58 protein-coding genes and 2 pseudogenes (1 of these 60 cut by a window edge) are annotated in these 54247 nt (G+C 63.0%); 24 read left to right on the forward strand and 36 right to left on the reverse strand.

The features are described 5' to 3' along the window. The first annotated feature begins 947 nt into the window (after positions 1 to 947). Both ACODTZ_RS29390 and ACODTZ_RS29395 read left to right on the forward strand, forming a co-directional pair. Positions 948 to 1535 carry a DUF1214 domain-containing protein gene (locus tag ACODTZ_RS29390; RefSeq protein ID WP_026283084.1) on the forward strand — a complete coding sequence of 196 codons (588 nt, stop codon included), beginning with the start codon at positions 948 to 950 and terminating at the stop codon, positions 1533 to 1535. Further along, a complete protein-coding gene (locus ACODTZ_RS29395) occupies positions 1528 to 2079 on the forward strand; it encodes a DUF1254 domain-containing protein (RefSeq protein WP_018898956.1) in 552 nt (183 codons plus the stop codon). The genes ACODTZ_RS29390 and ACODTZ_RS29395 overlap by 8 nt, the downstream gene beginning before the upstream one ends. Before the next feature lie 21 nt (positions 2080 to 2100). On the opposite strand, the gene ACODTZ_RS29400 is transcribed toward ACODTZ_RS29395, so the two are convergent. Then, complete coding sequence (locus tag ACODTZ_RS29400; protein WP_111561004.1) at positions 2101 to 2289, reverse strand: hypothetical protein; 189 nt, start codon at positions 2287 to 2289, stop codon at positions 2101 to 2103. Positions 2290 to 2821: 532 nt separating this feature from the next. Between ACODTZ_RS29400 and ACODTZ_RS29405 the strand changes: the two genes are divergently transcribed. From ACODTZ_RS29405 to ACODTZ_RS29415, 3 genes and pseudogenes are all read left to right on the forward strand, one after another. After that, positions 2822 to 3028: a hypothetical protein gene (locus ACODTZ_RS29405; protein WP_112945428.1), complete on the forward strand. Its 207-nt coding sequence runs from the start codon at positions 2822 to 2824 to the stop codon at positions 3026 to 3028. Positions 3029 to 3252: 224 nt separating this feature from the next. Further along, positions 3253 to 3672, forward strand: a pseudogene (locus ACODTZ_RS29410) (DUF2336 domain-containing protein); the annotation flags it as partial. A 618-nt stretch (positions 3673 to 4290) separates the two neighbouring features. Continuing rightward, positions 4291 to 4725: pseudogene (locus ACODTZ_RS29415) on the forward strand (DUF2336 domain-containing protein); the annotation flags it as partial. Positions 4726 to 4731: 6 nt separating this feature from the next. On the opposite strand, the gene ACODTZ_RS29420 reads toward ACODTZ_RS29415, so the two are convergent. The 3 genes from ACODTZ_RS29420 to ACODTZ_RS29430 all read right to left on the reverse strand — a co-directional run bounded on the left by ACODTZ_RS29420 (position 4732) and on the right by ACODTZ_RS29430 (position 7748). Continuing rightward, positions 4732 to 5088 carry a DUF1491 family protein gene (locus ACODTZ_RS29420; RefSeq protein ID WP_047507600.1) on the reverse strand — a complete coding sequence of 119 codons (357 nt, stop codon included), beginning with the start codon at positions 5086 to 5088 and terminating at the stop codon, positions 4732 to 4734. Between the two features lie 64 nt (positions 5089 to 5152). After that, positions 5153 to 6235, reverse strand: a complete 1083-nt coding sequence (locus ACODTZ_RS29425; RefSeq protein WP_489030033.1) for a peptidoglycan-binding domain-containing protein — start codon at positions 6233 to 6235, stop codon at positions 5153 to 5155. Beyond that, entirely contained in the window at positions 6207 to 7748 is a 1542-nt protein-coding gene (locus tag ACODTZ_RS29430; RefSeq protein ID WP_489030035.1) for a sensor histidine kinase, read from the reverse strand. Before ACODTZ_RS29430 ends, ACODTZ_RS29425 begins: the two co-directional genes overlap by 29 nt. A gap of 453 nt (positions 7749 to 8201) precedes the next feature. On the opposite strand from ACODTZ_RS29430, the gene ACODTZ_RS29435 reads away from it, so the two are divergent. Together ACODTZ_RS29435 and ACODTZ_RS29440 are read left to right on the forward strand one after the other, a co-directional pair. After that, a complete protein-coding gene (locus ACODTZ_RS29435) occupies positions 8202 to 8729 on the forward strand; it encodes a DUF5330 domain-containing protein (protein WP_489030037.1) in 528 nt (175 codons plus the stop codon). Positions 8730 to 8932: 203 nt separating this feature from the next. Next, complete coding sequence (locus ACODTZ_RS29440; RefSeq protein WP_111561000.1) at positions 8933 to 9355, forward strand: SufE family protein; 423 nt, start codon at positions 8933 to 8935, stop codon at positions 9353 to 9355. 27 nt (positions 9356 to 9382) lie between these two features. Here the strand turns inward: ACODTZ_RS29440 and ACODTZ_RS29445 are convergent, their stop codons facing one another. The 11 genes from ACODTZ_RS29445 to ACODTZ_RS29495 form a co-directional block, all read right to left on the reverse strand. Continuing rightward, the gene (locus tag ACODTZ_RS29445; protein WP_489030039.1) at positions 9383 to 10210 is read right to left on the reverse strand and encodes a DUF6456 domain-containing protein; all 828 of its coding nucleotides are present in this window, start codon (positions 10208 to 10210) and stop codon (positions 9383 to 9385) included. Beyond that, positions 10203 to 10640 (reverse strand): helix-turn-helix domain-containing protein, encoded by a 438-nt coding sequence (locus ACODTZ_RS29450; protein ID WP_489030041.1) that lies wholly within the window; start codon positions 10638 to 10640, stop codon positions 10203 to 10205. Before ACODTZ_RS29450 ends, ACODTZ_RS29445 begins: the two co-directional genes overlap by 8 nt. Before the next feature lie 274 nt (positions 10641 to 10914). Then, a complete protein-coding gene (locus ACODTZ_RS29455) occupies positions 10915 to 11346 on the reverse strand; it encodes a Ros/MucR family transcriptional regulator (RefSeq protein WP_489030043.1) in 432 nt (143 codons plus the stop codon). A gap of 443 nt (positions 11347 to 11789) precedes the next feature. Beyond that, positions 11790 to 12122, reverse strand: a complete 333-nt coding sequence (gene mnhG, locus ACODTZ_RS29460; RefSeq protein WP_018901191.1) for a monovalent cation/H(+) antiporter subunit G — start codon at positions 12120 to 12122, stop codon at positions 11790 to 11792. Next, the gene (locus ACODTZ_RS29465) at positions 12119 to 12541 is read right to left on the reverse strand and encodes a cation:proton antiporter (protein ID WP_489030046.1); all 423 of its coding nucleotides are present in this window, start codon (positions 12539 to 12541) and stop codon (positions 12119 to 12121) included. The genes mnhG and ACODTZ_RS29465 overlap by 4 nt, the downstream gene beginning before the upstream one ends. Next, positions 12538 to 13011: a Na+/H+ antiporter subunit E gene (locus ACODTZ_RS29470; protein ID WP_489030048.1), complete on the reverse strand. Its 474-nt coding sequence runs from the start codon at positions 13009 to 13011 to the stop codon at positions 12538 to 12540. The genes ACODTZ_RS29465 and ACODTZ_RS29470 overlap by 4 nt, the downstream gene beginning before the upstream one ends. Beyond that, positions 13008 to 14567, reverse strand: a complete 1560-nt coding sequence (locus ACODTZ_RS29475) for a Na+/H+ antiporter subunit D (RefSeq protein ID WP_489030050.1) — start codon at positions 14565 to 14567, stop codon at positions 13008 to 13010. The genes ACODTZ_RS29470 and ACODTZ_RS29475 overlap by 4 nt, the downstream gene beginning before the upstream one ends. Positions 14568 to 14866: 299 nt before the next feature. Then, positions 14867 to 15244 (reverse strand): Na+/H+ antiporter subunit C, encoded by a 378-nt coding sequence (locus tag ACODTZ_RS29480; RefSeq protein WP_112983264.1) that lies wholly within the window; start codon positions 15242 to 15244, stop codon positions 14867 to 14869. Beyond that, positions 15244 to 15663 (reverse strand): Na(+)/H(+) antiporter subunit B, encoded by a 420-nt coding sequence (locus tag ACODTZ_RS29485; protein WP_489030052.1) that lies wholly within the window; start codon positions 15661 to 15663, stop codon positions 15244 to 15246. Before ACODTZ_RS29485 ends, ACODTZ_RS29480 begins: the two co-directional genes overlap by 1 nt. Continuing rightward, a complete protein-coding gene (locus tag ACODTZ_RS29490; RefSeq protein WP_489030054.1) occupies positions 15660 to 18038 on the reverse strand; it encodes a putative monovalent cation/H+ antiporter subunit A in 2379 nt (792 codons plus the stop codon). The genes ACODTZ_RS29485 and ACODTZ_RS29490 overlap by 4 nt, the downstream gene beginning before the upstream one ends. Positions 18039 to 18190: 152 nt before the next feature. Further along, positions 18191 to 18406: a hypothetical protein gene (locus tag ACODTZ_RS29495; RefSeq protein ID WP_489030056.1), complete on the reverse strand. Its 216-nt coding sequence runs from the start codon at positions 18404 to 18406 to the stop codon at positions 18191 to 18193. Positions 18407 to 18610: 204 nt separating this feature from the next. Here ACODTZ_RS29495 and ACODTZ_RS29500 point away from each other — a divergent pair, with 204 nt between their 5' ends. The 3 genes from ACODTZ_RS29500 (at position 18611) to msrB (ending at position 20497) form a co-directional block, all read left to right on the forward strand. Beyond that, positions 18611 to 19423 (forward strand): class I SAM-dependent methyltransferase, encoded by an 813-nt coding sequence (locus ACODTZ_RS29500; protein WP_489030058.1) that lies wholly within the window; start codon positions 18611 to 18613, stop codon positions 19421 to 19423. 85 nt (positions 19424 to 19508) lie between these two features. Further along, a complete protein-coding gene (locus ACODTZ_RS29505) occupies positions 19509 to 19955 on the forward strand; it encodes an HIT family protein (protein WP_489030060.1) in 447 nt (148 codons plus the stop codon). 131 nt (positions 19956 to 20086) lie between these two features. Then, on the forward strand, positions 20087 to 20497 hold the full coding sequence (msrB, locus tag ACODTZ_RS29510; protein ID WP_018901181.1) for a peptide-methionine (R)-S-oxide reductase MsrB: 411 nt from the start codon (positions 20087 to 20089) through the stop codon (positions 20495 to 20497). Between the two features lie 688 nt (positions 20498 to 21185). Here msrB and ACODTZ_RS29515 read toward each other — a convergent pair. Continuing rightward, entirely contained in the window at positions 21186 to 21692 is a 507-nt protein-coding gene (locus tag ACODTZ_RS29515) for a GNAT family N-acetyltransferase (protein WP_489030063.1), read from the reverse strand. 26 nt (positions 21693 to 21718) lie between these two features. On the opposite strand from ACODTZ_RS29515, the gene ACODTZ_RS29520 reads away from it, so the two are divergent. Beyond that, entirely contained in the window at positions 21719 to 22285 is a 567-nt protein-coding gene (locus ACODTZ_RS29520) for a helix-turn-helix domain-containing protein (protein WP_489030065.1), read from the forward strand. Between the two features lie 13 nt (positions 22286 to 22298). On the opposite strand, the gene trhA is transcribed toward ACODTZ_RS29520, so the two are convergent. Further along, positions 22299 to 22970: a PAQR family membrane homeostasis protein TrhA gene (gene trhA, locus ACODTZ_RS29525; protein WP_018901178.1), complete on the reverse strand. Its 672-nt coding sequence runs from the start codon at positions 22968 to 22970 to the stop codon at positions 22299 to 22301. 147 nt (positions 22971 to 23117) lie between these two features. Next, positions 23118 to 23537 (reverse strand): universal stress protein, encoded by a 420-nt coding sequence (locus ACODTZ_RS29530; RefSeq protein ID WP_413396408.1) that lies wholly within the window; start codon positions 23535 to 23537, stop codon positions 23118 to 23120. A gap of 245 nt (positions 23538 to 23782) precedes the next feature. Here ACODTZ_RS29530 and ACODTZ_RS29535 point away from each other — a divergent pair, with 245 nt between their 5' ends. After that, positions 23783 to 24739 (forward strand): VOC family protein, encoded by a 957-nt coding sequence (locus ACODTZ_RS29535; protein WP_489030067.1) that lies wholly within the window; start codon positions 23783 to 23785, stop codon positions 24737 to 24739. A 63-nt stretch (positions 24740 to 24802) separates the two neighbouring features. Here the strand turns inward: ACODTZ_RS29535 and ACODTZ_RS29540 are convergent, their stop codons facing one another. Then, positions 24803 to 25729 carry a LysR family transcriptional regulator gene (locus tag ACODTZ_RS29540; protein WP_489030069.1) on the reverse strand — a complete coding sequence of 309 codons (927 nt, stop codon included), beginning with the start codon at positions 25727 to 25729 and terminating at the stop codon, positions 24803 to 24805. A 228-nt stretch (positions 25730 to 25957) separates the two neighbouring features. Between ACODTZ_RS29540 and ACODTZ_RS29545 the strand changes: the two genes are divergently transcribed. The 3 genes from ACODTZ_RS29545 (at position 25958) to ACODTZ_RS29555 (ending at position 30134) form a co-directional block, all read left to right on the forward strand. Then, the gene (locus ACODTZ_RS29545) at positions 25958 to 27469 is read left to right on the forward strand and encodes an MFS transporter (protein ID WP_489030208.1); all 1512 of its coding nucleotides are present in this window, start codon (positions 25958 to 25960) and stop codon (positions 27467 to 27469) included. Between the two features lie 201 nt (positions 27470 to 27670). Next, positions 27671 to 28837: an AI-2E family transporter gene (locus ACODTZ_RS29550; protein ID WP_112983252.1), complete on the forward strand. Its 1167-nt coding sequence runs from the start codon at positions 27671 to 27673 to the stop codon at positions 28835 to 28837. A gap of 7 nt (positions 28838 to 28844) precedes the next feature. Next, entirely contained in the window at positions 28845 to 30134 is a 1290-nt protein-coding gene (locus ACODTZ_RS29555; RefSeq protein WP_489030072.1) for an NAD(P)/FAD-dependent oxidoreductase, read from the forward strand. A 301-nt stretch (positions 30135 to 30435) separates the two neighbouring features. Here ACODTZ_RS29555 and ACODTZ_RS29560 read toward each other — a convergent pair whose 3' ends face one another. Together ACODTZ_RS29560 and ACODTZ_RS29565 are read right to left on the reverse strand one after the other, a co-directional pair. Continuing rightward, positions 30436 to 31335, reverse strand: coding sequence for a polysaccharide deacetylase family protein (locus ACODTZ_RS29560; protein ID WP_489030073.1), 900 nt, complete (start codon positions 31333 to 31335; stop codon positions 30436 to 30438). 148 nt (positions 31336 to 31483) lie between these two features. After that, positions 31484 to 31807 carry a winged helix-turn-helix transcriptional regulator gene (locus tag ACODTZ_RS29565; RefSeq protein ID WP_489030210.1) on the reverse strand — a complete coding sequence of 108 codons (324 nt, stop codon included), beginning with the start codon at positions 31805 to 31807 and terminating at the stop codon, positions 31484 to 31486. Positions 31808 to 32007: 200 nt separating this feature from the next. On the opposite strand from ACODTZ_RS29565, the gene ACODTZ_RS29570 reads away from it, so the two are divergent. Next, complete coding sequence (locus tag ACODTZ_RS29570) at positions 32008 to 33126, forward strand: NADH:flavin oxidoreductase (RefSeq protein WP_489030074.1); 1119 nt, start codon at positions 32008 to 32010, stop codon at positions 33124 to 33126. A gap of 84 nt (positions 33127 to 33210) precedes the next feature. Here ACODTZ_RS29570 and ACODTZ_RS29575 read toward each other — a convergent pair whose 3' ends face one another. Continuing rightward, entirely contained in the window at positions 33211 to 33615 is a 405-nt protein-coding gene (locus tag ACODTZ_RS29575; protein ID WP_018902520.1) for a DUF930 domain-containing protein, read from the reverse strand. A gap of 282 nt (positions 33616 to 33897) precedes the next feature. Here ACODTZ_RS29575 and ACODTZ_RS29580 point away from each other — a divergent pair, with 282 nt between their 5' ends. The 3 genes from ACODTZ_RS29580 to ACODTZ_RS29590 all read left to right on the forward strand — a co-directional run bounded on the left by ACODTZ_RS29580 (position 33898) and on the right by ACODTZ_RS29590 (position 37772). Next, positions 33898 to 36006, forward strand: coding sequence for a S9 family peptidase (locus ACODTZ_RS29580; RefSeq protein ID WP_489030076.1), 2109 nt, complete (start codon positions 33898 to 33900; stop codon positions 36004 to 36006). A 209-nt stretch (positions 36007 to 36215) separates the two neighbouring features. Further along, entirely contained in the window at positions 36216 to 36737 is a 522-nt protein-coding gene (locus ACODTZ_RS29585; RefSeq protein WP_489030078.1) for a DUF1697 domain-containing protein, read from the forward strand. Between the two features lie 90 nt (positions 36738 to 36827). After that, a complete protein-coding gene (locus tag ACODTZ_RS29590) occupies positions 36828 to 37772 on the forward strand; it encodes a homocysteine S-methyltransferase family protein (protein ID WP_489030080.1) in 945 nt (314 codons plus the stop codon). 4 nt (positions 37773 to 37776) lie between these two features. Here the strand turns inward: ACODTZ_RS29590 and ACODTZ_RS29595 are convergent, their stop codons facing one another. The 4 genes from ACODTZ_RS29595 to ACODTZ_RS29610 all read right to left on the reverse strand — a co-directional run bounded on the left by ACODTZ_RS29595 (position 37777) and on the right by ACODTZ_RS29610 (position 41073). Beyond that, on the reverse strand, positions 37777 to 39231 hold the full coding sequence (locus tag ACODTZ_RS29595; RefSeq protein WP_489030212.1) for a DHA2 family efflux MFS transporter permease subunit: 1455 nt from the start codon (positions 39229 to 39231) through the stop codon (positions 37777 to 37779). A 163-nt stretch (positions 39232 to 39394) separates the two neighbouring features. Beyond that, complete coding sequence (locus ACODTZ_RS29600; RefSeq protein WP_489030083.1) at positions 39395 to 39709, reverse strand: type II toxin-antitoxin system RelE/ParE family toxin; 315 nt, start codon at positions 39707 to 39709, stop codon at positions 39395 to 39397. Continuing rightward, on the reverse strand, positions 39706 to 39969 hold the full coding sequence (locus ACODTZ_RS29605) for a type II toxin-antitoxin system ParD family antitoxin (protein ID WP_489030085.1): 264 nt from the start codon (positions 39967 to 39969) through the stop codon (positions 39706 to 39708). The genes ACODTZ_RS29600 and ACODTZ_RS29605 overlap by 4 nt, the downstream gene beginning before the upstream one ends. 120 nt (positions 39970 to 40089) lie before the next feature. Next, positions 40090 to 41073: a phosphatase PAP2 family protein gene (locus tag ACODTZ_RS29610; protein ID WP_489030087.1), complete on the reverse strand. Its 984-nt coding sequence runs from the start codon at positions 41071 to 41073 to the stop codon at positions 40090 to 40092. Between the two features lie 225 nt (positions 41074 to 41298). Here ACODTZ_RS29610 and ACODTZ_RS29615 point away from each other — a divergent pair, with 225 nt between their 5' ends. From ACODTZ_RS29615 to ACODTZ_RS29630, 4 genes are all read left to right on the forward strand, one after another. Next, complete coding sequence (locus ACODTZ_RS29615; protein ID WP_489030089.1) at positions 41299 to 41808, forward strand: hypothetical protein; 510 nt, start codon at positions 41299 to 41301, stop codon at positions 41806 to 41808. Between the two features lie 65 nt (positions 41809 to 41873). Then, positions 41874 to 43388 (forward strand): protein adenylyltransferase SelO, encoded by a 1515-nt coding sequence (locus tag ACODTZ_RS29620; RefSeq protein WP_489030090.1) that lies wholly within the window; start codon positions 41874 to 41876, stop codon positions 43386 to 43388. A 312-nt stretch (positions 43389 to 43700) separates the two neighbouring features. After that, positions 43701 to 46037: a glucose/quinate/shikimate family membrane-bound PQQ-dependent dehydrogenase gene (locus ACODTZ_RS29625; protein ID WP_489030092.1), complete on the forward strand. Its 2337-nt coding sequence runs from the start codon at positions 43701 to 43703 to the stop codon at positions 46035 to 46037. Between the two features lie 146 nt (positions 46038 to 46183). Further along, the gene (locus ACODTZ_RS29630; RefSeq protein WP_489030094.1) at positions 46184 to 46642 is read left to right on the forward strand and encodes a hypothetical protein; all 459 of its coding nucleotides are present in this window, start codon (positions 46184 to 46186) and stop codon (positions 46640 to 46642) included. Positions 46643 to 46742: 100 nt separating this feature from the next. Here the strand turns inward: ACODTZ_RS29630 and ACODTZ_RS29635 are convergent, their stop codons facing one another. The 5 genes from ACODTZ_RS29635 to dmeR all read right to left on the reverse strand — a co-directional run bounded on the left by ACODTZ_RS29635 (position 46743) and on the right by dmeR (position 49872). Next, positions 46743 to 47138: a type II toxin-antitoxin system VapC family toxin gene (locus tag ACODTZ_RS29635; protein WP_489030096.1), complete on the reverse strand. Its 396-nt coding sequence runs from the start codon at positions 47136 to 47138 to the stop codon at positions 46743 to 46745. A 3-nt stretch (positions 47139 to 47141) separates the two neighbouring features. After that, positions 47142 to 47384 (reverse strand): type II toxin-antitoxin system VapB family antitoxin, encoded by a 243-nt coding sequence (locus tag ACODTZ_RS29640; RefSeq protein ID WP_489030098.1) that lies wholly within the window; start codon positions 47382 to 47384, stop codon positions 47142 to 47144. A 63-nt stretch (positions 47385 to 47447) separates the two neighbouring features. Continuing rightward, positions 47448 to 48335 (reverse strand): class A beta-lactamase, encoded by an 888-nt coding sequence (gene bla / locus ACODTZ_RS29645; RefSeq protein WP_489030100.1) that lies wholly within the window; start codon positions 48333 to 48335, stop codon positions 47448 to 47450. A 166-nt stretch (positions 48336 to 48501) separates the two neighbouring features. Further along, a complete protein-coding gene (dmeF, locus tag ACODTZ_RS29650) occupies positions 48502 to 49548 on the reverse strand; it encodes a CDF family Co(II)/Ni(II) efflux transporter DmeF (protein WP_489030103.1) in 1047 nt (348 codons plus the stop codon). Positions 49549 to 49599: 51 nt separating this feature from the next. Beyond that, the gene (gene dmeR / locus ACODTZ_RS29655; protein ID WP_112535409.1) at positions 49600 to 49872 is read right to left on the reverse strand and encodes a Ni(II)/Co(II)-sensing transcriptional repressor DmeR; all 273 of its coding nucleotides are present in this window, start codon (positions 49870 to 49872) and stop codon (positions 49600 to 49602) included. A 267-nt stretch (positions 49873 to 50139) separates the two neighbouring features. Here dmeR and ACODTZ_RS29660 point away from each other — a divergent pair, with 267 nt between their 5' ends. Further along, positions 50140 to 50634 carry a GNAT family N-acetyltransferase gene (locus ACODTZ_RS29660; RefSeq protein ID WP_489030105.1) on the forward strand — a complete coding sequence of 165 codons (495 nt, stop codon included), beginning with the start codon at positions 50140 to 50142 and terminating at the stop codon, positions 50632 to 50634. 17 nt (positions 50635 to 50651) lie between these two features. On the opposite strand, the gene ACODTZ_RS29665 is transcribed toward ACODTZ_RS29660, so the two are convergent. The 5 genes from ACODTZ_RS29665 to ACODTZ_RS29685 all read right to left on the reverse strand — a co-directional run. Further along, positions 50652 to 50948, reverse strand: a complete 297-nt coding sequence (locus ACODTZ_RS29665) for a helix-turn-helix domain-containing protein (protein WP_489030107.1) — start codon at positions 50946 to 50948, stop codon at positions 50652 to 50654. Positions 50949 to 51008: 60 nt separating this feature from the next. Beyond that, positions 51009 to 52001, reverse strand: a complete 993-nt coding sequence (locus ACODTZ_RS29670; protein ID WP_489030109.1) for a phytanoyl-CoA dioxygenase family protein — start codon at positions 51999 to 52001, stop codon at positions 51009 to 51011. Between the two features lie 124 nt (positions 52002 to 52125). Then, positions 52126 to 53040 carry a c-type cytochrome gene (locus tag ACODTZ_RS29675; RefSeq protein WP_489030111.1) on the reverse strand — a complete coding sequence of 305 codons (915 nt, stop codon included), beginning with the start codon at positions 53038 to 53040 and terminating at the stop codon, positions 52126 to 52128. Between the two features lie 129 nt (positions 53041 to 53169). Next, positions 53170 to 53622 (reverse strand): c-type cytochrome, encoded by a 453-nt coding sequence (locus ACODTZ_RS29680; RefSeq protein WP_489030113.1) that lies wholly within the window; start codon positions 53620 to 53622, stop codon positions 53170 to 53172. A gap of 140 nt (positions 53623 to 53762) precedes the next feature. Next, positions 53763 to 54247, reverse strand: the 3' portion of a protein-coding gene (locus ACODTZ_RS29685) for a LysE family translocator (RefSeq protein WP_489030115.1). It continues 151 nt past the right edge of the window; 485 of the gene's 636 nt are visible here — the last part of the coding sequence; its start codon lies off the right edge, out of view; it ends in the stop codon at positions 53763 to 53765.

Raw genomic sequence — 54247 nt, forward strand, 5'->3', positions numbered from 1 at the left:
GTCGGCAGATGCTCGGCACAAGACCGAGCATGACGTCGGGGATGGGGTTGCCGCCTGCGGTTGAACCGCAGACACTGGCAGAGTGAGGGTTAGGCTGCTTTTGGTCTAACTGGCAAACGCCACTACCGGCAACCGATTGTTTCCACAGAGAAAACCCCATGCGCGACGTCATCCTCGGGCTCGTCCCGAGGATCCAAGCACGCCTCCGAGAGTGCAACGGTGCGGATGCACGCTACGGCGCCACGTGTCCATTCCCGTCGCTCGAGAAGCAGCGTCGGCAGATGCTCGGCACAAGACCGAGCATGACGTCGGGGATGGGGTTGCCGCCGGCGCTCACAGCGGATGAGCGCAACCGGCAACCGCTTGTTTCCACAGCGAAAACCACACACGCGACGTCATCCTCGGGCTCGTCCCGAGGATCTAAGCACGCCGCCGAGAGTGTAACGGTGCGGATGCACGCTACCGCGCCAAGTATCCATTCCCGTCGCTCGAGAGGCAGCGTTGGCAGATGCTCGGCACAAGACCGAGCATGACGTCGAGTAGGGGGTGCCGCCGGCGCTTGGACCGCAGACACTGGCAGAGTGAGGATTAGGTTGCTTTTGGTCTAATTGGCGAAAGCCGCGATCGGCAACCGCTTGTTTCCAAAGCAAAAACACCACACGCGACGTCATCCTCGGGCTCGTCCCGAGGATCTAAGCACGCCTCCGAGAATGCAACGGTGCGGATGCACGCTATGGCGCCAAGTGTCCACTACCGTCGCTCGAGAGGCAACGTCGGCAGATGCTCGGCACAAGACCGAGCATGACGTCGAGTGTGTGGTGCCGCCAGCGTTCCACGAAGTCGTGGTCGGTCGACGCTCATCGCCCCCACCTTTTCCCCCTCCACCATTCCGCCCAGCCAGAATCAGTGGTAACCCTTTCAACTGATTTGGCTATCAAGGGCGACCGGTGTTTCGATTTCCTCTCTTTATCGCGATGACGCTGATAATCGCTTTCGGCGGCGGGATACTCGTTTCGCTTTATGCGCTGAATGCGACCGCGGGCTTCGGCGCCATCAAGCTCGGCGCGTGGGAGGCGTTTCCGGAGTTGCAGACGGAGAATGCCGATCCTTACGCGAAGTCGCACCGGGCGCGCGCCGGCCGGCTGCTTTATGGGTCGGCAGAGGGGTTGATGTTCACCGCCAAGGTGGATGACGCCGGCAATCGGCTGGAGGCGGGATGCAGTTACAGGATCACCGGGCAGACGCCGCCGGCGCGGATATGGACACTGTTCACGTCGGATAATTCCGGCAATCCGGCCTCGTTGCAGCCCGGGCTGCCGGGTGCGCTCAATTCTTGGACGGTGCTGCGCCAGCCGGACAGCAGCTTCACCATCGACATCTCGACCCGGGCGCGGCCGAACAACTGGCTAGCGCTTCCGGCGGCCGGTACGTTTCAGCTGGTGCTGACGTTGTTCGACACGCCGACGGCCGGCAGTTCCGGCGTCATCGATCTGGCGATGCCGAAGCTTGAGAAGACAGGGTGCGGCAATGCTTAGGGTCCTGTTCGCGCTTCTGGCCGGCCTATTTGGTGCCGCCCTGCTGCATCTCGTCATCATCCTGTCGCTGCCGCATTTCACCGGCAAGGATGCGGCAACACGCGTCGCCTCCGAAGGCGATCTCGATACGTTTTATCTGCTCGGAGGCACCGAGGACACGGCGGGGCTTTCCAACGACGATCCATTCGTCAGGACCGCCGTCTGTTCCTTCGATATCGAGGAGAACCCGGTGCGGTTCACGGCCAGGGGCAACGTGCCCTTCTGGTCGATCGCGCTGTTCGACGATGCGTCGAACGAGATTTTCAGCATGAACGACCGGACCTCGGTCGGCGGCGCGGTGGATATCCTGATCGGCAGCCCGATCCAGCTCACCGAATTGCGCAAGTCGCTGCCGCAGGAACTTCAGAGGACGATCCTGGTCGAGACGACGCGGTCGGGCGGATACGCGGTTTTGAGAACGCTGGCGCCGCAGACGAGCTTCGACGCGGCGGCCAAGAGCTTCCTGTCGGAAGCCGGTTGCGAGGAATTCGCTCCCTCCAACTAACGGCCGCCAAATAACCCTGGACTACTTGGTCTTCGAGCGCGAGGCGCGGCGAACCGACGCCGGCTTGTCGGGGTCGGTCAGGCGTTCGTAGCGCACGCCGGTGTAAAGCAGGATCTGCGCTTCGAGCGGCGATCCTTCCACGCTTGATGATCTTTCCTTGCGGCCTGGCGTCCGAGATAGACGATCAGCCAATGCGATGACTATTGCCATTGTCGTCTCCCTGCACTGCCCGAGACGGATGAAGCTCAGATCTCACCCTGCCCGCCTGCGCGGACCGGCGCACCCTTGGCCGGGTTTGCCGGCATCGGGTCATTCGCGCCTTTCTCACGGCATATCGTGAACAATACCGTGATGCGTATGATGGCGCCCCTCTCAAGGAGCACGTTCTGCTTCCCGGATTGAGACAGACGGTGGTTAACAGAATATTAAAATTCGGCCGGAGAATCCTTGTCGATCGACGTCTCCATTAAAACGCAGGGGCCCGCCCTTTGGTTGCATGCCGATCGCAAAGATCTGCCGTTTCCATCGGTCACAAATTTTAGCTTTAAATCATATAGTTAGCGATACGGCGCCGAACACGGGTTCCGCCATCACCGATGTTGCAAATTTACCTCACAAAAATATTAATTGCAGTTCGCCGAGATGCCGCTAAGGTCGCATTATCGGCTGCAGGGTAAAACGCGGCCGACCCTGGATTTGATCTGGGGACTGGGTCTGACGGTTAACCAGGGTGGGCAGACAGATGTCTCTGATGATTGGGTCGACATTTTCGCCTGAGGATCTCGATATATTGCGCCACGCGTTGGATGCCTGGTGCGCGGAAAAGCGCATCGACATCAAGAGCTCGAAGGCGCAGGTCGCCGCCTCCACGGCGCTCGATCTCTATCAGTCCGGCTATGACGATCCCGACAAACTGCTGACCGCGCTGCGCGGACACCGGGCGCTTTGAGCCGTCCATATAAGTCTTCCCCATCACTCGTTTAACGGGCAGCGACCGGGCCGGCGGACGCCGCGCCTAGTGATGTTGCACAGCACCATTTCGGGACGATTCCCCTCAAATCTTCAGCAACGGTTAACCGTGTCCCTGTAGGATTTGTTCATATCCCGTATGTGGTAGAGGCGTCTTCGCGTCCAGGCCAGCGGCATCCCTCTAGCGTGTTCAGGGTGTGTTTTGTGCGTGACCGGTTTCGAGACCTAGAGGCCCCCTCCGCGAGCCGGAAGAAGGACGTGGTTCTCATGGCGACAGTGAGCAGTTTCGAGGGATTGCAGCCGCCGACCCGATCGGAGCTTCGCCAGTTCGCCGAATTGTTCACCCCCCTCTTCGTCGCCTCCTCCGACGACGCCAAGCGCCAGGCCGTGGCCGCACTCTCGCAATGCGCCGCCATTCCGCAGGCCGTCGCCCTGTTCATCGGCTGCCAGCCGATCGCCATCTCCGCCCCCTTCCTCATCTCCTCGCCGGCGATCGACGACGATACGCTCATCACCGTTGCCCGCACGCAGGGCGTCGAGCATATGCGCGCCATCGTCAGCCGCGATGCGCTTTCTCCGCGGGTGATCGACGTGCTGGTCGGGCTGCGCCATGCCGCGCCGAAGCGGCAGGTGGAGACGATCGAGCCGGCGCCAACAGTCGACAGAGCCGAGGTGGCCGAAGCGCTCGCCAGTGCGGCGATGCCTTTCGTTGCGCCGGAGACTGGACAGGTTAAGGTCATCGCAGAGACCGCGAGCGTAAGGGTCGAGATCAGCGAACCGGTTGCCGTGGCTGTAGAGGCTGTCGCGCCTGTGGTTGCCGAGGTTGCGCCGGTGGTCGACACGGTGGCGGTCGCTGCCCAAGAGGCTGCACCTTTGGTCACCGAAATAGTGTCCGAGCCCAACGGTGCGACGTCCACGGTCGCCGAGACGGTATCCGTTGTTGCTAAGACGCCTGTTGCCGTCGAAGTGCAGACCATCGCCATCGAAACCGACACCGAGGTCGTGGTGGCCGAGACGATCGCCGTCCATCCCGTCAAGCCGACGCAGACCGCCGAACTGCCGCCTGCGGCAGCCGAACAGCCGAGCGCTCAGTCTACAGCTTCCCCTGCCCCGGCAGCAACCGCCGAGACGCCCGCCAACGGCGGCGCGCGCGAGGAAGAGGTTCGCGATACGCTACGTGGTCTGGCGCGCCATCTCGGTCGTGACGATAACGACCGTCTCGGTCTTCGCACGCTCTCGACATTGCAATCGGCGCTTTTGGTGCGCTTTGCCCGCAGCCGCGAGGCGGTCGCCTTCGCAACGGCGCTTGCCGATACGCTGTCGGCCAGCCGCTGGCTTGCCGAGCGCATCATGCTCGACACGTCGGGCCAACAGATGGCAACGACGCTGACGAGCATCGACATGGATTTCTCCGACGCCGTCTTCGTTCTGGAAAAGCTCTATCCGCATCTGGCCGAGGCGCAGCACAGCGTCACCCGCGCGTGGATGGTGCTCGATGCGCTCGATCCGGAAGAGTGCCGCGACCGCGTCGAGGCATGGCGCCGGGCCGACAGCTATACCTATCTGCCGGAACAGGCGCCGGCCGCGCCCCATCCGGTCACGCAGCAGACCTCGCATGCCCGCGCCGTTCACCAGCCGCCGGCGCGCGCCATGCGGCTCGTCGGACGTTCGCGCTGATTTGAGTTAGAAGCGGTCGTCGCGCTCCTTGGCGAGCGGCACGATATCGGCGACATCATCGGCTTCGAGCTCGACGATCCAGAGGTCGTTGTCGAACTTGCGCTCGCGCTCCAGCATCGTTCTGATCTCCTCGGCATCCTTGCGCTCGAGCCTGATCTCGAACAGCCGTTCGCCGCTGTCTTCCTCGTCGAAGAAGCTCTGCGGCGCCGGGCCATAAAGCGTCTCGGAGCCATCGCGAAAATGCTGGCGGATGAAGACCGCGCCCGCCTCGTCGGCCCCCTTCTTCTCGACGGCGGCGAAATCGCCTTTGGCGAAGACACGGCGCAACAGCGCGGATACGAAGATGTCGGTGCGAAGTCTCATGCAGGCGGTATAGACCGGTGTGCGCGGGGCCGCAACGCAGCGGCGACGCGCATTTGATCGGCGCTCAGAGCGCGCCGATGTCCTTGAGCTTCTTCAGCACCGCCTCGCTGGGCTCGCCATTTTCAGGCAGGTTGTAGTGCTTCTGGAAATGGCGGATGGCGACGCGGGTTTGTTCGCCGACGACGCCGTCGACGCCGACATTGGTGTAGGCCATGTTGGCGAGGCCCTGCTGGATCTTCAGGACCAGATCGACGCTGTTCAAGGTCGACGACGGCGAGGTCGAGGGCGTTGCCGCGGCGCGGGCGACGGAGGTCTGCCTGGCCGGAACGGGTTCCAGCGCGTTTTTCGGAGCCGAGATCTTCTGGACCGGGACCTGCCTGACCGGCACCTGGGCTGCCGGGGCCGAAACCGGGGCGGGCTTGGGGGCCACCTTTGGCGTCGGGGCGGTCTTCACCTGGTGTTCGGCGCTGCGGATGGCAGCGGCGACTGGGTCTTCGGCAAGCGCCTGGGCCGAGACATCCTCGCGCGGGCGCTCGGTGGGGATGGCGGACGGGCCGATGGCGTCGGTTCTGAGTGCTGCCAGCACTTCGGGCGTGGCGTCGCCGCTCTGCGGCATGCCGACGGTTTCCTCGAAGAACAGGATGGCGGCGCTGGTGCGCGGGCCGATGACGCCGTCGGGCGCACCGTTATAGAGGCCGCGGCGCACGAGTTCGGCCTGGATATCCATGACAAGCTGGTTCGCCGGCTGGCCGGCCACAGGTGCCGGCGGCACGGCGTTGGTGGTCTCGGCGCTATTTCCCTCGCCCTCGCCTTCACGTTCGATCTTGAAGGTGGTGACCTCGCCGGTGTGTTCCTCGACCGGCGGGCGGCCGATGAGCGCGCTTGGAAACAGGCTGTCGCGGGTGCGCAGGAACGGGTGCGGGTGTACGCCCGGCTGATACCAGAGCGCATTGGCGGCGACGAAGGAGAAGATGACGAGGAAGGCGGCCGTGCCGCCCGTGATCGACGGATTGCGGCCGATGACGCCGCCGAGCACGCCAATGCCCTGCAGCCCCAAACCGCCAACGGCGGCAGCCCCTGTGAGAAGAAGGCTCGGCTTCTGCCTGCCCCTCTTTCCCTTAGGCGATTTTCGCTTGCTCGCGGCCATCGAAAAGCCCCTCTTCCAAGATGTCGGTCATGCCAGTCGACGCTTTCAGCCGTGGCGGAAACTCGACCGGGTGATTGGCCGAGAGGTCCATGACGGGTACGCCGGAGCCATCCGCCGCAATCGAGATCGTGATGATGGTGCCGGAGCCCGGCGTGCTGGCGATGGCGAAATCGCCGCCATGCAGCGCGACCAGGCCCTTGACCAGCGACAGGCCGAGGCCCGTACCCTCGAACCGGCGGGTGTAATCGTTCTGGATCTGCACGAAAGGCTGGCCGAGCAGCTGCAGCTTGTCGGCCGGAATGCCGATGCCGGTATCGGAGACGCAGAGCGTCAGGATGCCGTCGCGCACCGAGGCGTCGAGCGAGATTGCGCCGCCGGCTTCGGTGAACTTGACGGCATTGCCGACCAGATTGATGAGGATCTGCTGGATGGCGCGCTGATCGGCGACGACCTCGTCTAGACCGCGCTGGATGCGGCTCGTCAGCGACACGCCCTTGGTCTTGGCCTGCAGCCCAAGCATGGCCTCGCAGGAGCGGACGACGGTGGCGATATCGAAGGGTTCCAGCACCAGCTCGTAGCGGCCGGCCTCGATCTTGCTCATGTCGAGCATGGTGTTGACGACGGAAAGCAGATGCGCGCCGGAATCGCGCACAAGGCCGACATATTCGCGCTGGCGCTCATTGGCGAGCTTGCCGAAATACTCGCCGATCAGAATATCGGAGAAGCCGAGAATGGCGTTGAGCGGCGTGCGCAGCTCATGGCTGACGGCAGCGAGGAACCGCGACTTGGCGTCATTGGCCGAGCGGGCATCGGCGGCATGGGCTTCGGCCTCGACGCGGAGCTGATGCTCGGCGGAGACATCGCGCAGCTGGGCGACGACGCTGATCAGCGCGCCATCGCTATCGCGGCGCGCGGTGAGATCGGTTCTGAGATGGGAAAACTGGCGATTGTCCACCGAGACCGACGGGCGCTCGAGCCTGAGATCGACCATCGCATGCTCCTCGCCCTGGCGCAGCCGGTCGAGCGCCTGGAGGAAGAGGATGCGGTCGGAGACGTGGATCTGCTCTATAAAGCCGCGACCGTCAGGGGCGCGCATCCAGGCGAGGTAGTCGCGCTTGTCGCGGCCGCCGACATTGACGACGGAACCCTGCGGATCGAGAAACAGGATAAGGCCGGCCGAGGCTTCCATGAAGAACTCTTCGGCCGACTGGGTGGCGACACCCGAGGTGACGATGCTCTGGCGCGACAGCGCGATGCTGCCGACGGCCGAAAACAGGAAACCGCCGACGACGGCGGCGACGCCTGCCGGAAGCGCAACGGCCGGGCTGGTGACGATGGAGAGAGCGGCGGGAGCGACGACAAGTGCTGCCGAAGACAGAAGCGCAAGCCGGCGCAGGATGGTCAGCTCGCGCTGGCGCACCGCGGCACTTCCTCCCGTCCGGGAGAGCCAGCGATCCGCCGCCCGGTCCACGAGGGCTGTCGCCCGATCCACGATGTCACTCAATACAAGCACGCAATACCCGCCCTAAAAAGGCTCTTCACAGAGGCCCAAGAATAGGCCCCGGGCGCTTAAGGAAAGAATAAGGGAAAGTGCCACTCCTCGGCCGGAAAGCGCGAAAAGTCCCATTTTGGGCCACCGGAAGGGCCCTTTGTTTTTTACGGTTAACAGCGAGTAAGCGACGGATTTCGCTCATTTTTCGGCAAGTCGTTAACGCTTGGGGCGAACGCGCTTCAAGGAAAGCCTGCAATTACAGGAGGTGGCTCATGGCATGCTTAACGCCAATGGCTACAATTCGACCGAAATGCGCCGAATGCGGTTTCGATTAAAATTTGAACTAAATTTGACGCAAATGCCACCGAGTTTCGAAAACCGGCATTCGCAAGTTTTGGCTAGGGTGAAATCACACCGGAAGACGGACCTGATTCGGCGGCAAGACCGAGCGGGAAAACAGGATGGGCAACGAACATGTGGTTTCTATTCAAATCATCGATCTGGCTCGGGCTTCTCTTCGTCGCCTTGTCGTTCTTCAGCGGCGAGCGCCAGACGAACACGCAGACCGGATCGACATTGCAGATTGCAGACGCCTTCGTCGCCGTGACCGGCGCCTATGACTATCTGAGCGGCATGTGCGGCGAGAAGCCCGAGGTTTGCGCGAAGGGCGCCAATACGCTCGGCGTTCTCGGCGAGCGGGCCCGTGCCGGCGCCCTCGTTGCCTTTGAACTGCTCGACAGCAAGTTCGGCAGCGGCAAGAGCGCCACTGTTGCCACGACCGCGACACCTTCCGTCGGCCTGGCGCCTGCGACGACCGTACAGCCGGCAACGGCAGCCGCTCCGCAGCAGCTGCGCGATGACCGTACCGTGGCGCTGAACCAGCCGATGCCTTATCGCCCGCCTGTCGACGACGGCGAGGACAGCTCGGCCGCCGCCCATGTCGCGACCGATCGGGTCACGACCGGCACCATTCCGCTGCCGACCCCGCGTCCGGCCATCTGACGAATTCCGCGGCCACCGCCGCACCCAAAGCTTGCACCGGCGCCGGCCAATGGCCCCGCCCTGTGCCTGACGTGCCTGCCCTGTTTACTTTCAGCATTTTGCTGCGCCGCGAGGATGCCCATCCTTCGCGGCGTTTCTTTTTAACAGTTCAAATCTGGCCGCATCTCCCCTATATGATCGGGAGACAACGAAAGGCCATTTGCATGACGTCCCTTGATCAGATCATCGACGATTTCACCTTCCTGGACGACTGGGAAGATCGCTATCGCTATGTGATCGAACTCGGCAAGGCGTTGCCTGATCTCGCGGACGAGAAGAAGACGTCGTCAAATAAGGTGATGGGCTGCGCCAGCCAGGTGTGGCTGGTGACGCATGTTTCCGACGACAGCGACAATCCGGTAATGACCTTCGAGGGCGATTCCGACGCGCATATCGTGCGCGGGCTGGTGGCGATCGTGCTTGCCACCTATTCCGGCAAGACGGCTTCGGAGATCGCCGCATTGGATGCCTTCGAGGTATTCGGAAAGATGGGCCTCGTCGAGAACCTGTCGGCGCAGCGTTCCAACGGCCTGCGCTCGATGGTCAACCGCATCCGCGAGGAAGCGCGGCTGCGGGCGGCGGCGTAAAGCCAGCCTCCTTCTAAGCTTGATCGATCAGGACCAGAGCTCCGGGCGATAGTCCGGCGTGCCCCAATGCTCCATGCGCTGGCGGCGGGATGGTGGTTGCGGGTTATAGTGGCGCGAGAGCGCCATGAGTGCCGTGCGCAGCATCAGCTTGGCGGAGCGCACAGGCCATTGCCGCTCGCGCTCGACCGTCTCCAGCCCCTTCATGAAGCAGCAGACATCCAGCGCCACGCCTGACAGCTCCGGCCCCAGCGCCTCCAGCGCGCGGTTGACGGCAAGGCGGGCGGCGACGGCGCTGTCGGTCAGATCCGCCATGCCGCCACGTCCGCCGCTGGCGCGGCTTGAGAGGCGCGGTTCCCAGGAGGCGGTGACGCGCGGCTGCAGCTGGGCGCGGGTAAAATCGGCATGCAGCCTCTCGCCGGCCTTGATCGCCGCCTCGGGCATGAAAGCAGCGCCGTCGCGGTCCTTCAGACGCTCGAGGCTTGCGAGCGGCGATTCGTCCTTGTTGACCCGCAGCCGCCTGACGACGCCATCGACCTCGCGGGCGTTTGTCTCAATCTCCGCGTGCTGGGTGAGAAAGGCTTCATCCGCCTCGGCGGCGGCGCGGCGCAGATAGGCGCGGGCCTGATTGGATGCGCGCAGCAAATCGCCCTGCTCCTCGACAAGGCCGGAGGCGCGGGCTTCGGTGATAAGGGTTGAGGGAAAGCCGGCGGTCGTTCCGTCGGTGAAGAGGATATCGATATCGCGCCCCTCGCCCTCAAGTCGCCGTGCCTCACCCCGGATGAGCAGCTTCAGTAGTCTCACCATCGGCTTTTGCGAGGCGGCCAGTTTTGTCTTCGTTTTTGGGGATTTACTCATGGCCGTATCCTCCGCCGGACCGGAAGATGGAATTGACGGTGCGCTCGACGGCGGCGACGAATTCGTCATAGGCGGGATCGTCGCGGCGATCCTCGACCACGTGGCAGGCATGGCTGACCGTGGTGCGATCGCGGCCGAAGCCGGTGCCGATCTCATGCAGCGGGATCTGCAGCGCGACATGGCAGACATACATGGCGATCTGCCTGATGTGGCAGAGCGTGCGGCGGCGGTCGCGGCGCATCTGCACACGCTGGCCGGCGATCATCACCATCTCTGTCGTGACTTCCTGGCAGATGCGGCAGACGGCGCGCACGGCATCCGTGGCGGACTGTGGGCGATCATCCCTTGAAAGGGTGGTCTGCTCTTCCCCATAAGGCGGGGACAGCGGCGCATTCGCGGCGCCGGGCGGGGAAAAATGTCCAATCGGCATATGAATACTCCTATGAATAGGAATTAATTCATACACTCTATACAGGAACGGGGATAAACGAAAGCGCGCCTCGATCGATTTCGGCTGATTTCGCTCACGAATTTTAACGAGGATTGAAATTATTTGGGATTATTTTCCTCGTCTCCTTGAAGCCTTCTTTGCTTGCCGCATGTCTTTATCCCGAAACCGGTGTCCACTTTCGGGAGACATGCGCAAACACGAAAAAGCCGGGCTCTCGCCCGGCTGATCGTGATCGTTCAATGCGACAAATCTATCAGCCGCGGCCGCGCTTGCGGCGCTGGCCAAGACCCATTTCCTTGGCAAGGCGCGAGCGCGCCTCGGCATAGGCAGGCGCTACCATCGGGTAGTCGACCGGCAGATCCCACTTTTCGCGATATTCTTCAGGCGAGAGGCTGTGGTGAGTCATCAGATGGCGCTTGAGCGACTTGAAGTTGCCGCCGCACTCGAGGCAGGTGATCTGCTCATCCTGGACGGATTTGCGCACAGAGACAGCAGGCTTCTGCTTTTCAACGACAGCCATGGCCGGTGTCGGCGCCGACGTGTTGCTCAACGCCGAATGCACGTCCGAAATAAGATTGGCGAGGTCGCCAACCGGCACGACGTGGTTGCTGACATACGCTGCGACGATATCCGCGGTAAGCTCGACCAGCAATTCTGGCCCGCTTCCGGCTGCAGTATCCGTCATATTTCGTTTCTCCTGTTTGCATGCTCAAAAGGTCTAGAGCCTCCTTGGCCCCGGACCGCTATCGTAGAGCGAACAGCAAAAAACTCAGTCTGCGGCTACATGTTTCGAAAAACTGAAATCCACCCCTAGATTCCTGAGGCCGAAACCCGTTCTTATACTGCCTGATCTTGCATTAGTACGCACACACCCGCACACGACCCTCAATTAAACATTGAAATTCAAAGCGACCGAGGAATTATGCAATGTGATTCTAATTCAATATCAGAACTCTACTTGAGCATCAATTATCACCGTTTTGCGAAAACGCCAATTAATATTTCATATATATCTGTCAAAAAACGCCTCTATCCCAAGAATTAATATAGCGCGAAGGAAACATTAATCATCCTCACATCTGCTTAAAACTGCAAAAAACTGCTTAAAATCTTGAATATATAGCACTCTTACCTTTCAAGAAGATCGTCGCGCACCGAAGGCGGTAACAGACGATAACCTGTCTTGTGTGCCGCCCTGGCCAAGAGATGAGCGGCCACCGGTGCCGTCAGTATAAAAAACACGAAACCAGCAAGCGAACGTGCAAATACGGCGATTTCTCCTGATTCGATCCCGGCCGCAAATAATAACAGACCCGAGCCAACCGTTCCGGCTTTCGACGCGGCGTGCATACGCGTGTATAAATCCGGCAGTCTGACTATACCAAGAGCGGCCACCAGCGCGAAAAGCGCGCCCGACAAAAGCAGCACGGAAACGACGATGGCGGTGATGTAGTCCATCATGTCCTGTCCTTCTTCGTCTTGCGCGCGGGCGCGGTCTTGATCTTTAACTTGGCATCGCTCTTCACCTTCGCATCGGGCTTTTTCGAGGCCGGGCGGACGGTTTTATCCGTTTGCGCCGCCATCGGTCCAGCCGAAGCGGGCCGCGGGCCGCGCGACAGAACGAAGCGGGCGAAGGCGACGGTGGCGAGAAAGCCGACAAGGCCGAGCGAGATGGCGATATCGATATAGAGCGCAAAGCCCGTCTTGACCGCGACGACGGCAAGGAAGCCGATCGCCGTGCCGGACAGCGTATCGAGCGCCAGGATGCGATCCGGCAGGGTCGGCCCGACGATGACCCGCCAGGATGCGACGAGGAAGGTGACGGCGAGGATCACAAGCGCCACGGATGCGGTAGTGGAGACGATCGCGTCGGGTGTCATCGAAACGCCTCCATGATCTTGCGCTCGAAGCCATCGGCGATGACGCGCCTGATCGCATCCGGATCGGCGCAATCGAGCGCATGGACGTAGAGCGTCTTATGGTCGTCGGAGACATCGACCGAGAGCGTTCCCGGCGTCAGCGTGATCATGTTGGCGAGCAGCGTGATTTCGAAATCACGGTCGACGGTGAGCGGAAAGGCGAAGATGCCGGGCTTCAGGTTCATCTCAGGGCTGAGCACCGTCGTTGCCACCTTGATGGCGGACATTGCGAGCTCCTTGATGAACAGCAGCGCCAGCGAGGTGATCGCCCAGAGACGCCAGAGATAGGCCTTGCTGCCGAAGGGTTCACGCACGAGGAAGAGCGCCAGCGCGCCGAGCGCGAAGCCGAGGACGAGATTGTGAGCCGAGGTGCTGCCGCTGAGTGCGGCCCAGGCGATCGCCAGCAGGAGATTGAGAAGCAAGGCGATCATGGCGCGACGCCTCCCGGGAAGACGGATTCGATATAGGGATAGGGGTCGGTGAGTTCGGTGGCGACGGATTGCGTCAGCGCCAGCAGACGCTCCGGCAGCAAGCCGAAGCCGACGATGAAGGCGGTCAGAAGCAGGAGCGGCAGCATCGTCCGCCAGCCGGTGGAAACATGGGTTTCGGCGCTTTCAGTGGCCGGGCGCCAATAGGCGAGCAGGAAGACGCGGCCGAATCCGATCGTCGTCAGGAAGCCGCTGACCAGCACGGCGGCCGCCAGCCACCAGGCGCCGACATCGAGCGAGGACTTCACCAGGATGAGCTTCGGCCAGAAGCCGGAGAACGGCGGCAGGCCGCAGGCAGCGAAGAAGAGAATGAGCGAGATGGCGGCGAAGAGGCCATTGCGGCGATAGAGCCCACCCAGCCTCGTCAGCGAGAAACTGCCGCCGAGAAAGGCCATCTGGCCGGCCGCGAGATAGAGTGCCGTCATCAGCAGCATCGAATGCAGCGCATAGAAGACGGTGCCGGACAGTGCGCCTGTTGTGCCGATGGCAATGCCGATCAGCATGTTGCCGATGCCTGATATGACGACATAGCCGAGCAGCTTTCTCACATCGTCCTGCGCCAGCGCGCCGAGCGCGCCGAGAATGGCGGTGGCGGCACCGGTGATGGCGATCAGCAGGCTGAGCTCCTCGCGCTCCAGCGGCAGCAGCACCACCAGCACGCGGATCAACGAGTAGATGCCGACCTTGGTGAGCAGGCCGGCAAAGAGTGCCGACACGACGATGCGCGGGGTGTGATAGGAGGCAGGCAGCCAGAAATTGACCGGAAAGGCGGCCGCCTTCATCGCGAAGGCCAAGAGGAAGAGGGCTGCCAGCGTCGTCAGCGGCGCGGTTTCGCTGAGTTCGCCTGCCTTGCTGGCGATATCGGCCATGTTGAGCGTGCCGAAGATGGCATAGAGAATGCCGACCGCGATCAGGAACAGCGTGGTGCCGAGGAGATTGAGGACGGCATATTTCATCGCGCCGTCGATCTGCTTGCGCTCCGAGCCCAGGATCAGCAGGCCGAAGGACGAGATCAGCAGCACCTCGAACCAGACGTAGAGATTGAAGACGTCGCCGGTGAGAAACGCGCCGGTGACGCCGGCCATCAGCATCATCAAGAACGGGAAGAAGCCGTAGCGCCGGTTAGTGTCGTCGATATCGGAGAGCGCGTGTATGCTGCCTGCCAGTGCGGCGATCGCTGCCGTCAGCGCCATGACGGCGGAGAGCGTGTCGACGGTGAACGCGATGCCGAAGGGCGGCAGCCAGCGGCCCATCACCATGGTGAGCGGGCCATCGGCCATGACCTTGACGAGGAGTGCGGCGTCGAGGGCGACGAGCAGCGCGAGGCCGGGGATGGCGAGCGAGGCTTGAAGGCGGACGGAGCCGCGGGCCATCAGGAGGATGGCGCCGAGCGTGATGCAGAGCGCGACCGGGGCGATGACGAGCCAGTGGGCGATCGGCACGGGGGATGTGACGAGGGCCGCGGAGAGGTCGGGGATGGTTTGGGTGGGGGTGGCCATTTAGGGGGTGGCCTCGCATAGGCGTGGTGCGGGTGCTCTTGGGCGTGGTGCGGGGATGCCCCGCTTCGTCGACGGTGCTGCCGCTGAAGAGTGCGGTGCAGGCAGTCGGCGTGGTGCGGATACACCCCCCTCTGCCCTGCCGGGCATCTCCCCCACAAGGGGGGAGATTGGCTGGGCGTAACCGCTCGCTCCACTCTCATTGTTTGGGGATGCCGTCACAACGAGTCGATCTCCCCCCTTGTGGGGGAGATGCCCGGCAGGGCAGAGGGGGGTAACCCACGGCATAACACCAGCCATCATCAATACCCCACCGGCGGCAACGTCGGTTCATCGGGCTCGGCCACCCGCATCTCGTCGGTGTTGTCAGTGCCGATGTCCTGATAGGCGCGATAAGTCAGCACCAGAAGAAAAGCCAGCAGCGAAAAGGAGATGACGATCGCCGTCAGGATCAGCGCCTGCGGCAGCGGGTTGGCGGCCCCCGATGGCAGCGCGTCGAGGCCGTCGGGGATGATCGGCGGTACTTCGCGGGTGAGCCGACCTGATGTGAAGAGCAGGAGGTTGACGGCGTTGCCGAGGATGGCGATGCCCAGCATGATGCGGATCGAGAATTTCGACAGCATCAGATAGACGGCGGCGGTGAAGAACAGGCCGACGAGGATGGCGAAAAGCGGCTCCATCATTCGACCTCCCGCTCTTCCAGCGACAGCGCGATCGAGGTGACCGCGCCGACCACGACGAGATAGACGCCGATATCGAACAGCATGACCGATGACAGCGGCACCTCGACGCCGGCAATCCTGGGATAGATCCAGAGGCCGGTCATGAAGGGCACGGCGAACAGGATCGAGATGAGGCCGGCCAGAGAGGACATTAAGAGGCCGGCGCCTGCGATCGACAGCGGGTGGAAGACGATGGCGCGACGCACGGCGCCGGTGCCCCTGATGATGCCGAAGATCGCCAGCGCGGACGCCGCGATCAGCCCGCCTATGAAGCCGCCGCCGGGCTCATTATGGCCGCGCAGCAGCACGAAGACGGAGAAGAGCAGCATCAGTGCGGTAAGCACGGGGGCGATGGTGCGAGCGATAAGCGTGTTCATGGGCGCTCCACTCCGAGGTCATCGGGCGCATCGGGGTCGTTTGCCGCGAGCTTGCGCTCGGCCCCTGCCCGGACACGGATCAGCGCCAGGATGGCAAGGCCGGTCATGGCGACGACGGCGATCTCGCCGAGCGTATCGGTGCCGCGGAAATCGACGATGATGACGTTCACGACATTGGCGCCGTGGGCGATGGTTTTCGAATAGGTATTGAAGAAATCGCTGAGCGTGGCGCTGAACGGCGCTTCGGTCGCCTTCATCAGCAGCAGCGTCAGACCCGTACCGCAGGCGAGCGCCACCGCGCCGTCGAAGAGCATCTGGCGAAGAGGGCGCGGGTCGGTGTGCGATAGGCGCAGCCGCGTCATGACCAGCGCGAGGATGACGACCGATAGCGTCTCGACCATGAACTGGGTGAAGGCGAGATCGGGGGCGCCGAAGAGCAGGAAGATGAGGGCGACGGCAAAGCCCTGGATGCCGAGCGAGACGATGGCGGTCAGCCGGTCGCGGGCGATGATGACGGCGACGAGCCCGATGACGGCGAGCAGGAAGACGCCCCATTCATGAATCTGCACGCCCGCCGGCCACGCCGGCAGCGAAGGCCCCTCGCCGAACAGCCAGAGCGGCAGAATGAGGATGGCGGCGACCGCGAGGAAGGTGCAGGTCACGTAGATCTCCAGCCGGCCGGGCTGCAGGATGCGGGTGATGCGCACGGAGAGGGAGACGAGGCCCGATATGGCATTGTCGAAGCCCTGATCCGGCCCCGGCCCCAATCTCTGCAACAGCGCCGCCATCAGCGCGCGGGCACGATCGAGCTGCCAGTAGACGGCGATGCCAAGCGCGATGGTGAAGAGCGACAGGAGCAGCGGCAGCCCGATATGTGGGGCGAGCGAGCTCTCGATCGTGGTGGCCGCCCCCTTGACGGACGAGGCCATGGGCGAGGAGACGAAGTGGTTGGTCGTTGCCGAAAACAGGGCGGCGAGAAGGCCGAGCAAGGCGAGCACGGCGGGGCCGAGCCACAGAAGCGGCGGGGCCTCGTGCGGGTGCTTCGGCGTTTCGACCGGGGCGCCGAGGAAGGGTTTCAGGGCGACGGCGAAGGCGATGGCGAACATCAGCACGTTGGCGGCGATCACCAGGACAGCAAAGAGGATCGAGCGCGGATCGCCATGGGCAAGGGCCGCGTAGATCTCCTCCTTGGCGAGGAAGCCAGCGAACGGCGGCAGGCCGCCCATCGAGAGGGCAGCGGCAAGCGCAATCGCGAAGGTGAGCGGCATTGCCGTTCTCAACCCTCTGAGGCGGGTGACGTCGCGGGTGCCGGTCTCGTGGTCGATGATCCCCGACACCATGAACAGCGCGCCTTTGAAAAGCGCGTGGGCGACCAGATAGAGCACCGCCGCCTCGATGGCGTAATCGGAACCGAAGCCGGTCAAGAGAACCAGCAGGCCGAGCGAGGAGACAGTGGTGTAGGCGAGTTTCAGCTTCAGATCGGTCTTGCGGATGGCAAGCAGCGCGCCGACAACAAGCGTGACGCCGCCGAAGAGCGGCAGGATGAACATCCAGGGTGTTGTGCCGCCCATGACGGGATTGAGGCGCATCAAGAGATAGACGCCGGCTTTGACCATGGTCGCCGAATGCAGATAGGCCGAAACCGGCGTCGGCGCTTCCATGGCGTTGGGCAGCCAAGCATGAAACGGATATTGCGCCGACTTGGTGAAGGCGCCGCCGAGAATGAGCAGCAGGATCGGCATGTAATAGGGGTTGGCGCGCAAGAGATCGCCCGATTGCAGCAGCACCGAGAGCTCGGACGCGCCTGTCGTGCTCCAGATCATCAACAGGCCGGCCAGCAACAACAATCCGCCGCCACCGGTGATGACCAGCGCCTGCAGAGCGGCTCGGCGCGAGGCCTCGCGGCGGTGATCGAAGCCGATCAGCAGGAAGGAGGTGATCGATGTCAGTTCCCAGAAGACGAAGAGCATCAGGAAGTTGTCGGAGACGACAAGACCGAGCATTGCGCCCATGAACAGGAAGATGAAGGAGAAGAAGCGGCCGAGATCGGGATGGCCCTTGAGGTAGCCGCCGGCATAGAGAACGACCAGCGTGCCGATGCCTGATATCAACAGCGCGAAGGTGACCGACAGACCGTCGAGCATCCAGGCGAAATCGAGATTGAGGCTCGGCGCCCAGGCATACCCGCCGCGAATGACGGTTCCGGCGGCGATTTCGGGCAGAAGGCTTGCGAAGCGAAGGAAAGCGAGAAGCGGCGCGAGCGCCAGCAGCCAGGCGGCATTGTGGCCGAATGCGCGGACGAGAAACGGTGCAAGGACGGCGCCAAGAAATGGCAGACACAGTGCCGCAAACGTCAATGCCGTGCCATCGGCCATCCGCTCTCCTTTTACCCTTGAAGACCCCGAATCCGAAACAAATCAGATGCCTCAGGTTTAGAAGAAGAGCGCCGCCATCTCAAGCTAGATCGGCCAAATGAGGGTTTGGACGCATCGCGCGCGGGGACGGATGGCGGCGCAAAGAGGATTGATCAGCCGGCTCTCGTGAGACGCGGCAGGCGTCTTGGCGCGAGCAGCGTGTGCAGAATGAAGGCGGCAAGCAGCAGCGGCCAGAGCGAACAAGCGGCGAGGCCAAAGCCACGCGCCAGCGTCCATCCGCCCCTGACGGCCCAGCCTTCGAGCGCCGTCATCAGCATGAAGACGCTCGAGATCGCGCAATAGGCGCTGACTACAATGGTATCACTCATTTCAGCATCCCCCGATGCTCGATTTTCATCAAGTATAGCCAGGATCAGGGGCGACATTAGCTGGCTCTTATGATGAGCCGGCGTTCATCCGAACGGGCGATGCGACGAAGGGCGCGATAACCGCGCTTGAGACGAGCGGGAGACGGCGTTTCGTGGTAGTCTCCTCGCAATAGCAAATGCCAATCATCAAGGGAGGATGAGGCGATGCTGGAAGCGGACAAGATCTTTGCCGGCTCCGTTCCGGAAAATTACGACCGCCATATGGTGCCGCTGATTTTCGCATCCTATGCCGCCGACCTGGCGCGGCGGGCCGCCGCCCTGAAGCCGAAGGCGGTGCTCGAGATCGCGGCCGGCACCGGCGCCGTGACCCGGGCGCTGGCGCCACTGCTCCCACCCGGCGCGACCTATATCGCGACCGATCTCAACCAGGCCATGCTCGACTATGCCCGCTTGCACCAGCCGGCCGAGGATCGTGTCGTCTGGCGACAAGCCGATGCCATGGCGCTGCCCTTCCAGGATGCGAGTTTCGACCTCGTGTGCTGCCAGTTCGGGGCGATGTTCTTTCCGGACCGACCGGCCGCCTATCGCGAGGCACGGCGGGTGCTCAAGCCAGGCGGGCGGCTTCTGTTCAGCGTCTGGGACCGGATCGACACGAACGTGTTCGCCGACGACGTGACCAAGGCGCTCGCCACCGTGTTTCCCGACGACCCGCCACGTTTCGCCGAGCGTACGCCGCACGGCTATCACGACCGCAACCAGATCCGCGACGACCTCGCGCGCGCCGGATTCAAGGAGATCGAGATCGACACCCGCCCCGATATCAGCCGCGCGCCATCGGCCCGCGAGGTCGCTGTCGCCTATTGCCAGGGAACGCCTTTGCGCGGCGAGATCGAGGCGCGGAACCCTGCGAAGCTTGAGGCCGCGACCAAGGCGGCGGAGGCGGCGCTTGCGAGCAAGCACGGCAACGGCGAGATCGCCGCCAAGATCCAGGCGCATGTGATTTTGGCTTCGGGGTAGGTTTGCATCGTGCGGCCCATTGCGCGGCCAGACCTCTTCTGATCATAGGAAGATTCAAACGGAATCAATCCTTTAGGGAATCGCAATGAACCTTATAGAAGAGCGCGTGGCGATGGCGCGGGCGGGCACCAACCCTTATGTGATCTGCCGCATGCGTTCCGGCTGGCTTGTCATCGGCGATGTGCAGCCGCTGCCGGGCTACTGCCTGCTGCTGGCGGATCCCGTCGTGCCGAGCCTCAACGATCTCTCTCCCGAAGCGCGTGCGGCCTTTCTCGGCGACATGGCGCTGGCGGGCGACGCGCTGCTTTCCGCTACCGGTTGCGCCCGGGTGAACTACGAGATCTGGGGCAATGCGGAGCCTGCGCTGCACGCGCATATCATGCCACGCTATCTGACCGAGCCCGAGGACAAGCGCCACCGCCCGGCCTGCATGGGCTATTCGTGGAGCGAAGCAGCAAAATCGGGCGATGGCGAGGCCGCGCTGGTCGCCACGCTGCGAGCGTATATCGAGGCGCACGGGGCTGTGGTTTGATCGACACGGCGGCCGCGAACTCGACCGTCGGACGTCAGCGGTCCCTTGATCGTTCGCGTCAACAGCACCACATTCTCGAAGAAATCAAAACACACTCGCCGCAAGCCACAGCTGCGTGAAAGGAGCACTCCATGGCCGATACGACGATCGCCAAGGTTCACAAGACCGATGCCGAATGGAAGGAACAGCTCACCCCCGAGCAGTACCGCATCACCCGTCAGCACGGCACCGAACGGGCCTTTACCGGACCCTACTGGGATTCATTCGAAACGGGGCTCTACAGCTGTGTGTGCTGCGACGCGCCGCTGTTTCGTTCCGACACCAAATTCGACGCCGGCTGCGGCTGGCCGAGCTATTTCGAGGCGGTTTCGCCCGAGGCGGTGACCGAATATCGCGATACCAGCCACGGCATGGTGCGCACCGAGATCCGCTGCGGCAATTGCGAGGCCCATCTCGGCCACGTCTTCCCCGACGGCCCACCGCCAACAGGCCTGCGCTACTGCATCAACGGTCACTCGATGGTGTTTACGCCGGACAAGTGATGGCGATGCCTCCTGTTTATCCACTGGCGTTCAGTCCGTTGCAGCGTGCTTAGATCCTCGGGACGAGCCCGAGGATGACGTCGAGAGGGAGGAAACGCTGGTGTTTCAATGGGTTGCCGGATCGTAGCTCCATCGCTTCATTGGTTTCCTGACGCCAGCCACATACTCAGCCGTCATGCTCGGCCTTGTGCCGAGTATCTAAGCACGTCTCCCGGAATGCAACGGTGATGGTGCTTTCGACGGTCGCCCCTGAGATGCCGCCATGCATACCGGGTGATCCACTCACGTCCAGCCCGTTGCGGCGTGCTTAGATCCTCGGGACGAGCCCGAGGATGACGCCGAGAGCGAGGAAACATTGGCGTTTCAATGGGTTGCCGGGTCGAGGCTCCGCCGTTTCGATCATTTACTGACGCCGGCCACACACTCCGCCGTCATGCTCGGCCTTGTGCCGAGTATCTAAGCACGTCTCCCGGAGTGCAACGGTGATGGTGCTTTCGACGGGCGCCTATGCGATGCCGGCGCGCCTACCGGGTGATCCACTCACGTCCAGCCCGTTGCGGCGTGGTTAGATCCTCGGGACGAGCCCGAGGATGACGTCGCGAGGGAGGAAATGCTGGGTTTTTCAATGGGTTGACAGATAGCCCACCGGTTCAATGGCCTGCCGACACCTCACCAACACACGCCGCCGTCAGCCTGGCACCCGCAGCTCCATGAACGTCAGGTCCAGCCAGCGGCCGAACTTGATGCCGACTTCGTGGAAGGTGCCGCCGTTGCGGAAGCCTAGTTTTTCGTGCAGCGCGATGGAGGCCTGGTTGCCGGCTTCGATGCCGGCGATCATGACGTGGATGCCGTTTTCGCCGGCGCGCTTGATCAGTGCCGTCATCAGTTGCTTGCCGATGCCGGCGCCCTGGTGGTCCTTTTCGACATAGACGGAATGCTCGACCGTGTGGCGGAAGCCCTCGAAGGCGCGCCAGTCGCCGTAGGAGGCATAGCCGGCGATCTTGCCGTCCTTCTCGGCGACCAGAACGGGGAAGCCGCGGGCGCGGCGCATGGCGAACCATTCGCGGCGGTTGTCGAGATCGACCACCGTCTCGTTCCAGATCGCCGTCGTGTGCTCCACCGCGTGATTGTAGATATCGCGGATCGCGGCCAGATCGGCTTCGGTGGCGTCGCGGATGAGGGTGGGTTGCGTCATGATGGTCTATCCACTATAAATTCACTATGTCCACTATATCAGACAATTTCGATCGCTGTCTAGGCGATCGCGTCCGCGCCGAGCGGGAATTGCGGGGATGGTCGCTGAGCGACCTCGCCGACCACTCCGGCGTATCGCGGGCGATGATCCACAAGGTGGAGCGCGGCGAAAGCAGCCCGACGGCCTCGCTTTTGGGCAAGCTCTGCGGCGCCTTCGGGCTGACGGTGTCGTCGCTGATCGCGCGCGCCGAGGCGGGCAGCCAGCGGCTGAGCCGGCGCGAAGACCAGCCGCTTTGGACCGATCCGGAGACCGGATATACGCGGCGGCACGTGTCGCCGGATGGTAGCCCGTTCGATATTGTCGAGGTTGCACTGCCCTCAGGCGCCCGCGTCGCCTACCCGGCCGCATCCTTCGTGTTTCTCAGGCAATGCATCTGGGTGACCGAGGGGGCGCTCACCTTCGTCGAGGGCGAGATGGTGCATGCGCTGAAGACGGGCGACTGCCTGTTGCTCGGCCCGGCGGTGGATTGCGAATTCCGCAACGACAGCCGTGAGACCTGCCGCTATGTGGTGACGCTGACGAAGACTGGATGAATGTTGGTCGGCGTCACGCCGGGCTCATGCTGAAGCAGGTGAGCACCGCGGTGTAATGGACCGCCGCAGCGGCGACGACGAAGCCGTGCCAGATGGCGTTCTGGAAGCGCAGCTTTTCCCAGACGTGGAAGATCACGCCCAGCGAATAGATGATGCCGCCGATGACGATCAGGAGCATCGAGGCATAGGGGATGCGCTCGGCGACAGGCCCCGCGACCATGACGCCGCTCCAGCCCATAGCGAGATAGAGCAGGATCGCCAGACGGTCGTAGCGGCCGGGGAAGACGCATTTCAGGAACACGCCCATGAAGGCCACTGCCCAGATGCCGATGAGCATGCCGAGAAGTAGAGGGTTGTCGGCGCCGCGCTCGAGAAAGGGCGTGTAGGTGGCGGCGATCAGGATGAAGATCGAGGAATGGTCGAGCCGGCGCAGGAACCACTTGGTGCGCGAGACCGGCCAGGCATTGTAGGAAAACGAGATGCCGAGCGTCAGCACCAGGCCGAGGCTGTAGATCCAGGCGGCGGCGAGTTCGCCATGGGAGGACCAGACGGTGGCGTAGAAGATCAGCACGGTAGCACCGACCAGCGCGAGCGCCAGCCCGATGCCGTGGACGATGCCATCGGCGATCAGCTCGTATTTGTCATAAGCCCAGCGGATGCCGTTGAACTCGCCCATGCAGACCATGCCCCATTCGTTAGGCCGGGATCGTCGCATCGAAATGGTTTGCGCGCAACACAAGTGCTGTCTCGGGAGAATAAATCTTCGTGAACCGGATGAGACGGGAGGCCGTGGCAGCCTCCCGCATCTCCGCCTCCCTTTTATAGCTTGCGCTCACGCCTTGCGACGATCGACCAGCACCGAGCATTTGGCGTGGCGCACGACGCGGTCGGCGGTGGCGCCGATGAAATAGTTGCTGAAATCGGGCATGTGCGAGGAGAGGATGATGAGGTCGGCCTGGTTGGCCTCGGCCGAGGCGATAATGCCGCTGGCTGGGCGGCCGTGGCTGATCTCGACCTTGGCGGGAATGCCGGTGCTGACGATCAGGCCCTGCAGCTTCTCCTCAGCATCCTTGGCAGCGTTTTCGATCAGGTCGACGGGGATATCGACGCCGAGATAGGTCGGGATGTCCTCGACGACGTTGAGCAGGATGATCTCGCCGCCGCTATCGAGCAGCGAGGCGGCCTTGCGGAAGGTCATGTCCCCGTTTGCGAGCGCGCCGATTTCGACCGCGACGATGATCTTCCTGTACATGATGCAACTCCTCTATGACTGCATTTAATGGTGACAATATCCTCCTGAAATACATATGGCGCTTTGATTGAGATCAAGCTGGCAGCTCGATCGGGATCAAGCCGGTAGCTCGATCGGGATCAAGATCATGCGCGGAAGTCGTCAATGGATATCGAACGCTTCATCGTCAAAAACGGGACTTCAGTGAACAATCGCGATGCGCCATATAGGATGCAAGTACAGCGGCCAGAGGACCCATCACACGCATGCACCGGCGAAACTTCCTTGGCATCGCTACAGGCAGCATCCTTGCTGCCGGCGCCGGTACGCCCTCCTTATCCCGGGCAGGAGACCCTAAGATGACCACCACACAGACTTCCTACGCGCTGACGCGCCCTGCCTATGTCGATCACTCGCATCTCGTCGTGACCGACCTCCCCACCGTTTCGGCCTTCTACCAGTCGATGCTCGGGCTGAAGGTTATCGAGAAGACGGCGAGCGGCGAAGTGCTTGGCGTCGGCGAAACGCCGCTTTTGACGCTGACGACGGGCAAGGATGTGCGCACCGCGCCGCGCAATGCCGCCGGCCTCTTCCACACCGCCTTCCTGATGCCATCACGCGTCGAGCTGGCGCGCTGGCTGCGCCATGCCGCGCACAACAATGTGGTTCTCGACGGCGCGTCCGACCATCTGGTCAGCGAGGCGATCTATCTCTCCGACCCCGAGGGCAACGGCATCGAGATCTATTCCGACCGCTCGCCGATGCAATGGAAATTCCATCAGGACGGACAGGTGGAGATGGCGACGCACCGGCTCGACCTGCAGGCACTCTATGAGAGCGCGCCTGATGATACGTGGACCGGCATGGCCGATGGCTCGGCGATCGGCCATATCCATCTGCAGGTCGGCAATATTCCCGAGGCCGACCAGTTCTATCGCGACGTGCTCGGCCTGAAGATCATGGCGCGCTATCCGGGCGCCAGCTTCTTTGCCACCGGCGACTACCACCACCATGTCGCCGCCAACATCTGGAACAGCCGAGGCGCGGGTGCGCGCACCGAGGCGATGACCGGGCTTTCCGACTACGCGCTGCGCTTCAACGATACCGCGGCCCTCGACAAGGCCGTCGCCAAGCTCGACGAACTCGAGATCAAGAGCGAGAAGCGCGACGGCGGCGTGTTCCTGCGCGATCCCTGGGGGATCGGGCTGACGCTGTCGGCGTAAGTTCCTCTCCAAGGATGCCAGTTACAGCGCCCACCTTTCGGTGGGCGTTTCGCATTCAAACCCTCACGTCGGCCATGCCGGCGCGGCGGGGCTTTCGAAGTGGTCGGCGAAGAGGGTTTCGGTGAGGTAATCGACCAGCACGCGGACCTTGGGCGACAGATGCCGGTTCGAGGGCCAGAGCATGTGGAACTGGCCGGGGCCGTCGATATGATCGTCGAGCACGGTGCGCAGCCGACCTTCCGCCAGCCGCCGCCTTGCCAGGAAATCCGGCATGCAGCCGATGCCGAGGCCGGCCTCCACCGCGCCGCCCAACGCTTCCATGTTGTTGCAGACGAGCAGGCTGCGGAGCGCCAGTTCCGGCGCGCCTGATGGCATGGAAAGCGGCCAATCCTGCAGCTTGCCGCTGTTGGGAAAGCGAAATCTGATGGCGGCGTGGCCGGCGAGATCCTGCGGGGTCTTCGGCGTGCCGTGCGTCTCCAGATAATCCGGCGCGGCGCAGAGCAGCATGCGGAACGGCCGCAGCGCCCGCGACATCAACCGGGAATCCTGCAAATGACCGCTGCGGATCGCCACATCGACGCCCTCGTCGATCAGATCGACAATGCGGTCGTTGAAATCAAGATCGAGCTCCACTTCGGGATAGAGGCGGACGAAGCCGGGGACGACCGGCAGCAGAAGGTGATAGCTGACCAATGGCAGGCTGAGGCGCAGACGGCCGCGCGGGGTAGCGACGGCTGCCGCCAGCGAGGCCTGCGCATCCTCGAGATCGTCAAGCACGCGGCGGCAGCGCTCGTGGAACAGCCGCCCCTCCTCCGTCAGCCTTATGCTGCGCGTCGAGCGTTGGAAGAGCCGCACGCCGACCTGCCGCTCCAGCGTCGTCACCGCCTTGCCGACGGCGGACGCCGACAGGCCGAGCACGCGCCCGGCGGCGACGAAGCTGCCGAGATCGGCGGTTTTCACGAAGGCCGACAAGCCGCTGAGCTGATCCATATTGCGCTTTCCACGCTCCCTATTCGAGCGAATTTTTCCATGATGAACGGTATCATAGGCCACTTATCGCGATATTGAAGCGAATTTATCTTGTCTGTGCATTCGGCGATAGGCCTCCCGCTATCGCCGCGCTTCACCTTTCACACAGGCGGATTTCTCATGACACGACAACTCTCGACACCGCTCGGCGCCGCCGGCGCAAGCCAGGCCGGCAACATCAGGAAGATCATGGCGCTGATCGGCATTTGCGCTGCCGCGGCCGCCATGCCGCTCACCTTTACCGGGCCGGCGGTGGCGCTGCCGGCGATCAGCCGCGATCTCGGCGGCAGCCCGATCGCGCTCAACTGGGTGACCAATGCCTTCATGCTGACCTTCGGCAGCAGCCTGATGGCATCAGGTGCGCTCGCCGACAGCTATGGCCGCAAGCGCATCTTTCTCATGGGTCTCGTTGCCTTCCTCATGTTTTCCGCAGGCCTCGCCTTCGCCCCCGATATCGTCTGGTTCGACATGCTAAGAGCGTTGCAGGGCATGGGTGCGGCAGCCGCCTTTTCCGGCGGCATGGCGGCGCTGGCGCAGGAGTTCGGGGGCAATGCGCGGATGCGCGCCTTCAGCATCGTCGGCTCCAGCTTCGGCGTCGGCCTCGCCTTCGGGCCGATCGCCTCAGGCCTGATGGTCGACAGCTTCGGCTGGCCGGCGATCTTCGCGCTGGTCGTGGGGTTGGGCACGATCGCCTTTGTGCTCGCCTCCATCTTCCTGCACGAGACGAGCGACCCGGAGGCCAAGGGGCTCGACTGGGCGGGTGCGGTAAGCTTCACGCTGGCATTGGCGCTGTTCACCTACGGCGTGCTGCTGGCGCCGGAGAATGGCTGGGGCAGTGTTTCAGTCGTGGCGCTGCTCGTCGCCTCGGCCGCACTGTTGGCCGGCTTCTGGCTGATCGAGCGGAGGACGGCGCGGCCGATGCTCGACCTGACGCTGTTTCGCTATCCACGCTTCGTTGGCGTGCAGCTTCTGGCCGCCGCACCGGCTTACGCCTTCGTGGTGCTGCTCATCCTGCTTCCCGTGCGCTTCGTCGGCGTCGATGGCATGAGCGAGGTCGGCGCCGGGCAGATGATGATCGCGCTATCCGGCCCGTTGCTGGTGCTGCCCGTCGTCGCCGGCCTTTTGACGCGCTGGTTTACGGCGGCCGTCATCTGCGGCGTCGGGCTGCTGATCGCGGCCGGTGGGCTGTTCTGGCTGTCGACCATTCCGGCGGGCGTGCCGGCCTCGCAGCCGCTTCTTCTGATCGGGCCGCTTCTGACGATCGGCATCGGCATCAGCCTGCCCTGGGGCCTCATGGACGGGCTTGCCGTCAGCGTCGTGCCGAAGGAACGGGCCGGCATGGCGACGGGGATTTTCAGCACGACGCGCGTTGCCGGCGAAGGGGTGGCGCTCGCCATCGTCAGCGCGGTGCTTTCGGCGCTGGTTGGCGCCCGGCTTGGATCAGGTCTTGGTGGGTCAGGTGAAGAGGCGGCGCGGGCGGCGCAGCGGCTGGTGACCGGCGATCTTGGCGCGGCGGTGGCAGTGATGCCTCAGATAGGGCGCGAGGCGCTGGCGCTGAACTACGCGCAGGCCTTCAGCACGCTGCTGATCCTCTTGGCGAGCATCACCATTTTCACTGCGGTCGTGGTGGTGGCGTTTCTCGGCCGCAAGGAGCAGGAGACGGCCCCGGAAGCCGCCGTTTGTGACAGTCCGGCGGGCTGACATATCGGATCTGGCAGGGCCGCGGCGGTGCTCCGATCGGGCACGAAACGCAGCGGCCCTGCCTCCCCGCCGTTGCGTGGCGCAAGATGCGCCTCAGATGCGGCGAGAATTCGGCATTCCCGCTTTGACACAGGCGGAACCGGAATGAGTTTCGCGGCGTTCTAGGTGCGAAGCACAGGGGCTTCCGGGGAACGACAATTCATGGGTATTGCCAACGGCATTCGCAAACAGGCGAGCAAGATCGCGATCGGAGAGCGGCGGGTCAGTTCATGGGCGAAAAACATGACTGACGCAGAGGAAGCCATAATACAGGCGCCGGTGCGGCGGCTGGAGAAGGATGGCCTAGACATTTCAATGGCCTGGGCGATCATCGGCATCTTCGTGATCCTCGCTCTCTCGGCCGTCTACATGATGTCGCTGGTCCTGATCCCGCTGACGCTTGCCATTGTCGTCGGCATGATCCTCGGGATGCTGGCGGAGAAGCTGACGAAGCTCGGCGTGCCCCGCATCACCAACGCCGTAATCCTGTCCTCGGCCGTAGCGCTCATCATCTTCCTCGTCGCCAATTCGCTTGCAGGGCCGCTGACGACGCTTGCCAACGAGGGACCCGACTTTGCCGAGAAGACGGCGAACCGGCTGATGCCCTATCTCGAGCGCATCAAGTGGCTGCATATCACGCCCGAGACGTTCCAGAGCGGCCCAATGTCGGCAGAGAAGCTGCTGGAAAATACCGGCAACGTCCTTCATCTCGTGACAGCGAACCTGACGCCGGCCCTGGTGCAGGCGCTGATCTTCTTCGCCGCACTTCTGCTCTTCCTGATGGGCCGCGTCAGCCTGCGCAAGTCGATCATCATGGTGTTTCGCGAGCGCTCGCAGCGGCTTGCGGCCATCCGCGTCATCAGCAGCGTCGAGCAGGTGCTCGGCTTCTATTTCGCCACCGCCTCCGTCATCTATGCCTGCCTCGGCGTCGTCATGACCATCATCGCCTATGCCGGCGGGTTGCCGTCGCCGGTGCTCTGGGGCTTCTTCGCGTTTCTCTCGAGCTTCATCCCTTATCTCGGGATCACCATGATGACGCTCGCGATCGCGATTGCCGGCATCATCACGCATGATGCGCTCGTCGTCGGGCTGATCCCGGCAGCGGCGTTCTTTACCGTCCACCTGCTGATGGAAAACCTGATCTTCCCGGCGGTGATGGGACGGCGGCTGGAGATCAATGCCTTCGTGGTGTTCCTCGCCATTCTGTTCTGGACCTGGATGTGGGGCGCCGTCGGCGCTATGCTGGCGCTGCCCTTGTCGCTGATCGTCATGACCATCATCGACGAGCTGTTCATCGAAGAAAAGCAGCAGCCGCAACTGCCGAAGTGAGGCCGCCATGTCCGAGATAGAGCTGAAAAGCCTGAGCCAGGATCGATTGACCAGCGGCCGCTCGCCATGGGGCAACGGCGTCAGCCGCCCCGTTTTCGCGCCGCTCGCCGATCATCTGCAGGTCGATGCCCTTGTCATCGGCGGCGGCGTGACCGGCGCGCTGATGGGCCAGCATCTGGCCGAGCGCGGCATGTCGGTTGCGATCGTCGACCGCGAGCATCCGGGGCTCGGGAGCACAGCCGCCAGCACCGCGATGCTGCAATGGGAGATCGACAAGACCCTGACGGAGCTCGAGCAATTCTACGGCTTCGAGCGCGCCGTCGGCATCTACAGGCGCAGTGCGGCGGCCGTTTCCGGCCTCGCCAAGCTGATTGCCGCCTACCGCATCGACTGCGCCTTCCAGCCGCGCCGGTCGCTTTATCTCGCCAGGAACCACGAGGGCGCGCGCGATCTTGCGGTTGAGGCCGAACTCAGGCAGCGCGCCGGGCTTCCGAGCCGCTATCTCGAACATTGCGATCTCTTCACCGAATTCGAGATCGACCGCGACGCCGGCATCCTCTCGCGCGGCTCGGCGGAGGCCGATCCGCTGCTGCTCACATGGGCGCTGCTGCGGATGGCAGCGAAGGATAGCGCGCGGCTCATCGATGCGTCCGTGACGCGGCTGCACAGCGAGGGCAACCGGGTGACGGCGGAGACCGACGGCGGCTTCGTGATCGAAGCGAAGACGGCGGTGCTCGCCACCGGCTACAGCCTGCCCGATATCGCGATGCCGAAGCTGCACCGCACGACGTCGAGCTGGGCAATGGCGACCGTGCCGCAGGAGCCGGGCACGCTGTGGCGCGACCAGGCACTGATCTGGGAGGACAGCCACCCCTATCTCTACATGCGCACCACGCATGACGGCCGCATCGTGGTCGGCGGCGAGGATGACGACACGGTCGATCCGGCGGCACGCGACGCCAAGGCGCCGGAGAAGATCATGACGATCCGCGAGAAGATGAAACTGATCTGGCCCCGCGCCGACACCCGCGTCGCCACCGCCTGGTGCGGCACCTTTGGCGAAACGGCGGATGGGTTGCCGCTGATCGGGCCAGTGCCTTCATTGCCGCATGTCTTTGGGGCTTATGGTTATGGCGGGAACGGGATTACGTTCTCGTATCTGGCGACGCAGGTGATCGGGGCGATGATGTCGGGGACGTATCGCGATTGGTTTGATGATTTTGCGATGGATCGGGATGGGCCGGGCGGTGGTTCGCGGCGGGATGAGGTGGCAAGGGTGGAGATGGTGGTGCGGTAGAGTGGGTTGGTGGGGCTTAGGTTGAGCCGGGTTGCTTCGTCGTTTCGTGTGTGTTGGGATATCCGCTCGCCAGGTTGTGCCGTGGGATACCCCCCTCTGCCCTGCCGGGCATCTCCCCCACAGGTGGGGAGATTGGCTGGGCTTGGCCGCTCGACCCAACCTTGAAGTTTGGTGGGGCGCTGGCCGCGAGTCGATCTCCCCCTTGTGGGGGAGATGTCCGGCAGGACAGAGGGGGGTAACACGCACTCGGATCTGGCGACCCGTGCTCCCGCGCCAAAGCTAATGCCAGTAGAGAGCCACCCTACTCCGTCGTATCATCATCCCCACGATCCTCGACATCCTGCAGCCGCACGAACTCCGTGCCCTTGGCCTTCAGATCGAGGATTGCCTTCGCGACCCCCTCGCCGGCGGCATGCGTCGGCTGGTTGATGTGGGAGATGACGACATCGCCGTCCTTGGCGGAGGAGATGCGTTTTTCCGTGATCGCGGCACCAAGAAGCGAGCCGCCGTCGCCGTTTACCGAGTAGCCGGCGATGCGGTAGCCCATGGCGCGGATCTGGGCGATCGAAGAGAGGTCGTATTTGGCGGTCGAGCCGCGGAACCAGCGGGGGGCCGGGATGCCGGAGGCGAGCATGGCGTCGGCGCCGCCCTGGACCTCGAGGCGCACGGCTTCCGGCGAACCGGCGGATGCGATGCCGTAGATCGACACCGGCTTGTCGACGGCGGGAATGTGGTTCTGGCCGTGATTTTCCAGTTCGAACAGATCGGGATTGGCGAGCATGACCTGCAGCGCTTGCGGGTTGTGCTTCAGCCAGCGGGCGGTGACGAAGATCGTTGCCGGGATGCGTTCAGACACCAGCACCGAGAGGATACGCTCGTCGGCCTTGCCCATGCAGGCGTCGAAGGTCAGCGCGACGCGGGCGTGGCCCTTGATCTCGGAGCGGGCGACGCGCAGGTGCGGCTCGACGAGCTTCGTGGATGATGTCTGCCTAGGCGGCGTCTGCTTGGGCGCAGGAGCCTTGGGCGCGGCCTTCGGGGTGGATTTCGGTGCCGTATCCGCAGTGCCAGCTTCCGACGAAGGCTGAACTACCGGTGCCGGCATCGTGGCTGCGACGACGGGCTGGATCGTCGCGGTTTGCCCGGCAGCGGCAATTGTGACCGGGGCAAGGAGCAGCACCGAGGTGAGGACGAGGTTTTTCATTGTGCCGGGACCGTGGAGTTCAAACCGAGTTCAGATGGCAGCAGCCGTATAGTGATCGCATCGGCCGCTTCCACGGCAAATTTACGGCCAGTTCGGCGCATTGCTGTTTCAGTCGATAAATAAGTAGCTGCCGCGCGGCAAGGCGTGATCAGCCGGCCGAACGTTCGTCGAAGGCGGTGCGGGCTTTTTCCACATCCGGCAGGTAATCGACCGTCCAGGCGTAGAGCGCCTTGAACGGCGTCTGCAGCGAACGCCCGAGCGGACTGATGCGGTATTCGACCGCAACAGGCGAGACGGGAATGACCTCGCGCGTCACCAGCCCGTTGCGCTCCAGGCGGCGCAGCGTCTGGGTCAGCGCCTTCTGGGTGATGCCGCCGAGCTGGCGCTTGATGGCGTTGAACCGAAGGGGCCCGCGATCGAGCACCGTCAGGATCATCATCGACCATTTGTCGGCGATCTGCTCGAACAACAGCCGGCTCGGGCAATCGACGGCGAAGCTCTGCTCGATCGCGTCGGGGCGGTCCGCCCGGCAATTGACGGGGGCTGCGATCGGCCGATGTTCGTTCATGGCGGTTTCCTCGATGCTACCTAGGCGCTCCGCAGTGCCTCATTGACACTAGGTATATAGAATATACTTAAGGCGCGCCACCTTTCTACAGGAGTTTGCCCGTAATGAATGCAGCTGACGTCAACGCGCTGTTTGCGCCGTTCAAGATCAAATCGCTCGACCTCAAGAACCGTATCGTCATGGCGCCGATGACGCGGACCTTTGCGCCGGAAGGCGTTCCGGGGGCCGATGTCGAGGCCTATTATCGCCGGCGCGCCGAAGACGGCGTCGGGCTGATCCTTTCGGAAGGCACCGTCATCGACCGGCCGGCGGCGAGCAACCATGAGCGCATTCCCTTCTTCCACGGCGAGAAGTCGCTTGCCGGCTGGAGCAAGGTGATCAAGACGGTTCACGACAAGGGCGGCAAGATGGGGCCGCAGATCTGGCATGTCGGCTCGGTCGCGCATCCGGCCGGCGACTGGCCGGCGAGCGGCGTCGAGAGCCCGTCCGGCCTGCTTGCGCCGGAAACGCCGCGCGGCGAAGCGATGAGCGACGAAGACATCGCCGACACGATCGCAGCCTATGCGCGGGCCGCCGCCGACGCCAAGCGGCTCGGCTTCGACACGTTCGAGATCCACGGCGCGCATGGCTATCTGATCGATCAGTTCTTCTGGGCCGGCACCAACAAGCGCACCGACCGCTATGGCGGCGCGACGCTGAAGGAGCGCGCCCGCTTCGCCGCCGAAGTGGTGAAGGCGATGCGCGAGGCCGTCGGTCCCGACTATCCGATCATCCTGCGTCTCAGCCAGTGGAAGCAGCAGGACTACAAGGCGCGGCTCGCCGAAACGCCCGACGCGATGACCGACTGGCTGATGCCGCTGGTGGAAGCCGGCGTGGATGTGCTGCACTGCTCGCAGCGCCGCTTCTGGGAGCCCGAATTCCCCGAGATCGACGGCGAACAGGGGCTGAATTTCGCCGGCTGGGCGAAGAAGCTCACGGGTGCGGCGACCATCAGCGTCGGCTCTGTCGGTCTTTCCGGCGATTTCATGGCGGCATTCGGCGGCGAGAGCTCGAGCGTCGTCGGGCTCGACAATCTGGTGCGGCGCATGGAGCGCGAGGAGTTCGACCTGATCGCCGTCGGCCGCGCGATCCTGAGCGATCCGCAATGGGTGACCAAGGTGCGCACCGGCGACAACGAGAACATGCGTCCGTTCACGGCAGCCGCCTTCGGCGAGCTGGTCTAGGCTCTCCAGCGACACGAATGCGAAACGGCGGCTCCATCAGGGCCGCCGTTTTGCTTTGGTCTGGACGAGAGGCTCTCAGGCTGCTCAGTCGTAGAGGTAATATTTGGTCCACTTATCGCGCGGAACCTTGTCGCCGATCTGGTAGCTCAGCTCACGCACATTGATGTGCTGCGGACCGGTGATGCAGCTGTAGGACAGGTGATACCAGTCGCCCTTGCTGCGGAAGACCGCGCCCGGGGCTTCCAGGCGGTCATCGCTCGGGACCGGGTCCTTGAAGGTATAGGCGATCACCTTGTCCGGCTTGTAGCCGGTCGCGTCCTTGTTGATGCGGCTCATCGCCTCGGTGTCGCAGCTCTGTTCGAGGCGCGTCGCGGGGTCGAGCTTTTCGAGCTGCTTCTTGATCGCGGGGTCGACGGCGAATGCGGTGGGTGCAAAGGCGGAGGCGGCAAGGCTGAGAGCGGTCAGAACGAGGGCGATACGTTTCGGCATTACTGAAGAAATCCTTTGCAAGCTCATTCCGGAATGCTGCGCGGCCGTTTCAGCAAGGGCAGCTTTGAAAGCCGCCCGGCCATGGCAGAATTCCGCACGATGGGAGCGGACTTTCTTAAATATTGTGGTCACATCAAGGCAAGATGAGGATTGCTTGGGTTTTGCACAATCACCATTCAGCGAGCGTCGCATGACACTCTTGCGCGTGGCTTTTGCCGCTTGATCGACAGCGCTTGCGTCTCTATCTCTTCACAACCTGAAATGCCGACCCCGGAGCTCCCCTTGTCCGTCTTCAAAGATCTGCCGAACCCGCCCGTTGCGCCGAAGAAGCCGCATTCCGATACGCGCCATGGCATCACCCGCACGGACGACTACGCCTGGCTGCGCGCCGACAACTGGCAGGCGATGTTCAAGGATCCCTCGATCCTCGACCCCGAGATCCGCAAGCATCTGGAGGCGGAAAACGCCTATATGAACGCGGCGATGGAAGACACCAAGCCGCTGCAGAAGACGCTGTTTGCCGAGATGCGCGGGCGCATCAAGGAAGACGACAGCTCGATCCCGATGAAGGACGGGCCTTTCGCCTACGGCACCTTCTTCGTGACCGGCGGCGAGCAGCCGCGCTATTTCCGCATTCCGCGCGACGCCGACATCAAGGATGAGAGCCAGCGCACCGTGCTGCTCGACGGCGACAAGGAAGCCGAGGGCAAGGCCTATTTCCGGCTGGCCGGCATCGATCATTCCACCGATCACGATCGCGGCATCTGGGGTTATGACGACAAGGGCTCGGAGTTCTACACGCTGAAGGTTCGCGACCTCACGACCGGCGAGGACCTGCCTGACCTCATCGAGAACACCGGCGGCGGCGGCGCCTGGGCGCCCGACGGCAAGAGCTTCTTCTACTCGGCGCTCGACGAGAACCATCGCCCGTCGAAGGTGTTCCACCACATCATCGGCACGCCGCAATCGGAAGACCGGCTGGTCTATGAGGAAGAGGATGCGGGCTTCTTCATGGGCGTCGGCGGCTCGCTGCTCGACGACTTCATCTTCATCGACATTCACGACCACGAGACCTCGGAATATCTCTTGATCCCGACCAGCGACCTCTCTGCCAAGCCAAAGATGGTGGCGGAGCGCCAGGAGGGTATCGAGTACACGCTGACCGAGGGCGGCGATGTGTTCTACATCCTGACCAACGACGGCGACGCCAAGGATTTCAAGATCATGGAAGCGCCGGTCGATAATCCAGGCAAGGAGAACTGGCGCGAGGTGGTGCCGCACAAGCCGGGCACGCTGATCATCAGCCACATGGCCTATGCCCGCCACCTGCTCTGGCTGGAGCGCAAGGACGGCCTGCCGCAGATCATGATCCGCGATCGGGCGACCGGCGAGGAGCACGCGATCGGCTTTGCGGAAGAGGCCTATTCGCTCGGCCTGCAGGGTGCTGCCGAATACGATAGCGACGTGATCCGCTTCTCCTACTCCTCGATGACCACGCCGTCGCAGCTCTACGACTACAACATGGTGACGCGCGAGCGCACGCTGCTGAAGACGCAGGAAGTGCCGTCGGGCCACAATATCGACGACTATGTCACCCGCCGCGTCTTCGCGCCTGGTTGGGATGGCGTCGAGGTGCCGGTGACGCTGCTTTACCGCAAGGACACCCCGCTCGACGGCTCCGCCCCCTGCCTGCTCTACGGCTACGGCGCCTATGGCGTGACCATTCCGGCGAGCTTCAACACCAACTGCCTGTCGCTCGTCGACCGCGGCTTCGTCTATGCCATCGCCCATATCCGCGGCGGCAAGGACAAAGGTTTTGCGTGGTACGAAGACGGCAAGATGGAGAAGAAGGCCAACACCTTCAAGGACTTCATCGCGGCGGCCGACCATCTGAATCAACAGAAGTTCACCTCCTACGCCAACATCATCGCCGAGGGCGGCTCGGCCGGCGGCATGCTGATGGGGGCGATCTCCAACATGGCGCCGGAAAAATTCGCCGGCGTCATCGCCGCCGTTCCCTTCGTCGACGTGTTGAACACCATGCTCGACGACACGCTGCCGCTGACCCCTCCGGAATGGCCCGAATGGGGCAACCCGATCGACAGCCGCGAGGAATACGACCAGATCGCCGCCTATTCGCCCTACGACAATGTCGAGGCCAAGCCCTACCCGCCGATCCTGGCGCTGAGCGGCCTGACCGACCCGCGCGTGACCTATTGGGAGCCGACCAAATGGGTGGCGAAGCTGCGTGACAAATCGACCAGCGGCGCGCCGGTGTTGCTGAAGACCAACATGGACGCCGGCCACGGCGGGGCGTCCGGGCGTTTTCAGCGCCTGGAAGAGGTTGCGTTTGAGTATGCGTTTGCGGTGAAGGTGGCGGGGAAGATGTGAGGATGGCGGGGTGCCGTGGGGTACCCCCCTCTGCCCTGCCGGGCATCTCCCCCACAAGGGGGGAGATCGGCCAGCGGTTAAGGTCTACGCAAGACAATCAAGGTTGGAGCGAGCGGGCGCCCCCAGCCAATCTCCCCACCTGTGGGGGAGATGTCCGGCAGGACAGAGGGGGGTAATTCTTGCTCCCCCGCCAACGCAAGGAGCCCCCAATGCCCGTCTACATCGGCCTGCTGCGCGCCATCAATGTCGGCGGCACCGGCAAGCTCCCCATGACGGAGCTGAAGGCGATCTGCGAGAAGCTCGGCTTCACCGACGTCAAGACCTATATCCAGAGCGGCAACGTGCTGTTTCGCGCAGACGCCAACGAGGCCGACGTCGCACGCGTATTGGATGACGCACTCGGCGAGCGACTGGGCAAGAAGCCAGGCGTGATGGTGCGCGGCCGCAAGGAGATGGAGGTGATCGTCGCCAAGGCGCCCTTCCCCGATGCCAAGCCGAGTTTTCTGCTCGTCAGCTTCCTGCCCGAGACTGCACCGAAGGATGCGCTCGACAGGATGGCGGCGCCTGACGGAGAGGAGGCTGTCGTCGATGGGCGGGAGATCTATGTGCACTATCCCATCGGTTCCGGAAAATCGAAACTCAAGCTGCCGGCGCTCAATGCCGGCACATCGCGCAATATCAATACCGTTCGCAAGCTCGCCGAAATGGCGGCCGAGATGGAAGATGGCTGAGACCCGCTTTACGGCGGCGGCGCATTATTTTAGTCTTCACTAAATCAATATGACATCGCATCTGTTTCCTGCTTGCCGGGAGGGACCGATATGGCGAAGTACAGAGCGCATCTGCCGCAGATCGACGGCGGGTTTTATGCGAGCGACGGGGGCATGGAGACGACCTTCATCTTTCACGACGGGATGGAGTTGCCGCATTTCGCCTCCTTCGTGATGGTTGACGACGAGGAAGGGCGGGACCGGTTGCTGGTTTATTATCGCCGCTATCTCGAGATCGCCCGCAAGCACCGCACCGGCTTCATCCTCGACACGCCGACATGGCGCGCCAATCCCGACTGGGGCGAGAAGCTCGGCTACGACGCCGAGGCGCTGCACCGGGTGAACCTGGCGGCGATCGAGCTGCTGCTCCCGCTTCGCGACAAATACGAAGAGCCGGGGCGGCCGATCGTGATCTCAGGGGCGATCGGGCCGCGTGGCGATGGCTACAAGGCGGGCAACATGAATGCCGCCGAGGCCGGGGATTATCACGGCGCGCAGATCAGAAGCTTCGCGGAAAGCGAGGCCGACATGGTGGCGGCCTATACGCTGACGAACATCGACGAGGCGATTGGCGTGGCGCGCGCGGCGGCGGCGAGCCATATGCCCTGCGCGATCTCGTTTACGGTGGAGACCGACGGCCGGCTGGTGACAGGGCGGAGCCTGCAGGATGCGATCGAGACCACGGATGCGGCGACCGGCGGCTCGCCCGCCTATTACATGATCAACTGCGCGCACCCGACGCATTTTGCAGGCGCGCTCGACGCGAACAGCGGCTGGACGCGGCGCATCGGTGGCCTGCGCGCCAATGCTTCGCGGATGAGCCATGCGGAACTCGACGAAAGCGAGACACTCGATGCCGGCGATCCCTCGGATCTCGGGGAGCGGTATCGGGTGCTGTTGCGCGATATGCCTGATATCAGGATCGTCGGTGGCTGTTGCGGCACCGATCACCGCCATGTGGCGGCGATCTGCGAGGCTTGCGTGCCGGCGGCCTGAGCCCTCAATGCTCGGCGTGCGCCGCAGCCTTGTTGCCGCCGTGGCCGCTGATATCGGCGCCGGCGGTGCTGGAGAAGCGCAGGTTCCAGAAGGTGGCGGTGAGCGAGACCGCGGTCACGAACAGGAAGGCGGCGGAGAAGTCGTGAAGTTGTGGCGTGTCGCCGCTGCCGGTTGCCGACATCGAGACATGCAACACGAAGGCGCCGACACAGATGCCGAGCGACAGCATCAGCTGCTGGAAGGTGGTGTAGAAACTGGTGGCGGCGCTCATGCGGTCGCGCTCGATCGCGTCATAGGCCACCGTGTTATAGGCGGTGAACTGGAACGACATGAAGAAGCCGCACATGACGAGCACCGCGAAGATCAGGCCGAGCGGCCAATCGGGGCGGAAGAAGGCGCAGAGCGCGTAACCGAATGTTGCGGTGAAGCCGTTGAACACCAGCGCGTTGCGGAAGCCGAAGCGGCGCAGGATCCTTGGCGCGAAGGCCTTCATCGCCATGGAGCCGATGGCCGCTGCCGTCACCAGCTGGCCGGCCTTGGCGGCGGAGAGACCGAAGCCGAGCTGGAAATAGAGCGGCAGCAGGAAGGGTTGCGCGCCCTGCGTGATGCGGGTGAGCGAACCGGCGATAACAGAGGTGCCGAAGCTCGGCACCTTCATCAGCGAGAAATCCATGATCGGCGCGGAGTGCTTTCGCGCGTGCTTGAGATAGGCGATGCCGAAAAGCAGGCCGATCGCGATCAGGAACAGCGCGAACATCCCCTCGCCCGGACGGCTGGAGCTTTCGAAGCCGAAGAGCAGCGAACCGAGCGCGATGCCAGAGAGGATGAAGCCGACGGTGTCGAAGCGCTTCTTCGTCTCGCCTTTGAAATTCTCGATGAAGATCGAGACCAGGACGAAGCCGAGGATGCCGATTGGGACGTTGATGTAAAAGATCCAGCGCCAGTCGAGATAGGTGACGATCATCCCGCCAACGGGTGGGCCGAGGATAGGGCCGATCAGCGCCGGCACCAGTAGCCACGACATGGCGTTGACCATGTCCTTACGGGCGACGCTGCGCAAAAGCACGAGACGGCCGACCGGCATCATCATGGCGCCGCCGAGACCCTGCAGCAGGCGGGCAAACACCAGACACCAGAGATTGGGCGACAGCGCGCAGCAGATCGAGCCGAGAACGAAGACTGCGATGGCCCACCGGAAGACGGTGCGCGAGCCGAAGCGATCGGCAATCAGGCCGCTTGCCGGAATGAAGATGGCGAGGCTGAGCAGATAGGATGTCAGCGCGATGCTCATCGACGGTGCGGTGACGCCGAAATCGCGCGCCATGGTGGGCAGCGCCGTGGCCAGAACCGTGGCGTCCAGCTGTTCCATGAACATGGCGCTGGCAACGATCATCGCAATCAAGCGGAAATTGAGCGGCGGGCGTCCAACGACAGCCGCCTGGTAGATCTGATCCGACATCGTCAGGGATCGCTCGCGAATACGCGGCTCAAGCGCGAAGGCAATCGCCGCGGGCATGAAATGGCAAAGCGCCAAGGGTGAATGAAGTTTTTATATACGCCCGCAAATGTGGCGGGGTTATGCTGAAATGGCAAGGCTGATGTGAGCTCAGCGTATGGGTGTATTAGCGATGATCGCGCATCAGCGTTTCGTAGTCGCGACCGCCGGAGAAGATGTTGGTGATGAGGATGGTGTCGGCCTCGACACGGTAGAGAATGACGATGCTGCGCTCGAAAACGGCTAGGCGCAAATCGGCACCAAGATCAGGTCGCGCAACGCCGCCAAATGGGGCGTCGCCTATGCGGCTGCAGCGATCCCGCAATCGCTTGAGATACAAAACGGCCGTTTGCCGACTGCCGCTTCGCTCGAAAACATAGTCGAAGATCGTTTTCAGGTCTCGCTGCGCCGCTCCGCGGAACGTGACACCGTAAGCCTTCATTGCCGGCTCGGCTCGACCGCAAGCGTCTCCAGCCAGTCATCGATTTCATCAAGGCTCAGGCTCGGTCGGGGATCATCGAGCGATTCCTGCACGCGTGCCCTTATGGCCGCGATGCGTTCCTTGTGCTCTTCCTCCTGGCGCATCCAGGCGCGCATGGCGGCGCGGATGACTTCGCTGGTCGAGGCGAAGGCGCCGGCATCGATCTCGGCATTGATCACATCGACCATTTCCGTTGGCAGCGTGATGCTGAGCTTTTCCATGTGTGGCTCCCGCGTTTGCGTCTGGAGGTGCGATTTAATCCTACCACTGCGGCCAGGCGGCAGCAATCGGCGCTCGGAGTCGGTCGCGGCAACAAGATTGCGGGCATTAAAGTAGCGGGATCATCCCTCCACCGCGATTCGCGGATAAAGCGCTTGCGGGCCATCAAGAGGTGTCGCGCCTTGCGGGAGTGGCGCGCTTTTAACCGCAGCCGGTGTACGACCGAGGCGACTTGCCCAGACGATGAAAGCAATCGAGACCATCGCAACCGCGCAACCGGCGACGACGTCAACCGCGTAATGACTGCCGGAAGTTACCGCGGAGCATGCCATCGCGATGTTCAAGGCGATCACCGGGTATCTTACTGGCGTAAGCGACCACGCGGCCCATGCACACAGGAAAGCCACAGCTGCATGGACGGAGGGAAAGGTCAAAATGCCTTTGCTGGCCTCAACGCTCCAGACAAAATTGGCGTCTTCGCGAACAGCGTTAAACTGGTCGAGGAAATCGTAGCCGTAGAGAGGGTTGAGGTTTTTTAACAGTGAGCCATCGAAGCCATAGTAGGAGTAGGTGCCGACCGCAGGTGCCCAAACGGAGATGAGGCTGGATAGAAAACAGATGACCGCAAAACTGGCGACCATCACATGCGCCCGCTTTGCGTGGCCGGCGATCGCCAGCAACAGCGGCCAAAGCAGCAACTGTAATGCGAATGTGCCGTATGCGGCGTTCAAGATGATGACGAGTGCCGGATGGCCATCGACGACGTCAATCACATAGTGCCAATCAAAGCCAATTGCCGCATCCAGGGCCGCGAGGTTATGGTCCTGCAGGGGCAGGTTCAGCCGAATGGCAAGATACGTTGCTAGTGCAATTGGTGTCGTGAGCAGGAATCCATAGGCGACACATGTCGTGCCCTCTCGCACACGCGGCATGTCAAATCGTGTGCAAAGAGCACCAATCAGCAAGAATGCGGCAGCACAAGCGAGAATAGGAGCGATACCGGCGAGGTCGATGGCCAATCCGCTGACGGCAGCCAGGCCAAAGGTTGAGATGTAGGCCGCCAGAACGACCATCTCCGTCACGCGCTTCGCAATATCAACGCCCATTGCAACCTCGAATACCCATATCGGATATTTGAAACCACTAGCAAATAACCATAAGGGGAAAGTTAATGGGAAATCGCTAATTGGTTGCATATCACACGCGATCGACGGTCTTGGCGCGGCATTACCTCCTATTTCCGAATTGCTTTCTCAGCCAACGCGCTCAAGCTCTCACCCGAGGAGCGCCGGGGCGCCTTGGCCGTCGGCGAAAATGGGAGAGAGGGGCAGATGCGTCTACATCTCATCGCGGCGGCCGCGACCGTTCTCGTGTCGGGGAGCGCCGAGGCCTATCAGAAATGCGGCGGCAGCCCTTCTGTCGATGTCTACTGGGAGAAATCGGTCCTCAGCGTCAACGGCACCTTCTACCAGATGAAGAGCGAGAAGCTCGGAAAGAAGAGCGCGCGGCTCGTCGGCCACGACATGACGTTCGTCAAAAGCAGGGGTGGTAACGACGTCCTGATCCGCAATGGCGGCAGCACCCATTATACGTGCCAGAAGACCGAGGGTGAATTGGGCGCGGTCAGCATCGTTCCCTATCGGGCGAACACGATCGTCAAGTCCACGGCGGAGGTCGAATACCCGGACGATACCGGCAATGGCGCGCAGGCCTCTTCCCGCGGTGGCCGTGGCAAGGGCGGCGGCGGCGGTGGAGGTGGCGGCGGCCATGGCGGTGGCGGTCACGGCGGCGGTGGTGGAGGTGGAGGCGGTGGCGGCGGTGGTGGCGGGCGCAACCGGTGAGTTTCCGGCCAACACACTACGCTTGAGCGCTTGCGCCGGCGGGGCCTGAGCCCTACCTAAAGCCTATGACCATTGCACCCGCACAGACGTCGCGCCCCTTCCCCTTCGACAACAGCTATGCGCGGTTGCCGCAGAATTTCTTTGCCCGGCAGGCGCCGTCCGCCGCCGCCGAGCCGTGGCTGATCAAGCTCAATGAGCCGCTGGCGCAAGAGCTCGGGCTCGATATCGAGCTTCTGAAGCGGGATGGGGCCGCGATCTTTTCCGGCAATCTCGTGCCTGAGGGCGCCGATCCGCTGGCGATGGCCTATGCCGGGCATCAGTTCGGCAGCTTCGTGCCGCAGCTCGGCGACGGGCGAGCCATCCTGCTTGGCGAGGTGATCGACGTCAAAGGCCGGCGCCGCGATATTCAGCTGAAGGGAGCCGGGGCGACACCGTTTTCGCGGCGTGGCGACGGGCGCGCGGCGCTCGGGCCGGTGTTGCGCGAATATATCGTCAGCGAAGCCATGCACGCGCTCGGCGTTCCGGCGACGCGGGCGCTGGCGGCGGTCTCCACGGGGCAGCCGGTCTATCGCGAGCAGATCCTGCCGGGTGCTGTCTTTACCCGCGTGGCGGCGAGCCATATCCGGGTCGGCACCTTCCAGTTCTTTGCGGCGCGCGGCGATACCGATGGCGTTCGGGCGCTCGCCGATTACGTCATCGACCGGCATTATCCAGAGCTGAAAGACGGGCCCGAGCTGAAGGACGGAGCCAATCCCTATATCGCGCTGTTCGAGGCTATCGCCGAACGACAGGCGGCGCTGATCGCCAAGTGGCTGCATGTCGGCTTCATCCATGGCGTGATGAACACCGACAACATGACCGTCTCGGGCGAGACGATCGACTTCGGTCCCTGCGCCTTCATGGATGCGTACGACCCCGGCACGGTGTTTTCCTCGATCGACCAGAATGGACGCTACGCCTATGCCAGCCAGCCCGGCATCGGGCAGTGGAACCTGGCGCGGCTCGGCGAAACGCTGCTGCCGCTGATCGACGCCGATCAGGACAAGGCGGTTGAGATAGCCAATGTCGTCATCAAGGATTATGGCGAGCGCTTTCAGTTGCACTGGATGCGGGGGATGCGCGCGAAGATCGGTCTTGCTGATGTCGAGGACGACGATCTCTCGCTGATCCAGTCGCTGCTTTCGACAATGCAGGCGGGACAGGCGGATTTCACGCTGACCTTCCGGCGCCTGTCGCATCTGGCGGCCGACGACGGTGCCGAAGACGCGTTTCTCGAGACGTTCAGCGACAGCGCGGCGGCGAAGGAATGGCTGGTTCGCTGGCGGGAGCGGCTTGCGCGCGAGACGACAACTCCGAACGAACGCAGCGTGGCGATGCTTGGCGTCAACCCCGCCTTCATCCCGCGCAATCACCGCATCGAGCAGGCGATCGCAGCCGCCGTCGAGGATGCGGATTTCTCGCTGTTCGAAGCGCTGTTCGACGTTCTCGCCAAGCCCTATGAGGATCACGCGGAGTTTACCGCCTACATGCAGCCGCCCAAGCCGGAGGAGCGGGTGTTGCAGACATTTTGCGGGACCTGACCGGCCGCACTCCACTACCAGGACGCTAGCCTCTGTCGTGACCTTTCGACGCGGCCAAACGTCTGGGTTTCATGGCTTTTTCGTGACCACGGCCGAAACCCAGATTCAACGATCACCCGTAAATCCGGATTCTGTCGCATATTTTAGCCACTTCTGCGCCCCCCATATTGTGGCGGTTGAAAGGCAGATCGGGCCGCTCTATTTCCGCTGATGACGCTTGCGGCAAAATGTCTTGTTCGCCGTTTGCGTGCATTCCTGACCACTCCCGATCCCCCTCGGGAGCTTTATGCATTTCAGTTGGAGACCGGCCTGATGGCGATCGTCTTAACATCCATCCTCTTCATTCTGATAGGATTGGCACTTGGCGGAGGCGGGCTCTGGCTCGTGCTGCTCGGTGGTAACTTCTTCTATCTCTTCGCAGGCATCATGTTCCTGCTCACCGCTGCGCTGCTTTTGAAGCGCAAGGCGTCGGCCCTTTGGGTCTATGCCGTGCTCGTCGTCGTTTCGCTCGTCTGGGCGATCAACGAAGTCGGCTTCGACTGGTGGCAGCTCGGACCGCGCGGCGGCCTGATCATCCTGCTCGGCCTGTGGCTGCTTACGCCCTGGATCCGCCGTCCGCTCGGCTTTTCCGGCACGACCGGCGCGCCCTACCCGGCCAGCCCGTGGCCGCTCGCCATTCCGGTTCTGATCGCGATCGTGGTCGCCGGTTATTCGATGACGACGGACCCGCATGACCAGAACGGCAGCCTGCCGACGGCCATGACCGGCACCACGACATTCGGCGGGACGGTGACCGACGGCGAGTGGCACCAGTATGGCCGCACGCCCTTCGGCCAGCGCTATTCGCCGCTGGAGCAGGTGAACGTCAGCAACGTCAAGGACCTGAAAGAGGTCTGGCGCTACCAGACCGGCGACGTGAAGCGGCCGGATGACGTCGGCGAGACGACCTACCAGGTCACGCCGCTCAAGGTTGGCGATACGCTCTACATCTGCACGCCGCACAACCTTGCCATCGCGCTCGATGCCAAGACCGGCAAGGAAAAGTGGAAGTTCGACGCCAATTCCGGCATGAATCCCGACCGACAGCACCAGACGTGCCGTGGGGTGACCTACTACCACGACACGGCAGCGGCTGCCGGCGCGCCCTGCGTCGACCGCGTCTACCTGCCGACCGCCGATGCCCGCCTGATCGCGCTCGACGCGCTCGACGGCAAGGTCTGCACCGATTTCGCCGACCAGGGCACGCTGCACCTCGAAAAGGGCATGAAGTACAACCCCGCCGGCTACTACTATTCGACCTCGCCGCCGGTGGCGATCGACGGCAAGCTGATCATCGGCGGCGCCGTCAACGACAACTACTCCACCCAGGAACAGTCCGGCGTCATCCGCGCCTTCGACATCCACACCGGCGCGCTGGTCTGGAACTGGGATTCGGGCAACCCCGACGTCACGACGCCGCTGCCCGAGGGGCAGACCTATACGACCAACTCCCCGAACAGCTGGTCGGTTCTGTCGGCAGATGAAGGTCTCGGCCTGATCTACGTGCCGCTCGGCAACCAGGTCCCCGACCAGCTCGGCATGAACAGAAGCGCCAATGTCGAGAAATTCTCGTCGTCGGTCGTTGCTCTGGACATGAAGACCGGTCAGTTGCGCTGGGTCCAGCAGTTCGTGCATCACGACCTGTGGGACATGGACGTTCCAGCACAGCCCGTGCTCTTCGACATGAAGAAGGCTGACGGCACCGTCGTTCCGGCACTCGTGGCGCCCACCAAGCAGGGCGACCTCTACGTGCTCGACCGCCGCACCGGCGAGGCGATCATTCCGTTCAAGGAAATCCCCGCGCCGCAGGGCACGATCCCCGAGGATCATGCTTCCCCGACGCAGCCGATCTCCGACCTGACCTTCTCGCCGCCACCGCTGCAGGAGAAGAACATGTGGGGCGTGTCGCTGTTCGACCAGCTCGCGTGCCGCATCGAGTTCCACCGCTACAAGTATGAAGGCCGCTATACGCCGCCGTCGCTGGAAGGCACGATCGTCTATCCCGGCAATTTCGGCACCTTCAACTGGGGCTCGGTCGCGGTCGATCCGGAACGTCAGATCATGTTCGGCATGCCGACCTATCTGGCCTTCACCTCGCGTCTGGTGCCGGCAGCCGACATCCCGCCGAAGGGTGCGGGCGAAAAGGGCAGCGAACAGGGCCTGAACCGCAATGACGGCGCGCCTTACGGCGTGGTCATGGGTCCGTTCCTCGGCCCGCTCGGCATTCCCTGCCAGGCACCGCCATGGGGTTACGTCGCCGGCGCCGATCTCACCACGGGCAAGACCGCCTACAAGCTGGTGAACGGCACGGTTCGCGACATGAGCCCGCTGCCGATGCCCTTCAAGCTCGGCGTTCCCGGCATCGGCGGCCCTGTTATCACCAAGGGCGGCGTTGCCTTCCTCGGTGCCGCGGTCGACGACTACCTGCGCGCCTATGACGTGACCAACGGCAAAGAGCTGTGGCAGGCCCGCCTGCCGGCCGGCGGCCAGTCGACGCCGATGACCTACACCACCTCGGACAACAAGCAGTATGTCGTGATGGTGGCCGGCGGACACGGATCGATCGGCACCAAGCCGGGCGACTACGTCATCGCCTACACGCTGCCGTAAGCAGCTTCACAGACCACCGAAATGGCCGCCTCCGGGCGGCCATTTTGCGTTTGGGCCTCGGATGGCACACTCGCGATTATGACAACGAAAGGCTGGCGCAGGCTTATCAAAGCAATTCTTCCGTGCATTGTCTGAGGAGGAATTTCATGAAGATCGGCGACGGCATCTCGAGCAGCTACGGCTTGAGCAATCTTTTCCAGCAATCTAACCAGCGCAACAAGCAGCAGCCGATGACGATCGAAGACAGCGTTCGCCAGAGCGGCGCATCGCTTGCGCCCAGCACGACGCCGCCCTCCATCTCCAGCACCATGTGGGCGCTGCAGGCGACCGACGAAAGCCAGACGATGTCAGGTGTGGAAGACGACGCCAAGGCCCGCCACGACGCCATCGTCAGCGAATTCAGCGACCTCGCCAACATGACGCTCGCCGAACGCATCCGCAAGCAGGTGCTCGACAGCCTCGGGATGACCGAAGACAGCCTGAAGGGTATGTCGATGGACGACCGCGCGGCGATCGAAAAGCAGATCGCCGATGAGGTGAAGCGGCAGCTGACGGGGAATGACGACAAGGGCGAGAGTGCTGCGACGGATATTGGCGCGGTGTGAGGGGCGACTTCACAGATTGATTCAAACCAATGCGGCGGAGATTCATGTCTCCACCGTATGCTTTTGAATTCTCTCGTACATTTTTCGAGACGCTTGAACGCTAGGCAGGTTCCACATCCGTCAAGGCAAAATCATTTCCCTTGTACAGCAAAGGCATGCCGCCCTCTTTCGCACAAGCGTAGGCGAAGCAATCGCCAAAGTTCAGTGCCGCCGGATGGCGTGATTTTCCGTAGCGATCAAATGCCCGAATTGCCAACATCCGCGTTTCGGCGGGTATCGAAACCACTGTGATTGCCGCGAGAATAAGGAACCCTTCGACGGCCTCGTGAGCGGCATCGACAGGCAGCTTGAGTTCGCGCGCGACCGCGACGACTGTTTCCCAGACCGCCATCGGCGAGGTAACGCGATGCGGGTGCCTGTTCAGACGCACGAGCAACTCGTGGGCGTCGGTTTCCTCGACGAGGATTGCCGTGAGCGCCGATGCGTCCACAAACATCGGCTATTCCTCGTAAAGGCTGTCAATGAATGCCTTGTCGGCAGGCGGACCGCGATCCGTGCCGGCGCGGGCTCGCAATGCCCTACCATAAGCAAGACCACGCTCCACGAGTGATCCCCCACCCTCCTCGCGTTCAATCTCGCGTAGGAGAGCTTGCCTCACCACTTCGGTCTTGCTTTGCTTGCGTGTCACTGCGAGCTTCTCCGCAAGTTTGTCGACGTCGTCGTTCTTGATGTAAAGCGGCATGGATATCCCTCCATATATCCCAATATAATCTCGGGATATCCCTTCAGCAAGCCACCCGTCCCCTCACACCATCTCCGCCACGATCCGCCCGACCTCGCCGAAAACAGGGTTGATCTCGGCGGTCGTGACCGTCGCGTTGGTGACGTAGACGGCGATCAGGATGGGGCCGTGGGCGGGGGGCCAGCAGATGGCGATGTCGGCGGCGGAGCCGTTCTTGCCGGTGCCGGTCTTGTCGCCGATCTTCCAGGTTTCCGGCAGGCCGGTGCGCAGGCGTTCGTTGCCCGTGGTGTTGGCGACCAGCCACTCGATCAGCGTCTTTTGCGAGGGCTCCGACAGCACCGAGCCGAGCGTGATGTTGCCGAGCGTGTCGAGCATGGCATCGGGCGTGGTGGTGTCGCGCGGGTCGTCCTTGGCGATGTCGTTGAGATCGGGCTCGATGCGGTCGAGGCGGGTGGAGCCGTCGCCGAGCGTGCGCAGCCAGTTGGTCAGCTCCTTCGGGCCGCCGAGGCTTTCGAGGATGAGATTGGCCGCGGTGTTGTCGCTCAGCGTGATCGCCGCCTTGCAGAGATCACCGACGCTCATACCCTCGCCGCCGACGTGCTTCTCGGTTTCGGGCGAATAGGCGATGAGCTGCTCTTTCTCGTAGACAACGCGGCGTTCGAGATTTTCCTCGCCCTTGTCGACGCGCGACAGCACCATCGCGGCGGCCAGCACCTTGAAGGTGGAAAACATCGGGAAGGTCTCGGTCTCGCGATAGCCGAAGGAGATGTTGGTTTCGGTATCGATGACCGATACGCCGATGCGCCCGCCGATCTGCTTTTCCAGCGCGCCGATGCGGCGGTCGATCTCGTCGTCGCTGTCTTCGGCGCGAACGATCCCCGGCAGGAACAGCGCCGGGGCGAGCAATGCGGAGCCGAGCAGCATGCGGCGGCGGATCGAAAAGGGATGCATGAAAAGACCTCTGCCAGAATCGATGAAGGCATCAATTAAGAATGGTGAGAACCGGGTTAAAGCGGGATTGTGGCCCGCTTGCGTCGCCCGCGCCTTCGCCATCGGAAAGCATTGATCTTTCAGATTCGCATTCCCGGCATCAAGCCCTTCTCTGGCATCACGAGCGTCAGGCGGCCCTTTTCGCCGCCATCTGCGTGACCTCAACCGTCACATGTGACAATTGGCCGAGCGTCGCGAGCTTCTCCTTGTAGAAGGACGGCGCGCGCGGGGCCGAGGTGGCGACGGCGACGATGGCCGCATGGTGGCCGGGGCCGACCTGCCAGACGTGCAGATCGGTGATCTCGTCGCCATCGGTCTCGACCACCTTGCGGATCGCCTTGGGCAGATCGCCCGACGCCGGCAATGTGTCGAGCAGGACGGCGCCCGACGCCTTCATCAGGCCCCAGGCCCATTGCGCGATGATGACGCCGCCGACGATGCCCATCAGCGGATCAAGCCAGAGCCAGCCGTAGAGGCTGCCGAGCAGCAGTGCCGCGATGGCGAGCACTGATGTCAGCGCGTCGGCGATGACATGGACATAGGCGGCGCGCATGTTGTTGTCGGTGGCGCGCGGGGCGTGGCTGGCGTGGTCGCCATGATGAGCGTGCGAGCCATGGTGCGCATGATCTCCGTGATGGGCGTGGGAGCCATGATGTGCATGGTCGCCGTTGGGCGCGTGGCTCCCGTGGCTGTGGCCATGCGCGTGGCCGTGGTGATGGTGGTCGTCCTTCAGCAGCCAGGCGCTCAGGACATTGACGGCGAGGCCGAGGACGGCGACGCCGATGGCCTGGGAGAAGCTGATCGGAACCGGGTTGGCGATGCGCAGCACGCTTTCATAGGCCATCAACAGCGCGATCAGCGCGAGGATGATGGCGCTGGCGAAACCGGCGAGATCGCCGAGCTTTCCGGTGCCGAAGGTGAAACGCGGATTGTGGGCCTGACGGCGGGCGTAGAGATAGGCGACCGCCGAGATCAGCATGGCGCTCGCATGGGTCGACATGTGCCAGCCATCGGCGACCAGCGCCATCGAGCCGTACCACGTGCCGGCGGCGATCTCGGCCACCATCATCGAGGCGGTCAGCGCGATGACGAGCCAGATGCGGCGGGTATTGCGGTCATGGTCCTCGCCGAGGAAGACGTGCTCGTGCTGCAGGTTGTTGGTCTGTGCGCTCATCGCACGCTCCTTGTCGGTGGTCTCGTCAGTGGCCTCGCACCCTCAGGCGCATCAGCGGATGTAGGTTCTCAGAACCTCGGAAATTTCCTCGACGGCCTCACTGCGCGCCTTCTCGTCCGAAGCGTGCAGCACATGCTCGTGCAGGTGATCATCCAGCACCTCGCCGGTCAGCCCGTTGAGAGCGCCGCGAATGGAGGAAAGCAGCTGCAGGATTTCGCCGCAGGGCTTTTCGGCCTCGAGCGCGCGCTCCACCGCATCCATCTGGCCCTTCAGCCGGTTGATGCGGGCGATCAGCTTCTTCTTGTTGTGCTGGGTATGGGACATGATCTTCTCGGCATAGGATAGGGGGGTACCCTATATCAAATGAAGACGGAAGGAAAGCCGGCGCACGGCTTGACAAGACGAAGAATTGGGAAGATGTATTGCGCCATGATCAAGAACGCGCACATCAACCGCTCGTATTTTTGGCTGTACCTGTAAAGGGCGGCTGGACAGATTTTATTGTCAACAAGCCGCCGTCAGGCGGCTTTGTTGTATCTCAAGCGTCCTGACGGCAGAACACCACGAAACGCCAGACTGGGACGCAAAGACATGACCGACATCGAAGACAGCGAAATCTCATTGATCCGCCCGCCGGTGATCAATATCCGCGCCGCCAAGCCGCGCGACCTTCCCGAACTCAACGACATGATCGCGCTGCTCGCCAAGCACCATGGCGACGCCGCCGGCTCGACGCCGGAGCAGCTGGAGCGCGACCTGTTCGGGCCCCTGCCCTGGATTACCGCGCTGGTCGCGGAAACCGACGAGGGCCTGATCGGCTACGCCATTCTCGTGCCGCTCTACCGCGCACAGGAAGGCGCGCGCGGCATGGACCTGCATCATCTCTTCGTGCGCGACGGCCATCGCGGCCACGGCGTCGGCCAGCACCTCGTCAACCGCGCCCGCGACACCGCCCGCAACGCCGGCTGCGGCTACCTCTCGGTCAGCGCCGCGACGGGCAATATCCAGGCGCACCGCTTCTACGAACACCTGGACTTCATTCCGCGCCCGGTGACCGGCATGCGCTATCTGCAGGCGCTGGCTTAGGCGCCTGAGATCAGTGATCAGGCAACGGCCTTGGCGACGATCTCGGGGAACTGCTCGATCACCCGCATATAAGCGACGGCGAATTCCGGTGCCGTCGCGCGAGCCTGCTCCCGATCGCGCAAGGTGCCGACCGGCACGCGGAAACGGCGCGCGAATTCGGATTGCGACAGTCCGAGCTGGGTTCTCGTCCGGCGGATGAGGCGCGCGCGTTGGGCGCGATCCAGCGCTTCAGCCGTTACGCCGAAATCGTCGGAGTCAGCAGGATCAGCCGGCAAAGCCGCGTCCTTCCTAGGGTCGAACCTGTCTGTCGTCATGACTGGACCATACGGGATTTCCGTATGGTCCGCAATGTCGGCCAGATTGGCTGCGCCTCTCTAGCGCAGCACCGGTTCGCCGTGGAAGCGGCGGCGGGAGGGTTTGGAGACGCCGAAGCCGATCTCCATCATCAGGCGTGGCTTTTCGGTGGCGACGGTTCCCATGTGGAAGCCGAAGGGATCCTCCACGAAGCCTGAGCCGGCCTTGCCTGTCAGCGTGATCGGGCTGTCCTTGCCGTAATAATCGATGATCTCGTCGGCGGGGTGGCCGACCAGCAGGGTCAGCTGGTGCTTCATGCGGCGCTTGTTGTGGCTGCCTCGGACGAAGACGTGCGGGCCCGTGCCCTCGTCCACATCCACGAGATAGAAGAAGAACTTCAGCATCCGCCAGTCGTCGAGATCGAAGTGATACTTGTCGAGCGAGGCAAGGCTGCGGTCGGCTTCGCTGGCCTTGGTGGGGAAGCTCCACCATGTGCGGGTGGTGATCAATTGCGCCTGGGCGCCGAGATAGCGGCGGGCGATCTCCGACAATAGCGGATCGCGCTGCACGGTCAGAACCGCCGGGCAATCCAGCGCCCGCTCGAAATGGTGGCCGGAGAGGATCGGGCGGCCGAGCCGGTCTTCGGTGGCGCGGTGATCCGATGCGGTGAACTCTATTCTGCGATCGAAATTGCCGAAGCACGGGGTCGCGTGGCCGAAGGCGGATATCTCCTGCGTGATATCAGCCGGCAACTGCAAATCGGGGAAAATGCCGTCGCGATTCAGGGCATCGACGGCGGTTTCGGCGTTCACGCCCTGGAAGATCGTCGGCAGGTTGTCGATCGCGCCGTTGCTCTTCCTGGCCGTCAGCCAATGGGCGCGGCGGCCGGGAATGGTGCGGGCGAGCAGGAACATCGGCAGCCAGGCCGGGTTCTCGCGAATATCGGCCATGTAGGTGGGGATGCGGACCGCCATGCGCTTGAGCTTGCCGCCCTTGCGCGCGACCGCTTCGAGATCATTGGCGGAAGCGTTTGAAGCGGCACCACTGGCGGGAGATACTGATGAGCTGTGCATTTCAGCTGGCCTTTCGCAAGACGTTTGAGGATCGTCATTCGGCAGCGGCATGTGCCACTGCGGGGCATTCAGTCGAATTTGCTAATAAATGCTGCAATGCGGCGATTTTGGGGTATTTCTACCCTCAATGGCCAGGCACCGCCTTCAGGTAGGCGGCAATCGCCTCCAGATCAGCCTTGGGTAGGTGAGCGACGTTCTGCTGTACCTCGGTCATCGATCCGCCGGCCGAATCGAAATCGGGCGTGAAGCCGGTTTCGAGGTAATTGGCGATGTCGGCCTCGCTCCATTCGCCGATGGCTTTCGAGCCCGGCGTGATGTTGGGGATGGTGCCCTGCCCTTCTGGATTGGGCGCGCCGGCAAGCCACAGATCGGGCTTCAGGCCGCCCAGCGCATCGCGTGGGGTGTGACATTCGCCGCAATGGCCGAGGCCCTCGACCAGATACTGGCCGCGTTTGACTTTGTCGTCGGCATTTTGAAGCACGACGCGCGGGCTGTCGTTGAAATAGAGGAACTTCCAGCCGCCGAGCGCCAGCCGGATATTGAACGGGAATGGCAGCTCATGCGGCGGCGCGACGTTGCCGCTCTTCGGCAGGGTCTTCATGTAGGCGTAGAGGTCGTTGACGTCCTTGTCGCTCATGCGCGCGTAGGAGGCATAGGGGAAGGACGGATAGAGATGCGCGCCATTGGGCGCGACGCCACGCTTCATGGCGTTGCCGAATTGAGCGAGCGTCCAGTTGCCGATGCCGGCCTGCTCGTCACTGGAGATATTGGGAACGTGGAAGGTGCCGAAAGGGCTCTTCAGCGCCAGCCCGCCAGAGAGCGTCAGCTTGGCATCGCCTTCAGCCCCCGGCGCCGCATGACAGCTGACACAGCCGCCGGCCCAGAAGACCATTTCGCCGTTCTTGACGTCAGGCGCGCCGAGATTTGCCCAATGGCTCTCAGGCAGCGGGTTGGGTGCGGTTACCAGGTAGAAGACGGCGCCACCCAAGACGGCGACGCCGACGAGACAGAGAACGAACCTGATAAACCTGCGAAACATGCACTGCTCTCCCATCGTCCTTGACGCTTACTGGACATAAAGCGATCCGCCCGGCGGGCAAGGCCGGACGGATCGCAGAAGACGGATCGCCCAAGGGAGTATCCCCTCAGACGAACAGAAAAGGGAGACCTATTCCTTCTTCACGCGGTAGTTCTGATGACAGCCGCCGCAGTTCGCGCCGAGCGTCTTCAGGCCGGCGCCGACGCCTGCGGCATCGGCCGGAAGCTGGGCAAGCAGCGTGTCGGCATCCGTGCCGAGCTTTACCGAGCGGGCCTTGAAGTCATCCATGTTTTCCCAGATCTTCGGGCTCGCCTCGGAATCGGCCGATGCGTTTTCCGTGCCTGGGCCGAACTGATCCGGGAAGGCCTTGGCGTTTTCCGAGATCGTCGTCAGCGCCGCCTTCACGGCTTCGGCGTCGTAGGGCTTGTCGCCCTTGGCGATGCCCGAGAGCGCGCCGGTGGCGCCGCCGATCTTCTTCATCATGGCGACGCGTGCGTCATGCGTGCCCTCTCCGGCCGCCAACACCGACGTGACCCCCATGCCGGCGACCATGATGGCCGCGACGATTGCTTTTACTCTCATATCTCCACTCCTCTTCGATACCGAGATTTTCGAAGCCCGGCGCTTCGTTTTTACGCGGGCATGATGGCAAATTAATCTCAGCTAAAAAGTAACAAGTGGGTGAGAGCGTAATAAATTCAGGAATTTGCGGTTTCTCGTTTTCAAGCCGGCGCCCGCCAGCCATGCCAGGCGGTGAGGATCGCGATCGTCACCAAAAGGCCGCCGGCGATGCGGCCGACGAGGATGGTGGCGCTGGGGTTGGAGATCAGCAGCGTGCGGCTGCGCGAGGCGGTGACGGCGACGGTGCCGTAGATCGCCGCCTGCATTGCCATGGTCATCAGCCCCATGACGATGCCCTGCAGCCAGATCGGCCCATAGACGGGCTTCAGGAACTGCGGATAGACCGCCAGCATGAAGAGATAGGCCTTCGGATTGATGAGGCAGGTGATGGCGCCCTGGCGAAAGGCGCGCCAGCCGGAGCTCGTGCCGCCTTCGACGGACGAGACCGTGATCGAGCTTGCGATCAGCGTGTAGCCGATCCAGGCCATGTAGGCGGCGCCGATGAAGAGCAGCGGGTTGAAAAGCGCTGGCAAAAGCGTCGCCAGAAGGCCGACGCCGATCGCGCCATAGAGCGAATGCACCGCCC

It is taken from the genome of Rhizobium sp. FG113, assembly GCF_057809895.1.

Coding starts and splice junctions, on each gene's coding strand:
- ACODTZ_RS29395 (WP_018898956.1), top strand. CDS start 1,528: ATGCTTAGGGTCCTGTTCGCGCTTCTGGCCGGCCTATTTGGTGCCGCC.
- ACODTZ_RS29400 (WP_111561004.1), bottom strand. CDS start 2,289: ATGGCAATAGTCATCGCATTGGCTGATCGTCTATCTCGGACGCCAGGC.
- ACODTZ_RS29405 (WP_112945428.1), top strand. CDS start 2,822: ATGTCTCTGATGATTGGGTCGACATTTTCGCCTGAGGATCTCGATATA.
- ACODTZ_RS29420 (WP_047507600.1), bottom strand. CDS start 5,088: ATGAGACTTCGCACCGACATCTTCGTATCCGCGCTGTTGCGCCGTGTC.
- ACODTZ_RS29425 (WP_489030033.1), bottom strand. CDS start 6,235: ATGGCCGCGAGCAAGCGAAAATCGCCTAAGGGAAAGAGGGGCAGGCAG.
- ACODTZ_RS29435 (WP_489030037.1), top strand. CDS start 8,202: ATGTGGTTTCTATTCAAATCATCGATCTGGCTCGGGCTTCTCTTCGTC.
- ACODTZ_RS29440 (WP_111561000.1), top strand. CDS start 8,933: ATGACGTCCCTTGATCAGATCATCGACGATTTCACCTTCCTGGACGAC.
- ACODTZ_RS29445 (WP_489030039.1), bottom strand. CDS start 10,210: ATGAGTAAATCCCCAAAAACGAAGACAAAACTGGCCGCCTCGCAAAAG.
- ACODTZ_RS29450 (WP_489030041.1), bottom strand. CDS start 10,640: ATGCCGATTGGACATTTTTCCCCGCCCGGCGCCGCGAATGCGCCGCTG.
- ACODTZ_RS29455 (WP_489030043.1), bottom strand. CDS start 11,346: ATGACGGATACTGCAGCCGGAAGCGGGCCAGAATTGCTGGTCGAGCTT.
- mnhG (WP_018901191.1), bottom strand. CDS start 12,122: ATGATGGACTACATCACCGCCATCGTCGTTTCCGTGCTGCTTTTGTCG.
- ACODTZ_RS29465 (WP_489030046.1), bottom strand. CDS start 12,541: ATGACACCCGACGCGATCGTCTCCACTACCGCATCCGTGGCGCTTGTG.
- ACODTZ_RS29470 (WP_489030048.1), bottom strand. CDS start 13,011: ATGATCGCCTTGCTTCTCAATCTCCTGCTGGCGATCGCCTGGGCCGCA.
- ACODTZ_RS29475 (WP_489030050.1), bottom strand. CDS start 14,567: ATGGCCACCCCCACCCAAACCATCCCCGACCTCTCCGCGGCCCTCGTC.
- ACODTZ_RS29480 (WP_112983264.1), bottom strand. CDS start 15,244: ATGGAGCCGCTTTTCGCCATCCTCGTCGGCCTGTTCTTCACCGCCGCC.
- ACODTZ_RS29485 (WP_489030052.1), bottom strand. CDS start 15,663: ATGAACACGCTTATCGCTCGCACCATCGCCCCCGTGCTTACCGCACTG.
- ACODTZ_RS29490 (WP_489030054.1), bottom strand. CDS start 18,038: ATGGCCGATGGCACGGCATTGACGTTTGCGGCACTGTGTCTGCCATTT.
- ACODTZ_RS29495 (WP_489030056.1), bottom strand. CDS start 18,406: ATGAGTGATACCATTGTAGTCAGCGCCTATTGCGCGATCTCGAGCGTC.
- ACODTZ_RS29500 (WP_489030058.1), top strand. CDS start 18,611: ATGCTGGAAGCGGACAAGATCTTTGCCGGCTCCGTTCCGGAAAATTAC.
- ACODTZ_RS29505 (WP_489030060.1), top strand. CDS start 19,509: ATGAACCTTATAGAAGAGCGCGTGGCGATGGCGCGGGCGGGCACCAAC.
- msrB (WP_018901181.1), top strand. CDS start 20,087: ATGGCCGATACGACGATCGCCAAGGTTCACAAGACCGATGCCGAATGG.
- ACODTZ_RS29515 (WP_489030063.1), bottom strand. CDS start 21,692: ATGACGCAACCCACCCTCATCCGCGACGCCACCGAAGCCGATCTGGCC.
- ACODTZ_RS29520 (WP_489030065.1), top strand. CDS start 21,719: ATGTCCACTATATCAGACAATTTCGATCGCTGTCTAGGCGATCGCGTC.
- trhA (WP_018901178.1), bottom strand. CDS start 22,970: ATGGTCTGCATGGGCGAGTTCAACGGCATCCGCTGGGCTTATGACAAA.
- ACODTZ_RS29530 (WP_413396408.1), bottom strand. CDS start 23,537: ATGTACAGGAAGATCATCGTCGCGGTCGAAATCGGCGCGCTCGCAAAC.
- ACODTZ_RS29535 (WP_489030067.1), top strand. CDS start 23,783: ATGCACCGGCGAAACTTCCTTGGCATCGCTACAGGCAGCATCCTTGCT.
- ACODTZ_RS29540 (WP_489030069.1), bottom strand. CDS start 25,729: ATGGATCAGCTCAGCGGCTTGTCGGCCTTCGTGAAAACCGCCGATCTC.
- ACODTZ_RS29545 (WP_489030208.1), top strand. CDS start 25,958: ATGGCGCTGATCGGCATTTGCGCTGCCGCGGCCGCCATGCCGCTCACC.
- ACODTZ_RS29550 (WP_112983252.1), top strand. CDS start 27,671: ATGGGTATTGCCAACGGCATTCGCAAACAGGCGAGCAAGATCGCGATC.
- ACODTZ_RS29555 (WP_489030072.1), top strand. CDS start 28,845: ATGTCCGAGATAGAGCTGAAAAGCCTGAGCCAGGATCGATTGACCAGC.
- ACODTZ_RS29560 (WP_489030073.1), bottom strand. CDS start 31,335: ATGAAAAACCTCGTCCTCACCTCGGTGCTGCTCCTTGCCCCGGTCACA.
- ACODTZ_RS29570 (WP_489030074.1), top strand. CDS start 32,008: ATGAATGCAGCTGACGTCAACGCGCTGTTTGCGCCGTTCAAGATCAAA.
- ACODTZ_RS29575 (WP_018902520.1), bottom strand. CDS start 33,615: ATGCCGAAACGTATCGCCCTCGTTCTGACCGCTCTCAGCCTTGCCGCC.
- ACODTZ_RS29585 (WP_489030078.1), top strand. CDS start 36,216: ATGCCCGTCTACATCGGCCTGCTGCGCGCCATCAATGTCGGCGGCACC.
- ACODTZ_RS29590 (WP_489030080.1), top strand. CDS start 36,828: ATGGCGAAGTACAGAGCGCATCTGCCGCAGATCGACGGCGGGTTTTAT.
- ACODTZ_RS29595 (WP_489030212.1), bottom strand. CDS start 39,231: ATGTCGGATCAGATCTACCAGGCGGCTGTCGTTGGACGCCCGCCGCTC.
- ACODTZ_RS29600 (WP_489030083.1), bottom strand. CDS start 39,709: ATGAAGGCTTACGGTGTCACGTTCCGCGGAGCGGCGCAGCGAGACCTG.
- ACODTZ_RS29605 (WP_489030085.1), bottom strand. CDS start 39,969: ATGGAAAAGCTCAGCATCACGCTGCCAACGGAAATGGTCGATGTGATC.
- ACODTZ_RS29610 (WP_489030087.1), bottom strand. CDS start 41,073: ATGGGCGTTGATATTGCGAAGCGCGTGACGGAGATGGTCGTTCTGGCG.
- ACODTZ_RS29615 (WP_489030089.1), top strand. CDS start 41,299: ATGCGTCTACATCTCATCGCGGCGGCCGCGACCGTTCTCGTGTCGGGG.
- ACODTZ_RS29620 (WP_489030090.1), top strand. CDS start 41,874: ATGACCATTGCACCCGCACAGACGTCGCGCCCCTTCCCCTTCGACAAC.
- ACODTZ_RS29625 (WP_489030092.1), top strand. CDS start 43,701: ATGGCGATCGTCTTAACATCCATCCTCTTCATTCTGATAGGATTGGCA.
- ACODTZ_RS29630 (WP_489030094.1), top strand. CDS start 46,184: ATGAAGATCGGCGACGGCATCTCGAGCAGCTACGGCTTGAGCAATCTT.
- ACODTZ_RS29635 (WP_489030096.1), bottom strand. CDS start 47,138: ATGTTTGTGGACGCATCGGCGCTCACGGCAATCCTCGTCGAGGAAACC.
- ACODTZ_RS29640 (WP_489030098.1), bottom strand. CDS start 47,384: ATGCCGCTTTACATCAAGAACGACGACGTCGACAAACTTGCGGAGAAG.
- bla (WP_489030100.1), bottom strand. CDS start 48,335: ATGCATCCCTTTTCGATCCGCCGCCGCATGCTGCTCGGCTCCGCATTG.
- dmeF (WP_489030103.1), bottom strand. CDS start 49,548: ATGAGCGCACAGACCAACAACCTGCAGCACGAGCACGTCTTCCTCGGC.
- dmeR (WP_112535409.1), bottom strand. CDS start 49,872: ATGTCCCATACCCAGCACAACAAGAAGAAGCTGATCGCCCGCATCAAC.
- ACODTZ_RS29660 (WP_489030105.1), top strand. CDS start 50,140: ATGACCGACATCGAAGACAGCGAAATCTCATTGATCCGCCCGCCGGTG.
- ACODTZ_RS29665 (WP_489030107.1), bottom strand. CDS start 50,948: ATGACGACAGACAGGTTCGACCCTAGGAAGGACGCGGCTTTGCCGGCT.
- ACODTZ_RS29670 (WP_489030109.1), bottom strand. CDS start 52,001: ATGCACAGCTCATCAGTATCTCCCGCCAGTGGTGCCGCTTCAAACGCT.
- ACODTZ_RS29675 (WP_489030111.1), bottom strand. CDS start 53,040: ATGTTTCGCAGGTTTATCAGGTTCGTTCTCTGTCTCGTCGGCGTCGCC.
- ACODTZ_RS29680 (WP_489030113.1), bottom strand. CDS start 53,622: ATGAGAGTAAAAGCAATCGTCGCGGCCATCATGGTCGCCGGCATGGGG.